General features: G+C 45.4%; 54 protein-coding genes, 2 tRNA genes and 2 pseudogenes (1 of these 58 running past the window's edge). 37 read left to right on the forward strand and 21 right to left on the reverse strand.

Translation table 11 applies throughout. The features are described from left to right. Positions 1-166: 166 nt before the first annotated feature. Positions 167-1,135 carry a hypothetical protein gene (locus tag ACUC6J_RS02580; protein WP_167441025.1) on the reverse strand — a complete coding sequence of 323 codons (969 nt, stop codon included), beginning with the start codon at positions 1,133-1,135 and terminating at the stop codon, positions 167-169. Positions 1,136-1,278: 143 nt separating this feature from the next. Between ACUC6J_RS02580 and ACUC6J_RS02585 the strand changes: the two genes are divergently transcribed. The 3 genes from ACUC6J_RS02585 (at position 1,279) to ACUC6J_RS02595 (ending at position 4,151) form a co-directional block, all read left to right on the forward strand. Next, positions 1,279-1,752: a GNAT family N-acetyltransferase gene (locus ACUC6J_RS02585; RefSeq protein ID WP_330721778.1), complete on the forward strand. Its 474-nt coding sequence runs from the start codon at positions 1,279-1,281 to the stop codon at positions 1,750-1,752. 85 nt (positions 1,753-1,837) lie between these two features. Beyond that, entirely contained in the window at positions 1,838-2,470 is a 633-nt protein-coding gene (locus ACUC6J_RS02590) for an NAD(P)-dependent oxidoreductase (RefSeq protein WP_016819444.1), read from the forward strand. Positions 2,471-2,504: 34 nt separating this feature from the next. Continuing rightward, positions 2,505-4,151, forward strand: a complete 1,647-nt coding sequence (locus tag ACUC6J_RS02595) for an NAD(P)H-hydrate dehydratase (protein ID WP_447249702.1) — start codon at positions 2,505-2,507, stop codon at positions 4,149-4,151. On the opposite strand, the gene ACUC6J_RS02600 is transcribed toward ACUC6J_RS02595, so the two are convergent. Next, the gene (locus ACUC6J_RS02600; protein ID WP_019685967.1) at positions 4,135-4,629 is read right to left on the reverse strand and encodes a hypothetical protein; all 495 of its coding nucleotides are present in this window, start codon (positions 4,627-4,629) and stop codon (positions 4,135-4,137) included. The two genes, ACUC6J_RS02595 and ACUC6J_RS02600, sit on opposite strands and share 17 nt — an antisense overlap. A gap of 170 nt (positions 4,630-4,799) precedes the next feature. Here ACUC6J_RS02600 and ACUC6J_RS02605 point away from each other — a divergent pair, with 170 nt between their 5' ends. Beyond that, positions 4,800-5,636: an HAD hydrolase-like protein gene (locus ACUC6J_RS02605; RefSeq protein WP_045245086.1), complete on the forward strand. Its 837-nt coding sequence runs from the start codon at positions 4,800-4,802 to the stop codon at positions 5,634-5,636. A 228-nt stretch (positions 5,637-5,864) separates the two neighbouring features. Here ACUC6J_RS02605 and ACUC6J_RS02610 read toward each other — a convergent pair whose 3' ends face one another. From ACUC6J_RS02610 to ACUC6J_RS02620, 3 genes are all read right to left on the reverse strand, one after another. Continuing rightward, complete coding sequence (locus tag ACUC6J_RS02610) at positions 5,865-7,619, reverse strand: methyl-accepting chemotaxis protein (protein WP_447249703.1); 1,755 nt, start codon at positions 7,617-7,619, stop codon at positions 5,865-5,867. A 171-nt stretch (positions 7,620-7,790) separates the two neighbouring features. Next, positions 7,791-8,822, reverse strand: coding sequence for a ribonucleotide-diphosphate reductase subunit beta (locus tag ACUC6J_RS02615; protein WP_016819449.1), 1,032 nt, complete (start codon positions 8,820-8,822; stop codon positions 7,791-7,793). A 20-nt stretch (positions 8,823-8,842) separates the two neighbouring features. Further along, positions 8,843-11,176, reverse strand: a complete 2,334-nt coding sequence (locus ACUC6J_RS02620) for a ribonucleoside-diphosphate reductase subunit alpha (protein WP_026065484.1) — start codon at positions 11,174-11,176, stop codon at positions 8,843-8,845. 521 nt (positions 11,177-11,697) lie between these two features. Here ACUC6J_RS02620 and ACUC6J_RS02625 point away from each other — a divergent pair. From ACUC6J_RS02625 to ACUC6J_RS02635, 3 genes and pseudogenes are all read left to right on the forward strand, one after another. After that, positions 11,698-12,045, forward strand: a complete 348-nt coding sequence (locus ACUC6J_RS02625; RefSeq protein WP_016819451.1) for an MTH1187 family thiamine-binding protein — start codon at positions 11,698-11,700, stop codon at positions 12,043-12,045. Positions 12,046-12,118: 73 nt separating this feature from the next. After that, positions 12,119-12,190, forward strand: a tRNA-Thr gene (locus tag ACUC6J_RS02630). A 66-nt stretch (positions 12,191-12,256) separates the two neighbouring features. After that, positions 12,257-12,877 (forward strand): annotated as a pseudogene (locus ACUC6J_RS02635) (transcriptional regulator); the annotation flags it as partial. A 565-nt stretch (positions 12,878-13,442) separates the two neighbouring features. Here ACUC6J_RS02635 and ACUC6J_RS02640 read toward each other — a convergent pair. From ACUC6J_RS02640 to ACUC6J_RS02670, 7 genes and pseudogenes are all read right to left on the reverse strand, one after another. Continuing rightward, positions 13,443-13,790 (reverse strand): winged helix-turn-helix transcriptional regulator, encoded by a 348-nt coding sequence (locus ACUC6J_RS02640; RefSeq protein WP_019685981.1) that lies wholly within the window; start codon positions 13,788-13,790, stop codon positions 13,443-13,445. 160 nt (positions 13,791-13,950) lie between these two features. Continuing rightward, positions 13,951-14,697, reverse strand: coding sequence for an SDR family NAD(P)-dependent oxidoreductase (locus ACUC6J_RS02645; protein WP_031462735.1), 747 nt, complete (start codon positions 14,695-14,697; stop codon positions 13,951-13,953). 175 nt (positions 14,698-14,872) lie between these two features. Beyond that, on the reverse strand, positions 14,873-15,337 hold the full coding sequence (locus ACUC6J_RS02650) for an HAD-IA family hydrolase (protein ID WP_447249704.1): 465 nt from the start codon (positions 15,335-15,337) through the stop codon (positions 14,873-14,875). A gap of 532 nt (positions 15,338-15,869) precedes the next feature. Next, positions 15,870-16,294 (reverse strand): annotated as a pseudogene (locus tag ACUC6J_RS02655) (MaoC family dehydratase). A gap of 856 nt (positions 16,295-17,150) precedes the next feature. After that, positions 17,151-18,248 carry a GerAB/ArcD/ProY family transporter gene (locus tag ACUC6J_RS02660; RefSeq protein WP_447249705.1) on the reverse strand — a complete coding sequence of 366 codons (1,098 nt, stop codon included), beginning with the start codon at positions 18,246-18,248 and terminating at the stop codon, positions 17,151-17,153. Between the two features lie 28 nt (positions 18,249-18,276). After that, the gene (locus ACUC6J_RS02665) at positions 18,277-19,503 is read right to left on the reverse strand and encodes a Ger(x)C family spore germination protein (RefSeq protein ID WP_447249706.1); all 1,227 of its coding nucleotides are present in this window, start codon (positions 19,501-19,503) and stop codon (positions 18,277-18,279) included. A gap of 12 nt (positions 19,504-19,515) precedes the next feature. Continuing rightward, on the reverse strand, positions 19,516-21,132 hold the full coding sequence (locus ACUC6J_RS02670; protein WP_447249707.1) for a spore germination protein: 1,617 nt from the start codon (positions 21,130-21,132) through the stop codon (positions 19,516-19,518). Positions 21,133-21,525: 393 nt separating this feature from the next. On the opposite strand from ACUC6J_RS02670, the gene ACUC6J_RS02675 reads away from it, so the two are divergent. The 4 genes from ACUC6J_RS02675 (at position 21,526) to ACUC6J_RS02690 (ending at position 23,742) form a co-directional block, all read left to right on the forward strand. Next, positions 21,526-21,586, forward strand: a tRNA-Thr gene (locus ACUC6J_RS02675). A 951-nt stretch (positions 21,587-22,537) separates the two neighbouring features. Continuing rightward, positions 22,538-22,936, forward strand: a complete 399-nt coding sequence (locus ACUC6J_RS02680) for a YmaF family protein (RefSeq protein ID WP_447249708.1) — start codon at positions 22,538-22,540, stop codon at positions 22,934-22,936. Between the two features lie 477 nt (positions 22,937-23,413). Continuing rightward, on the forward strand, positions 23,414-23,638 hold the full coding sequence (locus ACUC6J_RS02685) for a phage terminase small subunit-related protein (protein ID WP_049828238.1): 225 nt from the start codon (positions 23,414-23,416) through the stop codon (positions 23,636-23,638). Then, positions 23,635-23,742: a hypothetical protein gene (locus tag ACUC6J_RS02690; RefSeq protein WP_017428056.1), complete on the forward strand. Its 108-nt coding sequence runs from the start codon at positions 23,635-23,637 to the stop codon at positions 23,740-23,742. Before ACUC6J_RS02685 ends, ACUC6J_RS02690 begins: the two co-directional genes overlap by 4 nt. Positions 23,743-24,087: 345 nt before the next feature. On the opposite strand, the gene ACUC6J_RS02695 is transcribed toward ACUC6J_RS02690, so the two are convergent. Next, positions 24,088-24,999, reverse strand: coding sequence for an AraC family transcriptional regulator (locus ACUC6J_RS02695; protein ID WP_031462742.1), 912 nt, complete (start codon positions 24,997-24,999; stop codon positions 24,088-24,090). Between the two features lie 162 nt (positions 25,000-25,161). Here ACUC6J_RS02695 and ACUC6J_RS02700 point away from each other — a divergent pair, with 162 nt between their 5' ends. The 7 genes from ACUC6J_RS02700 (at position 25,162) to ACUC6J_RS02730 (ending at position 32,095) form a co-directional block, all read left to right on the forward strand. Further along, entirely contained in the window at positions 25,162-25,923 is a 762-nt protein-coding gene (locus ACUC6J_RS02700; protein ID WP_031462743.1) for an SDR family oxidoreductase, read from the forward strand. Positions 25,924-26,135: 212 nt separating this feature from the next. After that, the gene (locus ACUC6J_RS02705) at positions 26,136-26,963 is read left to right on the forward strand and encodes a TIM barrel protein (RefSeq protein ID WP_447249709.1); all 828 of its coding nucleotides are present in this window, start codon (positions 26,136-26,138) and stop codon (positions 26,961-26,963) included. 16 nt (positions 26,964-26,979) lie between these two features. Then, positions 26,980-28,326, forward strand: coding sequence for an amino acid permease (locus ACUC6J_RS02710; protein ID WP_019685994.1), 1,347 nt, complete (start codon positions 26,980-26,982; stop codon positions 28,324-28,326). Between the two features lie 160 nt (positions 28,327-28,486). Then, positions 28,487-29,500: an SIS domain-containing protein gene (locus ACUC6J_RS02715; RefSeq protein ID WP_016819460.1), complete on the forward strand. Its 1,014-nt coding sequence runs from the start codon at positions 28,487-28,489 to the stop codon at positions 29,498-29,500. A gap of 94 nt (positions 29,501-29,594) precedes the next feature. Beyond that, positions 29,595-30,377 (forward strand): fructoselysine 6-kinase, encoded by a 783-nt coding sequence (gene frlD / locus ACUC6J_RS02720; protein WP_017428052.1) that lies wholly within the window; start codon positions 29,595-29,597, stop codon positions 30,375-30,377. Between the two features lie 63 nt (positions 30,378-30,440). Further along, positions 30,441-31,169, forward strand: coding sequence for a GntR family transcriptional regulator (locus tag ACUC6J_RS02725; RefSeq protein WP_016819462.1), 729 nt, complete (start codon positions 30,441-30,443; stop codon positions 31,167-31,169). Between the two features lie 275 nt (positions 31,170-31,444). Beyond that, positions 31,445-32,095: a glycosyltransferase gene (locus tag ACUC6J_RS02730; RefSeq protein WP_257126619.1), complete on the forward strand. Its 651-nt coding sequence runs from the start codon at positions 31,445-31,447 to the stop codon at positions 32,093-32,095. A gap of 356 nt (positions 32,096-32,451) precedes the next feature. Here the strand turns inward: ACUC6J_RS02730 and ACUC6J_RS02735 are convergent, their stop codons facing one another. Next, positions 32,452-33,327, reverse strand: a complete 876-nt coding sequence (locus tag ACUC6J_RS02735; protein ID WP_447249710.1) for a discoidin domain-containing protein — start codon at positions 33,325-33,327, stop codon at positions 32,452-32,454. 157 nt (positions 33,328-33,484) lie between these two features. Then, on the reverse strand, positions 33,485-34,615 hold the full coding sequence (locus tag ACUC6J_RS02740; RefSeq protein ID WP_447249711.1) for an SPRY domain-containing protein: 1,131 nt from the start codon (positions 34,613-34,615) through the stop codon (positions 33,485-33,487). A 207-nt stretch (positions 34,616-34,822) separates the two neighbouring features. On the opposite strand from ACUC6J_RS02740, the gene ACUC6J_RS02745 reads away from it, so the two are divergent. Both ACUC6J_RS02745 and ACUC6J_RS02750 read left to right on the forward strand, forming a co-directional pair. Beyond that, a complete protein-coding gene (locus tag ACUC6J_RS02745; RefSeq protein ID WP_371317267.1) occupies positions 34,823-35,056 on the forward strand; it encodes a hypothetical protein in 234 nt (77 codons plus the stop codon). Between the two features lie 128 nt (positions 35,057-35,184). Then, positions 35,185-36,000 (forward strand): DUF2935 domain-containing protein, encoded by an 816-nt coding sequence (locus ACUC6J_RS02750; protein WP_016819466.1) that lies wholly within the window; start codon positions 35,185-35,187, stop codon positions 35,998-36,000. Positions 36,001-36,202: 202 nt separating this feature from the next. On the opposite strand, the gene ACUC6J_RS02755 is transcribed toward ACUC6J_RS02750, so the two are convergent. Next, positions 36,203-36,745 carry a GNAT family N-acetyltransferase gene (locus ACUC6J_RS02755; protein ID WP_290403648.1) on the reverse strand — a complete coding sequence of 181 codons (543 nt, stop codon included), beginning with the start codon at positions 36,743-36,745 and terminating at the stop codon, positions 36,203-36,205. Between the two features lie 465 nt (positions 36,746-37,210). Here ACUC6J_RS02755 and ACUC6J_RS02760 point away from each other — a divergent pair, with 465 nt between their 5' ends. Further along, positions 37,211-37,810 carry a dienelactone hydrolase family protein gene (locus ACUC6J_RS02760; protein ID WP_447249712.1) on the forward strand — a complete coding sequence of 200 codons (600 nt, stop codon included), beginning with the start codon at positions 37,211-37,213 and terminating at the stop codon, positions 37,808-37,810. Positions 37,811-37,868: 58 nt separating this feature from the next. Further along, the gene (locus tag ACUC6J_RS02765) at positions 37,869-39,035 is read left to right on the forward strand and encodes a hypothetical protein (RefSeq protein ID WP_290403646.1); all 1,167 of its coding nucleotides are present in this window, start codon (positions 37,869-37,871) and stop codon (positions 39,033-39,035) included. A gap of 12 nt (positions 39,036-39,047) precedes the next feature. Here ACUC6J_RS02765 and ACUC6J_RS02770 read toward each other — a convergent pair whose 3' ends face one another. After that, positions 39,048-39,737 (reverse strand): ArsR/SmtB family transcription factor, encoded by a 690-nt coding sequence (locus tag ACUC6J_RS02770; RefSeq protein WP_447249713.1) that lies wholly within the window; start codon positions 39,735-39,737, stop codon positions 39,048-39,050. Between the two features lie 98 nt (positions 39,738-39,835). Here ACUC6J_RS02770 and ACUC6J_RS02775 point away from each other — a divergent pair, with 98 nt between their 5' ends. From ACUC6J_RS02775 to ACUC6J_RS02785, 3 genes are all read left to right on the forward strand, one after another. Next, the gene (locus ACUC6J_RS02775; protein WP_045245073.1) at positions 39,836-40,474 is read left to right on the forward strand and encodes a flavin reductase family protein; all 639 of its coding nucleotides are present in this window, start codon (positions 39,836-39,838) and stop codon (positions 40,472-40,474) included. 152 nt (positions 40,475-40,626) lie between these two features. Then, positions 40,627-41,919 carry a homocysteine synthase gene (locus tag ACUC6J_RS02780; RefSeq protein ID WP_017428046.1) on the forward strand — a complete coding sequence of 431 codons (1,293 nt, stop codon included), beginning with the start codon at positions 40,627-40,629 and terminating at the stop codon, positions 41,917-41,919. Between the two features lie 194 nt (positions 41,920-42,113). Then, positions 42,114-43,778 carry a CoA-disulfide reductase gene (locus ACUC6J_RS02785; RefSeq protein ID WP_447249714.1) on the forward strand — a complete coding sequence of 555 codons (1,665 nt, stop codon included), beginning with the start codon at positions 42,114-42,116 and terminating at the stop codon, positions 43,776-43,778. On the opposite strand, the gene ACUC6J_RS02790 is transcribed toward ACUC6J_RS02785, so the two are convergent. Further along, positions 43,763-44,131: a VOC family protein gene (locus tag ACUC6J_RS02790; RefSeq protein ID WP_016819474.1), complete on the reverse strand. Its 369-nt coding sequence runs from the start codon at positions 44,129-44,131 to the stop codon at positions 43,763-43,765. The two genes, ACUC6J_RS02785 and ACUC6J_RS02790, sit on opposite strands and share 16 nt — an antisense overlap. Before the next feature lie 141 nt (positions 44,132-44,272). Between ACUC6J_RS02790 and ACUC6J_RS02795 the strand changes: the two genes are divergently transcribed. From ACUC6J_RS02795 to ACUC6J_RS02830, 8 genes are all read left to right on the forward strand, one after another. Then, entirely contained in the window at positions 44,273-44,605 is a 333-nt protein-coding gene (locus ACUC6J_RS02795) for a hypothetical protein (protein ID WP_447249715.1), read from the forward strand. Positions 44,606-44,944: 339 nt separating this feature from the next. Beyond that, entirely contained in the window at positions 44,945-45,067 is a 123-nt protein-coding gene (locus ACUC6J_RS02800; RefSeq protein WP_016819476.1) for a hypothetical protein, read from the forward strand. A 97-nt stretch (positions 45,068-45,164) separates the two neighbouring features. Continuing rightward, a complete protein-coding gene (locus ACUC6J_RS02805) occupies positions 45,165-45,473 on the forward strand; it encodes a hypothetical protein (RefSeq protein WP_017428042.1) in 309 nt (102 codons plus the stop codon). A 716-nt stretch (positions 45,474-46,189) separates the two neighbouring features. Beyond that, positions 46,190-46,645, forward strand: a complete 456-nt coding sequence (locus ACUC6J_RS02810; RefSeq protein WP_257126627.1) for a MarR family winged helix-turn-helix transcriptional regulator — start codon at positions 46,190-46,192, stop codon at positions 46,643-46,645. A 155-nt stretch (positions 46,646-46,800) separates the two neighbouring features. Beyond that, positions 46,801-47,679, forward strand: coding sequence for a (Fe-S)-binding protein (locus ACUC6J_RS02815; protein ID WP_447249716.1), 879 nt, complete (start codon positions 46,801-46,803; stop codon positions 47,677-47,679). A gap of 121 nt (positions 47,680-47,800) precedes the next feature. Beyond that, positions 47,801-49,303, forward strand: coding sequence for an HD-GYP domain-containing protein (locus tag ACUC6J_RS02820; RefSeq protein ID WP_031462759.1), 1,503 nt, complete (start codon positions 47,801-47,803; stop codon positions 49,301-49,303). A 173-nt stretch (positions 49,304-49,476) separates the two neighbouring features. After that, on the forward strand, positions 49,477-50,922 hold the full coding sequence (locus tag ACUC6J_RS02825; protein ID WP_249507134.1) for an ATP-binding protein: 1,446 nt from the start codon (positions 49,477-49,479) through the stop codon (positions 50,920-50,922). A 37-nt stretch (positions 50,923-50,959) separates the two neighbouring features. Continuing rightward, positions 50,960-51,679, forward strand: coding sequence for an NAD(P)H-binding protein (locus tag ACUC6J_RS02830; RefSeq protein ID WP_016819483.1), 720 nt, complete (start codon positions 50,960-50,962; stop codon positions 51,677-51,679). 78 nt (positions 51,680-51,757) lie between these two features. On the opposite strand, the gene ACUC6J_RS02835 is transcribed toward ACUC6J_RS02830, so the two are convergent. Beyond that, positions 51,758-53,023 (reverse strand): DUF4179 domain-containing protein, encoded by a 1,266-nt coding sequence (locus ACUC6J_RS02835; RefSeq protein ID WP_447249717.1) that lies wholly within the window; start codon positions 53,021-53,023, stop codon positions 51,758-51,760. Further along, complete coding sequence (locus tag ACUC6J_RS02840; protein ID WP_016819485.1) at positions 53,020-53,547, reverse strand: sigma-70 family RNA polymerase sigma factor; 528 nt, start codon at positions 53,545-53,547, stop codon at positions 53,020-53,022. Before ACUC6J_RS02840 ends, ACUC6J_RS02835 begins: the two co-directional genes overlap by 4 nt. 269 nt (positions 53,548-53,816) lie before the next feature. On the opposite strand from ACUC6J_RS02840, the gene ACUC6J_RS02845 reads away from it, so the two are divergent. Then, positions 53,817-54,197: a RidA family protein gene (locus tag ACUC6J_RS02845; protein WP_013308546.1), complete on the forward strand. Its 381-nt coding sequence runs from the start codon at positions 53,817-53,819 to the stop codon at positions 54,195-54,197. Between the two features lie 84 nt (positions 54,198-54,281). Continuing rightward, positions 54,282-55,268, forward strand: coding sequence for an undecaprenyldiphospho-muramoylpentapeptide beta-N-acetylglucosaminyltransferase (locus tag ACUC6J_RS02850; RefSeq protein ID WP_447249718.1), 987 nt, complete (start codon positions 54,282-54,284; stop codon positions 55,266-55,268). 97 nt (positions 55,269-55,365) lie between these two features. Here ACUC6J_RS02850 and ACUC6J_RS02855 read toward each other — a convergent pair whose 3' ends face one another. Then, on the reverse strand, positions 55,366-56,121 hold the full coding sequence (locus ACUC6J_RS02855; RefSeq protein WP_277376308.1) for a tryptophan-rich sensory protein: 756 nt from the start codon (positions 56,119-56,121) through the stop codon (positions 55,366-55,368). Between the two features lie 296 nt (positions 56,122-56,417). Between ACUC6J_RS02855 and ACUC6J_RS02860 the strand changes: the two genes are divergently transcribed. Then, positions 56,418-57,368 carry a bile acid:sodium symporter family protein gene (locus ACUC6J_RS02860; protein WP_102998346.1) on the forward strand — a complete coding sequence of 317 codons (951 nt, stop codon included), beginning with the start codon at positions 56,418-56,420 and terminating at the stop codon, positions 57,366-57,368. A 250-nt stretch (positions 57,369-57,618) separates the two neighbouring features. Then, a protein-coding gene (locus ACUC6J_RS02865; protein ID WP_016819487.1) for an NADH-dependent flavin oxidoreductase crosses the window boundary here: on the forward strand, positions 57,619-57,671 show its start. 1,072 nt of this gene lie beyond the right edge of the window; 53 of the gene's 1,125 nt are visible here — the first part of the coding sequence; it begins with the start codon at positions 57,619-57,621; the stop codon falls past the right edge of the window.

The following is a 57,671-nucleotide window of genomic DNA, read 5'->3' on the forward strand; positions in this document are numbered from 1 at the left end:
ATATACCCTTTCCTTGATCGCTGGCACAAGCCTAACCCGGCAAAAAGCCAAAAATTGTTCAAAAAACAGGACACCCCATGAACTCTTTCTTTGTGTGTTGGGATGTCCTGTGATGGTATGTGATTTGCGGGATGTATACGGGATCTATTTCAGGCGCACCTGGTGTTTAGGACCGCATATGTTCATCAGCCACAGAAGAATCAGCGGTTGTATCTTTATCAGTTGTGTGTAATTCCTGGTGCTGCGAACCATCGGCCTTCATCAAGCCGGGATGACCCACATAAGGACGATCACTTCGCGAGCGACCTCGGGTAAGTCGGAAGCCAATCAAGAACAGCACAAGCTGTGCAGCCAGTATGTAGGGAGATGCTTCTGGCCCGAGCCACTGAAACAGGGCGACAACGGCGATGACCATACACAACAGGCTTGTTGGGAAATGGGATGCCGTCACGTCCAGATCATTTTGTCTACGCAGGGTCATCAGACGATAGACATACAGCAAGGCGATTAAGCCAGAAACGAACCTTATCCATGCATACCCTATAAGCCATGAGGCAGATTGTGTGGTGTCGGGTAGACTAACATCGACATGACTGTAGGTTATCAGTTCTATAACCAATCTTGAGATTAACCAGACCATTCCCGCCAGCGCCAGCGGACCGGCCGCTGGGCGCAAGAGTTTCCATAATGCTGTTCCCCAGCCTGGAGCATGGGATTCCAGTAGAACAAGTCGTCGTTCCTCGATCAGTTTGTTCATTTCACGCTCCAGTGATTTGAGAAGCAATTCCCGGCGGAATGGATCACATTCCCGAAGGGATGCTTGAACCTGCTCTTGAAGGTGAGGGGTCAAATAGGGGGCGGCCTTAGCCTCCTGAAGAGCATGAATTAGTCCATTCTGGTGCTGCTGCTTTTCGCTGTTGTTGATCGCGTTCTGGGTAGCCGTTTGGAGATAACCAGCTAACCGGCCATAGATACGCAGTGATTCCTGTAATTCTTCGAGCCGCTGCTGACGCGAATTGCGAAGCTGGGCTGCACTGTGAACATACAGCCATACCAGTAAGGACAACGCCAGCAGGAAGGCGATCAGACCGGGTGAGATATATGCGGCTAATGCCGCGAAGTCCGTCGGGGACACCCGCAATCCCTCCTTCCATTGTTCTTTCTACACTATTGCACAGACCACACAGGCATTTCAAGGGCTTGTATATCTCTAAACTAAGAACTATGAAGTATTTTTTGGTAAAATAGACAAGATTACAGCAGGAAGGGAGATTCGGCATGAATAAAAAAATTGAATTTGCAACAGAACATCATGAGACATCGAATCAACCGTACGAGCTGCTTCGCGTAGATTACGCCATTCCAGCCGTCGAGGAATATCGGGCTTTACGCAAGGAGGCTGGTTTATCGCAAATTACGGAAGAAGCGGCAGCTAAGGGCCTGCCGAACAGCCTATTTACTGTAACGCTACGTCTTGGACAGGAATTGATCGGGATGGGCCGGGTGAGCGGTGATGGCGGTGTGTTTTTTCTGGTTACGGATATTGCAGTCAAGCCTTCCCATCAGGGGAAGGGCTATGGGCGTAAGCTTATGGAAGAGATTATGGAGTATTTGAGACGGGAGGTTCCGGTGGGCAGCTTTGCAACGCTGATTGCGGATAAGCCAGCCGACCGGTTATATGCGCAGTTCGGCTTCCAACTGGTCAGTCCGGGGTCGGAAGGGATGTACTGGCGCCAGCCGGGGGGACTGTAAGCTGAAATCCTGTACGAGTTTGAGCTGGTTATAAAACGGATAATTAACAGTAAGAAAATTATAGATAGGAAGAAGGCAACTTAATATGAAAGTAATTATTTTTGGAGCAACAGGAACAATTGGCAAAGCGTTAGTAAAGGAAGCGATCAAGCGTAAGTATGAGGTGACGGCGGCAGTGCGCGATCCGCAACGAGTGACGGAGCAAAGTGAATATTTGACGGTGGTTCAGGCGGATATTCTAAACCCGAATTCCGTTACAGAGGTAGCCAAAGGGCACGATGCTATCATTAGCGCCTATGGTCCCAAGTTTGGAGCTGAGGAGGAACTGCTCGAAGCAACTCGTTCTTTACTGGAGGGAACACGGCGTTCCGGCGCGGAGCGCATACTTGTCGTTGGCGGAGCGGGCAGTCTGAAAACAGAATCCGGTGAGCGTCTCATGGATACCGCTGAGTTTCCGGAGGAAGTGAAGCCGCTGGCGGCTGCGCACGCTGATGCCCTGGAGCTGTACCGTGCTGCGGATGTAGACTGGACCTATTGCAGTCCTGCTGGAATTATTGAACCAGGTAAACGTACAGGACAGTTCCGTATTGGCTTGGATCATTTGGTGGTTGATGAATTAGGTCATAGTCGCATCTCTGTCGAGGATTATGCGGTAGCCCTGATTGATGAGTTAGTAGAAGGGGAATTTGTCAATTCCCGCTTTACCGTCGGATATTAATCAACAGGGATGGCTATATGGGAGGCGAAAAAGCATGTATATGGTGAACGCCGAACAAATGCGGCAACTGGATCGGTACACGATTGACAAGCTGGGAATCCCGGCCCTGATCTTGATGGAAAATGCCGGGCGAGCAGTAGCTGACGAGGTACTGAAGCTTTGTGCGGAGAGACGTGGAACAAGCGATGGCATAAATGTGGTCACACACACAGGACCGGGGGATGTACCAGGACATGGCGGTGTTATACGGACGGATTCATCGAGCGGTGGGCAATATGACGTACGTGAACGAGCACACTGGTATATCCTCGTAGGTAAAGGCAACAACGGCGGTGACGGACTGGTGGCAGCCCGCCATCTGACCGATGCAGGTCTGCGCGTCACCGTTGTGTATGCCGAACCGCCTGCAAAGCTACGCGGTGAAGCGGCTGCCCAGCGCGATATCATCGCGGCGCTGGATATCCCGGTTATCCTCTATGGTCGGGATAACCTCGACCTGCGCGGTGCCTCTGGCATCGTCGATGCCCTGCTGGGCACAGGCACGCAAGGTCCACCGCGCGAACCTTACGCCTCGCTGATTCGCGAGGCTAATGCCAGCGGCGCGCCGATCGTGTCGGTAGACGTGCCTAGCGGACTCGACGCCGACACAGGTGCGCTGCACGAGCCGTGCATTCATGCGCGTGTCACCGTATGCCTTGCCTACTTGAAGTGTGGGCTCGCCCAATATCCGGGCGCCGGAAACGCTGGTGATGTGGTGGTACGCTACATCGGTATCCCGCCCGGCCTTGCCCGTGAGCGTGGCGTGCAGCTGCGGCTCCTGACCAGCGATACGCTGCGCGACGCGCTGGACGTGGACGTCAGCCGCAGCCGTGTGCCGGACGGGCACAAGGGCACCTACGGCCACGTTCTGGTCGCAGGCGGGAGCCTGCGCATGAGCGGTGCGGGCCTGCTGGCCGCACGTGCCGCCTTGCGCATCGGCAGCGGGCTTGTGACGTGGGCGGTGCCCGAGGCGCTGCTTCCGCGCGTCATTGGCGCCGCACCAGAGCTGATGCTCGCTGCCGCAGCAACAGGCAGCGACGGGGAATGGAACGCCGACTCCGCAGATGAGCTGCTACAGCTCGCGCAGGCGCGCGATGTGCTGGCCGTCGGGCCTGGCCTCGGCCGCTTCGCAGGGGACACTGGCTGGCTGCGCCGCCTGTGGGAGGAATACAGCGGTCCGCTCGTGCTTGATGCGGACGCCTTGAACATCCTCGCCTCGGCGGGGCCTGAGCTGGATGCTTGGAAGTCGAGAGATGCGGCAATCGTGTTAACGCCGCATCCCGGTGAAATGGCACGTCTGCTGGGAATATCGACAGCGGAGGTGCAGCGTGACCGTATCACCCATGCCCAGGAGTACGCCCGGACACGCGGAGTCACGCTGGTGCTCAAGGGAGCACGCACGGTCATTGCGTGTCCCGATGGAGCGACCTACGTCAATACCACAGGCCACGCCGGGATGGCGACAGGCGGTGCGGGCGATGTGCTGACAGGCATCATCGCAGGGTTGTTGGCCCAAGGCTTGAACGCTTCACAGGCAGCAGCCTTTGGCGTGTATCTGCATGGTGCGGCTGGAGAAACGGCCGCGCGCCATCGCCAGCATCCCGCCTCAGTGGTAGCTGGCGACATCATTGAAGCCCTATAATCCATAGCAGCAGTGGCAGGAGGAAGGCCAGCATGATCTGTACTCCATATTCACGGTTCAGCCAGTGCCTTCCGCCATAATAGAGCAGTGTAATCCCTGCACCTGCCATGCCGTTGCTCCACGAGATGCCCGTTCCAGCAGGCGACATCAAAGATCCTAGCAGAAGAAAGACACTGAACCCTACGGCAAGATATAGCGTGAACTGCTCAGGCTTGCGAAGCCAGGGCAAAAGATCACGTAGTGCATCAGCGGCAAGAGCCGCTGGAAGGGCAAAGCCATAGGCCCATAACTGCGCGGTCAGTTCACCGCTATTGCCTGCTATACTCACAGGTAATCCCGTTATTTCCTCTGTCAGATAGCAGTAGACCCATAACAGACCAAAAACCAATCCTCCACAGGCAAGCTTATTCAGCGCATAACAACCAAGCTCCATTCGCCAAGGCATTTTAGAATTAAATTCATTCCAAGGCTGTCTCATATTGCGACTCCCTCCTCATTTCAATCGGTAAATCAAAACCATTCAAGGAATTTATTCTCAATTACAATCCGCTTACCGTTTACGACATTTGAGTTTACGTTAGCTGTGTATCATGTTCCTAAGCAAAATAAAGATTGCGGATAGCCGCGGTACGGAAAGGCGGGGATTGCATGATACAGGCGGTTATTTTTAATCTGGAAAGTACATTGTTAGACCCCGGAGGTCGGGGCTTAATCCAGGGAATGTGCGACATCTTCAGATGGAAGGGTATACAGGTAACTGAAGAGCAGGTATCTCATGGACGGGGACTGCCCATCCGGGATCATATTGCGAATGTGCTCGGACTTTCAGAGGTTCGTAGAAAATGGTTGGAGTGCTTTGGTGCGCATCCTGGCAGAGTGGATATTGAGCATATTTATCTTGAGCTTGTCCCTGTTCTTCGCTCTTTGATCCAAGGGGCTGAGACTGCTGTCGGTATAGATAGGGCGTTGCAGGAGCTTCAAGATCGCCGCATTCAGTCAGGCGCTACTGCATCCTGCCCGATGGAAATGCTAAGTCATGTATTCACGCCTGCACAGTCACCCTATACGCTGGATTGTATGGTAGCCCCATGTGAAGTTTCGCAGGGGAGGCCTTATCCTTGGATGATCTATGAAATTGCACATCGCCTGCAGGTATTCCCGCTTAGCGATATTGTGAAGGTAGGAGACACAGCAGCCGATATGCAAGAAGGACGGAATGCCGGCGTTTGGACGATTGGTGTGTTGAACCATAACGAGAGTGCTTTGGCCGCGAACCACACTACAAGCTGTGAAGTGGACGATAGGGTAGCCGAGGAACGACGCAGACAAAGTATATATGGTTTGAAAAGGGCAGGGGCCCACATCGTGATGAACTCGGTCGCTGACTTGCCGCGTATTTTGCGTGAAATTGAAATGCTCCAGCATACGGGAGGCTATCCTTCTTATATGAAGCCGAAGAAAACAGCTGCGACTCCCCCATCGTGAGCATAACGGCTATAACTCTTAAGTGCTTAAATTGACCTTCTAGGTTATATATGTATGCATCTACCTGGATAAAGGTGTACTCAGCTTGGCTTTCTAACCTCAAAAGGAGCATTCGCTATGTTAGCGAATGCTCCTTTTGAGTGTACTTCTTTTCGTCTGTAAAATGACCCGTAAGATGGACACTTTCAATCAAGTGTCCATCTTACGGATCACAGTTCATCGAAATCATTACTGGTCGGAACTTTTCACCCGGAACTGATCAGCATGACGCTGTAGATTGTTGGAGAGTGTGGTCAGATTACGGGCTACTTCGGATAGTTCTTTTACCGCTAGGGCCTGCTTCTGTGCGCTTGCGGATACATCTTCTGTCATTCCGGCAGTTTGCTGCGCCGCGCTGGCTGTGTGCTTCAGATGTTGATCTACGCTGTGACGTACCTCCTGCATTTCTGTGGTCAATTGGGCCAGATGTGCAGCCAGTTCCTCAACTTCCTCTGATACCTGGGTGACTTTATCAACAGACTGTAGACATAATGCAATTTGTTTTTCTTGTTCATTGACAGTGTTTATATTTTCATCAAATTGATCGCCCATTTGCTCAATTTGCTCGACAAAACTACTTAAGATTTCGTCAATTTCACGAATAGATATGGCAGATTGTTGGGCAAGTTGTCCCATTTCATGAGCTACGACAGAAAAACCTTTACCAGCTTCCCCTGCACGCGAAGCTTCAATCGAGGCATTAAAGGATAAAATCTGCGTCTGCTTTACGATGCCCTGTACCTGCTGTCCAATGTTAGCTGCTTCGCGGGACTTTTCAGTTAGCGCGTGTGACATACGCTGCATTTGCTTGATTCGCAGAGCGCTTTCTCGTCCCTTCTCCAATAGTAGTTCATGTTCACTGGCTACCTGATTACGGACTTCATTGAGATGGCGCGCCGTATCCGTAAACTGGTGCACATGGCTTCCGACTTCATCCAGCGTTTGTCCTAAGCGGTCAGATTGCTGAACCGACTCTATCGTTTGATCTGCTTGGTTTGTAGATACATCGGCAATTTGTTGGAGTGTGCGGGACAGTTCCTCGGTTTGGTGAAGGGTTCCTTCTGATGTCACGACGATATTCTCGGATGCTTGCTGAAGTGTACTCGAACTGCTTTGAATGTCCACAATCATATTGGACATGGCTTCTACCATCCGGTTCGTCAAGCCGCTGATTTCACCTAGCTGATCATACGTAACTTGCTGCGATGTAGCCGTAAGATTGCCATCAGCTACTTGCTCCAGTGTATCTTTAATAAACCGCACTTGACGTAGTATTCGACGTGTTACCAGCATCATTGCCGCAATAGAAATGATCAGAATGATGGAGACCACAGGGATAACTAGCCGATAGGCCTCAGGCAAGGTTTTCTCGTATACTTCAGTTACAGAGGCTAGGGATCTGTCGATTCCCAGATAGCCTATGATGGTTCCATCTGTATCTTTAATGGGTGTAAAGGAAGAAAACATCGTTCCCCAATCAGGGTCCGTTGTGATATCTGTAGTTACCGTCTCCCCTTGTTTCAATCTATCTGCCGTTTCTTTACGGGTAAAACTTACAGGACTTCCAAAAGGACTGTAGTCTTTGTCGTCCCAAGCAGCTCCGTCCACTGTAAGCTTCCACTCATCGCCAACACGATTGTACATATACATATACAGGACTCCGCTTTGCAGCCTGAGCGTATTTAACTCGTTCCGAAGTTCTTTATACTCATTGCTCTGCTCGGATGGATTCGTGTTTAAGCTTTTGACGGCTGATTTGTCCAGTAGCTTGGCCGTATTCACCGCCAACGCTTCATTGTTAAGCTGCATGGTTGATAGAGAAGCATTCTGAATAGATAGTTTGGTCGTCCACAGAATCATGACGCCAATCACAACTAAAGGAATGAGCAAGATGAAGTAGAGTTTGGATTGTAATCCCATTCTTTTTTTGACTTTGCTTTTCATAATATGCTCCTTACTATATTATTTCACCTTCCTATATATCGTGTTTAACTAGGAAAATATGAATAGTAATTCATATGTTTCATGAATTTTTTGCATATTTACGCAAGTTTCATCCCCATAGAAAAAAGCCTTAGCTCAGCAATAACCGAGTTAAGGCTTGTAGCTTATGATTTACAAATCGTCAAATCCATTGTCATCTCCGACCTTGCCATAATTGCGTGATTTTGCTTCAAAAAAGTCCGTTTTTGTTGCATTCAGCGCTTCATCGGAAAATGGCTTGATCCAAGGCATACAGTTTACATCTACACCTTCGTATGCTTTGTCCATACCCAGAAGTCTCAGGCGCATGTTTGCCATGTATTTGATATAATCGCTCAGCTCGTTCAAGTCAATGCCGCGAACCTCTTTGAGCGTGTAATGCGCCCAATTCGTTTCCAGTTCCACAGCGCGGTTGATCATACGATAGACATAGTCCGTATTTTCCTTGGTATTCAGCTCAGGGAAATCAGCCAAAAGCTGCTTGAACACTTCGGCAAAGAAGTAGCAATGCTGATTTTCGTCGCGCTGAATATACGAGATCATCTGGCTGGTGGCCATCATTTTTTGGTCACGGGCCAAATTGTAAAAGAAAGCAAATGTACTGTAAAAGAATATGCCTTCCAGAATCAAATCCGCTACCATGGCTTGGAAAAAGGTTTGCGGGTTCTGCTCATCGCGGAACTCTTGATAAATGTCCGAGATGAATGTGTTACGCTCCAGCAGGACAGGATCATTTTTCCAGTATTCAAAAATTTCCTTCTGCTCCTGCTCTGATACCAGGGAAGACAGCACGTAAGAGTAGGACTGGTTATGCACGACTTCCTGTTGTCCGATAATGGCCGAAATAGCTTCCAGCGAGGAATCGGTAAAATATCGTTTTACATCTCCGACAAACATGGTTTGCATGGAATCCAGCACAGCCAGCAGGCCAATATTAATTTTGAATGTGCGCTGTTCTTCGGCATCCAGCATAGGGAACTGGGACGCATCCTTGGACATCGGAATTTCATCCGGAATCCAGTGGTTTAGCAGCAGCACCTTATATAGTTTGTACATATGCGGCATCCGAATATCGTTCCAGTTCAGGATACCGGAGTTTTCGCCTTCAATAATACGGGTAGAGCGGTTAGGCGCTTCCGTGTTAAAAATCTTTTGTAACTGCATGAGAGCCTCTCTCCTTTAGTTTAGGATGCGCAGCTTTCGCATTCTTCAATCGTCAGTGCGCGGCTGCGTACATAATAGGTCGACTTCATACCCGATTTCCAGGCATGAATATGCAGCGCTAAAAATTCGGTAGCTTTAATATCTGGGCGTACATACAGATTAAAGCTTTGACCTTGGTCAATATGACGCTGACGTGCAGAAGCCATGTTGATCGAAGCGTGTTGATCCAGCAAGAAAGCTGTTTTGTAGTACCAGATGGTTTTTTCATTCAAATCTGGTGCAGGGTTAGCGATCTTGTAGGTTGTTTTCTCTTCATAGGAAAGCAACTCATACAGTGGATCAATACTAGCGGTAGAGCCTGCGATAATGGACGTAGAACCGTTAGGCGCAATGGCGAACAGCCATGCGTTACGGACACCGTTTTGTTGGACTTGTTCCGCAAGCTCGCTCCACTCGGACGTAGTGACGAATTTGCCTTCACGTGTACCGTCTGTATAGCCACGGGAAGTGAAATAATGCCCGGTCGACCAGTCAGAACCCTCGAATTTGGCATAACGGCCTTTTTCTTTCGCCAGCTCCATGCTGGATTTTACGGCCAGGTAGTTAATTTTTTCATACAAATGATCATTATAGGTTACCGCTTCATCGGACTCCCAGCGGATGCCCTCAAGTGCGAGCAGATGATGCAGCCCAAATGTACCCAAGCCGACAGCACGATATTGGCTGTTCGTGTATTGGGCTTGCAGCACCTCAATGTTGTTGATATCAATAACATTATCCAGCATACGTACCTGAATCGGTACGAGACGATCCAGTACACCTGCTGGAACGGCACGAGCCAGATGGATGGAGTTCAGGTTGCACACAACAAAGTCGCCAGGAATTTTGGAGATAACGATGCGTGTTTGTCCGTCCTTGGTGACCAGTTCTTCTTTTTCCACTACCGTTGCAGATTGATTTTGCATAATTTCCGTGCACAGGTTGGAGGAATACACCATCCCATGGGCGCGGTTCGGATTAGCACGGTTTACTGTATCACGGTAGAACATGTACGGCGTACCTGTTTCCAGCTGTGATTTCATCAAACGCTTCATGATGTCAATGGCAGGGACCGTAATACGAGAGAGAATCGGATGCTGTGACGCCTCCTCATACTTCTCGCGGAAGGAGCCTGAACCGAAGGCTTCATCATAAAAATCCTCCAGTCCCAGGGGACGACCCTTGTCATCCTTCCAGCCCATCACCTTCTTCACTTCATGCGGACAGAACAGATTCCATTCGCCCCGTGCTTCGACCCGCTCCATGAACAAATCGGGCAGACATACGCCGTGGAACACGTCATGTGCACGCATCCGCTCATCACCGTTGTTCAGCTTCAGGTCCAGGAACGCCAGAATATCCTTGTGGAATACGTCCAGATAAACGGCAATTGCCCCTTTGCGTGTACCCAACTGGTCTACGCTAACAGCTGTATTGTTCAATTGGCGAATCCAAGGGATAACGCCAGAGCTTGTATTTTTATGTCCGCGGATATCGGAGCCGCGCGCCCGTACTTTACCGAGATATACGCCGATGCCGCCGCCCATTTTGCTAAGACGGGCTACATCGGTATTGGAATCGAAAATACCTTCCAATGAATCGTCTACGGTGTCGATAAAGCAGCTGGAGAGCTGTCCGGCTACCTTTTTTCCGGCATTGGACATGGTTGGTGTAGCTGCCGTCATGTACATGTTGCTCATCGCCCAGTATGCTTCCTTGACCAGCTCCATACGCTTGTCGGCCGGCTCTTGATGCATCAGGTACATTGCGATAATCATGTAGCGTTCTTGTGGAAGCTCCATTACGCGTCCGTCAAAATCATTGGCCAAATAGCGCTCAGACAGCGTCAACAGTCCAATATAGTCGAACAGCAGGTCATTCTGCGGCATTATGGAATCGCCGAGCTCATCAATCTGCTCCTTGGTGTAGCAGTCAAGCAGTTCCTGACGGTAGATTCCTTTTTGCACTAGATCGGTGATCAGTGGATAAAAAGCGCCGTAAGGTTCGTCTGCATAGGATTTGTAACGGCGGTGAGTAGCTGCTTTTTTATATAGGGAAGTGAGCAAAGCGCGTGCAGCGGCAAATTTCCAGTCCGGTTCTTCCTTACTAACCAGTTCTAGAGCAGCCATTGCAAATGCGTTGCTAATCTCATCTCCAGTGACTTCGTCCCGGCGGAGCTTACTAGTTACACCGCGAATGAGTCGATCTTTATCCAGCTTGTCCAGCCCGCTGAGTACACGATCAGCATATACGGATATACGTATTTCATCAAAAGCCAACTGGCGATTGTTTGGTTTGGTTACGAGTTGTGGCATAGGATTAATTCCTCGCTTTCTTGATTTGGAATTCATACTTAGGGAATAGGCATGAAAATGATCTGAGAAAAGAAACTGGTGAAAAAAGCGATGATCAGACAGCATTTTGGGGCTGTATGTAATCCAATAACATAGAAATAGCGATGCGCCTGCCAATGAAGGGAAAAAGATGGTTTCCGTAGGAATCATCGGCTACATCACTATATTTAGAGGTGTTATGAATATTTAACCCAACATATTGTGTATATAAACTTAAAATTTCAAATAAGTGCAAGGAGTATTATAGCAACATTCGAAGCCATACGTAAAGGAAAAGGAATGGAAAATCAAAATATGCAGAGAATTCGCGGGCTGTATTTGAATTGAGACGGAGTGAACGGTACAATAAATGATAAAGAGGTTTCCTACTAAAATAAGCCGTATACATATGGAACTTTTTTGAAGAACAAGGTTGCTTTATCGACTGAGTTTTTAGAATTTTAAAAAAGATGATTTTTTCAATTTAAAGGAGGAACTTGGTGATGGCCATTGCAGAAGTGACAGTAATCCCGATTGGAACGGGGAGTACGAGCCTGAGCGACTACGTTGCTCAAATGCAAAAAGTGTTGAAGACGCAAAAGGGAATTACCTATGAACTTACCTCTATGAGTACGATTATTGAAGGTTCGTTGGACGATGTGTTCACTGCTATTGCTGCGCTACACGAAGCGCCATTCCTAGCAGGAGCCAAACGCGTTTCCACCTCAGTCAAAATTGATGATCGCCGTGACAAGCCTTCCTCCAGTCGCCAAAAGCTGCGATCCGTCGCAGATAAGCTATCCGGAACCACGGCAGGGAATGTTACAGAATTAAATCCAAATCTTAGTTGATAAAGTTGATGTAAGAGATTGATTTTTATGTAACTAAGAGTATAATAGTTTTTGTTGTCAGTCACACTGACCTGCTGGTGTAGCTCAGGGGTAGAGCAACGCACTCGTAATGCGTAGGCCGGGGGTTCAATTCCCTTCACCAGCATCTTATAAAACTCAAGCACAGCGCGGCTTCCAAGCTTTTTGGAGGCTGCGCTTTTTTGTGATTTTGGACAATCAACAAGCTCTACAATATACATACGCCTATGCGGACTTGGATTGGGTTAGAGAGACTGATGATGATACCATCTATTGGGTAGAAATGTATCAAGATTGGGCACGATGCAATATTTATGTAAATAAGCTCTTGTCTGGAGATGTCAGCGTGCTCTCAGATTATGTCGAATACATAGCCGAAACAGCAGATACCATGGAAGGTGAGAAACTTTCAAAGCTGTTAAACGTTATGATAGCTGCTAATCAATATAATTTGGATGTTGATGATGTACTTTCAAGGTTTAAAAAAGACATTGATGCCTTTACTCAACTCCTGACATCTACTGATATGTACAGCCAACAAGTAGTACCCGACTACATTGCATGGTTTGGTTACGAACTGGCCTACTATTATTTAAACAGAGAAAGGTACAGTGATGGTTTTAAACAATTGTTATTTGCAATGGTAAAGTCACATATAATAAATAATGAGACTTACTTTATAAATTGTATTGGCTTGTTTATGCGTTTCCAAGTCTATGCGACTCCTGAAATCAAAACAGAGTTCTCCAATCTAATTGAAAAGGTGTGGGTAGGTAATGTTGAGAAAAATAGGACTGTTAATTGTTGCGAGTAGCTTTTTAGCTTTCATGACTGTACCTGGTATCCAGATTCTTGTACAGGTTGGAGGTTCTTAAACGTCATTAAAAAGCTCTGCTAACCTTATGGTCGGCAGAGCTTTTTAGTTGAAAAATTGCTTACAGACGGACATTTAAGGCGGAACTGATATGAATCAACTTTAAATGTATGTTGAAAATAAAGTTTTGATAACTACAATAAAAGAAACAACGGTAGGCTAGGACGAGAAAATATGCCCTAGACTGTCGCTGCTTCATCTGTTTCATTGAACTAACGTTTCCCGTTAGCGTAATGGGTTCATTGTCATTAGCCTCAACCGCTTACCTGTTTGCTCAGACTCCTGGCAACAGCTGGGGCATGATGCTTTTGCCATAATCCAAGACGTACTTATTAATCTCTGAGACAAGTTTTGTGTCCTTAGTTTTGTAGTGCACCTTGTTAATTACGAAGTAACCTGTACTAGAATATTGCTCATCACTCGAAAACATCAACGTAAAACGATAAAACAAAAAAGCCGCTAAAATAGCGACTTCAAATGGGACTATGCTCTTGTCCCCCGACAGTTAATCCAGATACAAAATCTCAATCTCGCCCGGAGCGAAGGATTGCTCTGCGTAATTCCCCCCCCAATCACAAAGCGATCTCAAAATGGGTTCAAGTGATTGACCCAGTTCCGTCGTTGAATATTCCACCTTAGGCGGTACCTGATTGTACATCTTTCTGCGAATTAATCCGTCTGTTTCCAGTTCCCGAAGAGTTTGAATCAGCATCTTTTGCGATATATTATGAACGAGTCGCTTAAGCTCTCCCGTCCGTTTAGGTCCTTTTATTAAATAGTACAGAACAAGCCCCTTCCACTTTCCTCCGATAACCTCTAGTGTAACTTCCAGTTCACAGAAAAATGTTTTCATATCAATGCACCATCTCCCGATCTAAGAATATCCCCTTCATGTATCGCTTGATCCTTCAAGGATCACTGAAGGAAAAATTGAACGTTACATGGAGGGGATAATACAATCGCATTTAAGTTGATTTAAAAATCTTTGTCGTTTGAAAATTATTATGTCCTGGTTAAACTTGAGCTACTCCGCCATCTACGAATAATTCAACGCCGTTCATATAGCTGCTTTCATTAGAGGCTAGGAACATGACAGCATTGGAGATCTCTTCAACCTGCCCCACTCTGCCGAGCGGAATATCATTTTTTGCCTGTTCCAGTAAATGATCTAGTTCAGAGCCAAATAACTCATCGTACGCCGGCGTTACGATTGTTCCCGGACTAAGGATGTTTATACGAATTTCGGTCCCTCTCATATCAAGAATCCAGCTGCGGACGAGCTGTCTGATCGCTGCCTTGGATGCACCATAGATACTAAACGCTGGCATCCCCGTCGAGCCAGCAGTGGATCCCGTTAGAATAATCGAACCTCTTTTATTTGGAAACAAAGCTAATGCCTTTTGTACTGTAAAGATGGTTCCTTTCACGTTGACATCGAAAGTCTTGTAGTAGTGTGCTTCTGTAATTTCTCCTAATGGAAGAAATGACCCTAGTCCGGCATTTGCAAAGAGAATGTCCAAGTGTCCCTTTTCTCGCTTAACTGTTTCGAATAATATATCTAGATCTTCCGATTTAGATATGTCACCTCGGACACCTGTAACATTCTTTCCGATCTGCTTTACTGCTTCATCCAGTTCACGTTGTCTGCGTCCCGTGATAAAAACGTAAGCCCCTTCTTTTACGAACTGTTGTGCCGACGCGAGACCGATGCCGCTTGTACCTCCGGTTACAACTGCTACCTTCCCGTCAAATTTCCCCATTCTATTACACTCCTTTTATAATGATTTATATGGTATAGAATGCTCTGTCTGCTTCATGAACCTCCTATGAACGATAGTATGGGGGAAAAGTTACAAGAAAAACAGTACCCACTTTTTTGTGATATAGTCACCAAAAAGTGACAATTGAGGCGGCACAAGCGTTTGTTTTTACAGCCTAACAGATGGAAGTGAGCTCCATTAAGTTTGAGATTGTATATGTGCTTTTAATTTCTGCCGGACTTATTTGTCCGGTTCTGTTGACCCAACAGGTGTCAATCCCCGACTGAAGACCACCTTTGATATCCGTATTTAATGAATCTCCAATGACAAGCGCATCCTTTCTATTAAATTCTGAAATATGACTTATGACGTAATTGAAAAATTCTTCCTTCGGTTTTTGATAACCAATGCTTTGCGAATCAAAGATATCCTCGAAAAACTTATATAGCCCAGACTGCTTCAAGCGTTTGATTTGCGTGTGAGTAGTACCATTCGTGATTACGAACATTCGATGGGTCTTTGATAAGCGATGACAGACATCCATTGGGCCTTCCATAAGCAATTGGTTTCCATCTCCCAACAATTCTCTATACAAACCTTCCCATTCCAAGCCGACCACGATTTCCCCCATTCTCAACATTGTAAAAGAGGGCTCCATTAATTACTCACCACATGATACCATGTATTTGAACTATCCTGCCCGTTAGCTTAACATCGGATGCCAGCTATTAAGGAACTAGAGATAAAGAAGTGCAAGCGTGCAGAGGACATAAAAGTTAGGTTGCTTGCTTTAGAGCAAGATACCTATATTATAGGGACGGATAATTCCACACTACAGGATATCATCATCTGGAGGGGGGATCACAATCAAAAGAACATCATGCTTGCAGGGGACGAGAAGGGGACTTTAGAGAGCATTAGGGCGAACGTAATTCAATAATTACAGACTTTGGGGGTATGTGGATACTAACGGGAACTGTACCGGAACGCACTCGTTATATATTAATTTAGTAAGAAAGGTGTTCCCCTTTTAATGAGAAGCACCTTTTCAAAATACTTTAAAACTTTTTGAATTTGTGGCTCTTCCAAACCGTTTTTATCTAATCCGGAAGGTTCAGCAGTGATTCCTTTATCAAGTGTCTCCTCAACAAAGGATAGAACAGCCTTTCATTTTATTTATTAACTAAAGCAGACAATTCACCTTCAAAGACTTTCTCTTCTTTGTCATTAAAAGTGGTCAGCAAAACAGTAACTATTCCTGTTTCACTTCGTTTTTCCCTAAGCTCAGTCACCTCCACAATTGTATGTAATTCATCTTCCGGGTACACGGGTTTTATAAATCTGATATTGTTAAAAGCAGTTCCCGCAATGACATCGTCACCATAAATACCTGTTTCAACCCAAAGCTTAAAAGAAACTGCTAGCGTTTGGATTCCTAAGGCGATGATTCCATTAAATCTTCCCCGCATTGCTTTATCTTCGTCCAAGTGCATGTATTGCGGGTCGAACTCAGCTGCAAATCTCGTGATATTCTCTTTAGTTATCTTTATGGACTTGGTTTTAAATGTTTGTCCGACAAAAAATCGTTAAATTTCATAAATGTACTCCTTTGCTGAGATTATGTGCTGGGTGGACTCCATTTAAAATTTATGGCTTGATTATAACACTTGATAATAGTACTTAGTACTAATTATATAAATATGCCCATTTAGAAAAAACACTAGAATATATTGTAGCGACATCAGCGACTAACGAAAACGAGAAGATATCAAATCTGCTCAATGTTATAATTGCCGTAAACCAATGTAGCATAGATGTAGAAGATATACTCCTCGATTTGAAGCGGAGATTAATTCGTTTTCTGAACAGCCTTTATGATTATCGCGGCTAGCTTTTTGTTGTTTATTGTAACTGTGCCTAATCAAGCCTTTAACCACCACCATCGTATCCAGCCTCAAGTTACCATTGGAGGAGCTTAAACGTAAGCAAAGCAAATCCCCGCTAACCTGAACTGGTCGGCGGGGATTTTTGTTGAACAATCTAAGGACAGTATGTTGTACAGTACCCCTTGTACAAATTTATGATTCCCAGAAGTGAAAAATTTATGTGTAATTAAAAGCAATGCTGCATTACAAATAATACAAAATAAGCTGTCTGGTGCACTTCAATGATATGAAGGTCTTTTACTTTTATTTTAGAACAGAAACAGCTACAATTATCGGTTGCTGTCTCCTTGTGTTTATTGAGCATCGTTTCCCGCAAGCCCAATAGTTGATGTTATTAACCCGCTTATTAACCTGCTTATTAACCAAAGGGAAAAATAGGAAACTTCTTGAAGTCTGGTCTGTAGTGCACTGATATGCTTGACCTCTGGTATAGGCATGCATGTTTCTATTTCTACTGACCACTTCAACCGTTGCGGCAAATCAACATGTTCGTGACTACAGCAGCTGCTAATTATAAGCCCTTTTCTTCTTCTTCCGAATTAGCATGGTCAGGAAAAGGAGGACAGGCAGTGCAATCTGAAAGATAGGCCAGATCTGAATCAAAGCTACATGGAGACCGAACCACAAAAATTCAGTTAACCTTGGGGAGAGAAACGTAAGAGCATATATGATGATGCTTAGCAACAGTAACGCAGGCTTATATCTAAAGGGGGTTATCGTTTGAAGCCCTATGACGGCACCAAACATAAAACCCGCCGTTTTGACTCCGATTCCAATAAATAGAATCATCGTAAACAGGACATCAGCTCTCTCAACGATCTTCGGAAGTTGAATTAGTTGAGTAACCTCAAACAAGGGATAAGTGCTTGATGCCGCCCATTCTGGACCTAGAACCAGGACTGATAGTTCATTCATTACGATAAGGAACACAGCAGTGAACCAGTAAGCAATGACGATCGACCGATTTAATTTACGTTTATCCGTGACGATTTTGAATAGCACAAGAAAAAGAACCGTCTGCCCGAAGGGAAAAGACACGATCTCGGGAATGGCAGCCTTCAATACGGGGGTTAAACCGTTCTCCAATACAGGAAACAAAAATTCAAAGTGAATGAGTCCTGTAAAAGGAGTAAGCACTAGTAGAATGCCGTAACCAAACGCCAACAGAAGCAGAAATAAATGACATAGAAGGAACCAGACTCTCGGTCCAAACCAAACTACATCAGCACAGACAATTAACGCTATAAGCGTAATGACTTCAGTAGGGGTTCTGTTCAGCAATGTCAATGCTCCGAGCTCACCCATGTCCCTGACACTCCTGGAAGCTTCGTAAGCAAAGTAACCGATGAACATAAGTCCCCCCAGACTACCTATCCATTTTCCCCAATAATGGCATAGGAGCTCGTACAAATCCCGGTGTGGGTCAAGCTTATGCATGTATAAGTACATCATAAGCAGTACGAAGCCTGCAAGTGCACCGATCAGCATGGCTAGCCATGCATCCTGCTTGGCTTTAGCTCCCAATAGGAATAACGTTGTACTGCCTACCTGAAACAAGGAAAAGGCGATAGCTAACCCGGATACCTTGGTGACGGTTTTATTCATACTGTTTAAGCCCCTTTATACAAATGGGTTAGGATTGACTTCCGATATGCTTCTGTAGGAGGCCAGGACGCTGAATCCGTGCATCCACTCGAATGTCCAGTTCTATCTTCTTGAATTCCTGATCCCAGTCTTTTTTCACAGTCTCCCACTCCCATGGGAACCTCCGGTGAATCCGGTCAGCAAAACCAGTTGCGTCTACACCAAGTTCCTGAAGTTTAGCCCAGCCCTCATTTATCGTACTGGTCACTTCTTTTGCAATCTCTTCTTCCAGATCATGTATGGTCTTCGTCTTGGACATATCCTTAGTGCATGTAGTTTCATTTAAAGTCCCGTTAATTTTCACTCTAACCTGCATAGTGTAATGAGAACTCGTTTTTCTGGGTGTAAGCTTTACATTAGCAGAGTTTACTATTATGGAAGAGTACATTTCCCTGCCGGGTTGTTCGCTGCATGAGAACGAAATTTCGGTGTTGTTAACTTTTTGAGACAGATAAGATACACCCAGACTCTCTTCCTTGTTGAGAAACCCTTTGAGCTTTCCTTTTTGGAATACCGCCAATTTAGTCAGTGCCAGCTTGAGCGGGGCCGAGGTTTTTTTGAAGACATCCAGACTCTCTGCTTCCTTTTCATCCTGATAATCCCTTTCTCCGATCATCTCGGCGACAGGTACTCCAATAGATTTGGAATCCGAGTTCATGCTTAATACGAAATCATAAACCCTAACTTTCGGAAATACCGATAAAATATCGCTCTCTTTGTCGACCAATTCAGCCATGGCGGCGCCTTGAAGTTTATCAGGCGGCAACAATTTCTTTAATAGATCGGATGCTAGTCCATCCGTTACAATCATATTTACCATCTCCCTCGCTTCTGTATTACGAAGATAAAAATCGATTAAACGGTCCATTCCTTTCTCAGCCGCTCTTTTACCGATAAATACAACACGATTATGTGCTAAGTAAATTTGTCTTGATGTTTTCAAATTGCTGTACGATAAGGCCTGGTTATAGGTTTTGGACTTTACTGAGAATACATGGGATGCCGGTTGAGAAGACCCTCCCGTTCCTCCTCCGGTACCACTTGCAAGGGAGGAGGGAATAATAATCTGATAGGACATCATCCACTGTCCGTCGTCCATCATATCTACTCCTGTAGCCGCAGTTACCCACAGCTCATTCAGTTCGACTCGGTTCCAGCAACCTGCCAAAATGAATAATATGACCAAAGCAAAAATAAACCTGCCTAATTGGGACATATCGGTTCCTCCTTACGCCATGGGATCTCGTCCGTGTTCCCCCGCCTGTTCTGCAAATGATTCCTGTTCCGTTGCCTGTCTTACTGGATTGACATCCCCAATCCTTTCCGGCCGTTTCTTCATCTTCCACCAAGGTACACGCACAAACAGGTCTTTCATATTGCTCGTATAGAAAGGTGCGAGCGGCATCATATAAGGAACGCCGAACGAATTCACAGATACTAATCGAACGAGGATGGGAACCAAGCCCGCCAAAACGCCGTATAATCCAAATAAACCCGCTAACAGCATGAGTCCAAACCTGAGCAAACGAACAGCCCCCGCCATATTGATCGCAGGTAGTACAAAGTTGCAGATAGCTGTGAATGAAACCACAATCACCATAGCTGCGGAAACCAATCCCGCCTGTACAGCAGCTTGTCCAAGAACCAATGCCCCAACGATAGAGATTGCAGGCCCTACGGCGCGCGGCATTCGTACTCCTGCTTCGCGAATAACCTCGAAGGTCAGCTCCATTAGCAATGCTTCAAGCAGGGCTGGCAATGGTGTATTCTCTCTCTGTGCAGCCAAAGTGATGAGCATTGTTGTAGGCAGCATTTCCTGGTGAAACGTAGTTGTTGCAATAAAGAATGAGGGTAATAGCAATGCCAAGAAAAAGGATGCCATCCGAACGATTCGAAGAAAAGATGCCAGATCATAACGTTGGTAGTAGTCTTCACTGGATGCGATGAACCGAAATAAGGTTACGGGAGCAATCAGTACAAATGGAGTCCCATCAACCAATATCGCTACTAACCCTTCGAGCAAGCTGCCTGCAACAGTATCCGGGCGCTCAGTGTTATATATGGTTGGAAAGGGTGTCCATACCCCATCTTGAATAAATTCCTCGATATATCCACTTTCGAGAATACTATCAGTGTTGATGGAATCTAATCGTCTGGAGATTTCCTTAACTACCTCTGGTTCTGCAATGCCTCGAATATATGCCACCGATACCTTCGTCTGCGTGTATGATCCGATAATTCGAGAATCAAAGTGGAGTTCAGTTGATTTGATCCTTCTCCGGAGGAGTGCAATATTGGTGGATATATCCTCCGTAAACCCCTCTTTAGGGCCGCGAATTACTGTCTGCGATGTTGGCTCCTCAACCGCTCTTTTAGCCCCCCCGCTGATAGAAGCAGCAAAGGCCTTGGTGCTTCCTTCGACAAGGAGAGCCACCTGTCCATAAAGAACGGCATGGATAAGTGCTTTCTCATTTTCAAGACAAGTTATACCCCCAATAGGAATACGATCCATCAACCAACTTTCAACATTACGATCAGAGAGATCCCCATTTCGAATACCTGCAGTGAGCTCCTCCAGCAGTGTCGTTAAAATTTGCTGATCAATCAAGCCTTGAAGAAAACCTACAGCGAGAACCGGATTGCCCTGTTTATCGTTCAAACAACGAAGAATGAAATCCGTGCTATGTCCTATTTTCTGCTTCAGCATGGTCACGTTGTCCTTAAGCGTGCCACTCAGCTCTTTGGATATTTTAGTCGATTTTTCGTCATTAACTGGTTCAGAGTTCATGCCATTTTTAGATCGTGAAGGCTGTTTAAACAGCCATTTTTTTAACTTGTCAACCATGCCATATAGTTCCCTTCTAGATATCGGTCAACTGTAATATGCTGCTATTCCACAGTTTATATGTACTGTTCTTGTCAAAAGATGGTCGCCTACCAATCCATTGCAACTATGTTTATATTGTGGAGAGGTCCATTAGCTTAACGTCGCCGTTCAGTCTACAAGCTTTCAGCAGACAGCCGTAAGATGCCATCTATTAAGGAGCTGGAAGCGTACAGAGGACATAATAGTTAGGTTTATGGGGGCGGATAACTATACTACGGGATATCGTCATCTGGAGGGCTGGGATTACAATCAAAAGAACATCATGCTCGCAGGAGACGAGAAGGGGACTTTGGAGAGCATTAGGGCGAACGTAATTCAATAATTACAGACTTTGGGGGTATGTGGGTACTAACGGGAACTGTACCGGAACGCACTCGTAATGCGCAGGCCGGGGGTTCAATTCCCTTCACCAGCATCTTATAAAATTCAAGTACAGCGCAGCTTCCAGGCTTTTTGGAGGTCGCGCTTTTTTGTTGGAGCGAGCATTTTTCTAACGTTCCCTTATGGTGGATGAATACCGAAAGCGGGTTGCACCAATGGCTGCCAAGTGGAATGAATAGCGCAAAAGCAAAGTCAATACGGTACCGCCGAAAGATGGGGAGCCAGTAAACGGTCAGCAAGAAGAACAACAACATGACGACGGTGTCGCGATGAAGGAAAGACATGGATGCAGATAAGCATCGGCTTGAGCAGCGGCCAGATAAGGATTCCAAAGCTGGGCTAAAACACAAATATTAACTATGCATTAACGCCTAAGGGAAAATTGAATAGCATACACCGTAACGAAAAAATTCCTGAGGGAGTGGGTAAAATGAAGAATGCAAATCAGAATAGACAAAGTGGGAAACGTGGGTTAGGAGGACCGACGTATCTACTAAATCCAAATCAAGTGGCCTCGTTTATAAATCAAACTGTTGACTTTACACTTAATAGTGGGCAAAGAGTTTGTAGAGTCTTTATACATTCTGTATCACCCGAGACTAACCCTCAAAACTCAACTTATGGAGACTTCACTTATCTAGTTTTCCAAAATGGGAAGTTCTATATGATATCAAATAATGCAGCTAACATCTCACAAATAGGATTGGCCGGTTCGATTTGTATGTAAAATAAAGTGAGCACTCTAAACGGAGTGCTTTTTCTTTTGCATTTATACGACAGGATGTAAGCCATTTTGAGTGCTCTTTCCGTTACATGGGAATGCCGGAAGGAGTGCAGAAGAGAACAGAGAGAGGGCATGCACACGCTCTGACAGCCTATTAGCCACCCACTCGAATAGTGGAAATCAACTCCAATAGCCTTTTGAACATTTACACTACCTCTTTCATAGTATATGGCAGTTGATAAAGAGAGGAGGCTACTGATGGAAATACCAATAACAGGTTTTGTTGTTCATTCCGGTGATTCCGGCTCTAACCATTCGCATAAGCTTTTTATTAGTTCGTGGGATGGTAGACCAGTTAATGTTCACGTCCATCTTTTTAAAGGGAATACATCACTTGATGTGGGACACTACCATCATTACGCTGGGGTAACAGAACCAGCTCCAAGTGGTGTTCCGCATGTTCATAATTATTATGCAGAAACATCATTTAACGATCAACATACGCATTTAATTAGAGGAACTACAGGACCAGCCATTCCCTTGACTGGTGGTGGGCATTATCATCATTTTGAAGGGTATACAACAGTAAACGGTAGAATTCCTCATGCCCATAGGTACAGTGGAAATACTGGAGATGAGAAAGAATATCGACATTAATCAATTAGAAAAACTCAACCCGCTACAAATAGTGGACTGATAGAGTTGGTGCTGACGCTTAGATAGCAATTTGGATGGGAGTTTCAATTTAGAAAGCACTAGAATTTTACCTGCAAGGACCTATTGATGAAATGAGTGTATATTTAGCTCCTGTAGTAGAGGCAGGTACGAACCAGCAAACAATTGTTGAAGTAATGCCCAAATATGGTGAAGCTGTGGCCGATATACTGTAACGTCCCCCTGATTATCGGCGTATCCTCCGGCTGGATAGCGGCCCGCCTCGCTTGGCATTTTTGCGGACTTCCGCTATTGCCGTGCCCCAGATGAACTTTAATTAAACCAAGCTATCAAACAAAGGAAGAAAGCTCCAACCTTTTCTGGTTCGGGGCTTTCTTTGTTTTGCCCAAAGGTCACATCATATTATTAAATAAATTAAAATAATTGCATTTACATTCGTGGGGGTGGTGATTGTGTAACATGGCGAGAGAACGGAGTCCTGAGCGGGACAAGGCAAAACAGATGTGGCTAGAGAGTGACGGAGCGAAGTTACCATTGGAGGAGCTTAAACATAAGCAGAGTAACTCCTCGCTAACCTTAACTGGCGGCGGGATATTTTCTTTCTATTTACCTGCATGCCCAGTCACAGTGTGTATTCACACATATATTAAGGTGACGACAAATAAAGGAGGGCTAAAGTTATGAGTGGATGCGCAGGTCCAGCTGTTTGCGGTGCGTGGACTTCTACAACAGCAATCTTGGTGCTCTATATCCTTTTGGTTATCATCCTTAAATCATGTTGGGTGTAACTTTTTGAAAAGATTGTATAAATCCCGCATTCATCAAGTTTCTTCCGAGATTTGCCCGAAATTAAATTAGATAGAGAGCTCTGCTAACCTTATGGTTGGCAGAGCTTTTTAATTAAAGAAATTGCTTACGTTACGGAGAATTTTAGTTCACCTGGGTTCGTAGGCACCGTTTGTTGGTCCCTGTGTTTATGGCAAAGAACGGGGAACGGGGTAAGAATTGAGAGAGGACAAGTTAGGGAATTATCTACGGGACAGACCCTATAATCCGAGGTCTAGGATACCCGTTACGGACTACTGCCGGTTAGTTTAACGGTGTACTTTACTTCCAAATTACAGGGCGATGGGCTATTTATTATTTAAGGCAGAACCAATATTGAATTCTATGTCACGCAGGTGACTGATATCTCTCATCGGTGGGCGTCCGAATAAGCGGGCGTATTCTCGGTTGAACTGGGAAGGGCTTTCGTAACCGACGCGAAATCCTGCCGTAGCAGCATCGTAGCCTTCCTTGAGCATCAGCCGACGTGCGCTCTGCAATCGAATGATCTTTTGATACTGAAGTGGGCTCATACCCGTTACTCTTTTAAAATGCTTGTGAAAGGTTGTTGGGTTCATGTTCACTTTTTTTGCTAACTCTTCAATGACTAGCTGTTCAGAATAGTCACGATTGATTACATGTATTGCATTTGAAATACCTTGTGCATAGCTTCCGATCACAACGAACTGCCTGAGTAACGTTCCTTGCTCTCCCTCCAGCACACGATAAAATATCTCCCGGATGTAGAGTGGAGCTAGTATCTCGATATCCGTGGGTGAATCTAAAAGATTGACGAGGCGTAGAATCGCATCTAACAGAAAGGAAGTGGACGGATTAACCAAAATGCCCCTTCCTGTGTCTCCCTTTTTCTGTGAACTAGATTTCTTGCTTATATCTATAATGACATCAGGGCTAAGTGTTAATTGTAAACTTAGGTACGGCAACTGCGGAGAAGCATGAGTAATTTTCCCAATCACTGGTAGATGTACGGATGCGACCATATAACTGGACGAATCGCATATGAAGCTTTCCCCAACAAATGTGACGGTTTTAGAGCCTTGGGCAATTACGTAAAGAGAGGGCATGTTGAGGGTATGCGTCGGTTCCGTTTCCGCGGATGTGCGCCTGAAACAAAGCTCTGGAATCGCAGTTTGGTGTAAACCGTCCGTAGACGTATGCCGTGCAATTTGCTTAGCTAACTCCGTAATGAGTTGGTTCAAACTTATTCACCAATCCTTTTTCATTTAAGCTGATATGAATATTGTAACTCAAACTAGACAGGATTAGGCAAGGAACGCGTATGAATCGTCTACCTGCTTTATTTTGATATTTCTTATAATTCAAGGCGAAAGACAATTTCCAGATGAAAGAAGGATTCGGCTATGAGATTAATCCAGAATACAACCTTGTCCGGAATCAAAGATAAAGTTGTTGTTATTACGGGTGCAAGCAGTGGGATTGGTGAAGCGACTACGCTTTTACTGGCTGAGCATGGGGCAAAAGTCGTACTTGGGGCACGACGACCTGATCGCCTTGAAGCTCTTGCGGCCCGTATCGCGGAGGCTGGAGGTGAAGTCGTGTATGCTAGCACAGACATCAGACGGCGGGAGGACGTAACCAAGCTCATCCATTTGGCATGTGAGCGATTCGGCACGATTGACGTTCTCGTGAACAATGCCGGCGTGATGCCGATTTCCCCCCTTGATGACTTGCGTGTAGAGGATTGGGAGAACATGATCGACGTCAACATTAAAGGTGTTTTGTACGGCATCGCCGCAGCACTGCCTGTCTTTCGCAAGCTGGGTTCCGGACATTTCGTCAATATTGCTTCTACAGCGGGACATAAAACTGTACCGAACCAGTCTGTGTATTCTGCCACGAAATTCGCTGTCCGCGCCATCTCCGAGGGTTTGCGACAGGAAGCCGGTGATAAGGTGCGGGTAACGATCATTTCACCCGGTTTGGTTCGGACGAATTTCGCTGAAGGAGTGACGAATCTGGAGGTGAAGGCCCGGCTCGAAGAGTCTCGTGACCAGTTCGCATTACCACCGGAGGCGATTGCCCGTGCCATTGCGTACGCGATCGAGCAGCCGGTTGACGTTGATGTGAACGAGATCGTAATTCGCCCCACATCTCAAGTGTAAGGTATAAGGGGGATGATAAGTAAGCCAAACGAGCAAATGTACTCGTTGAGGCTTGCTTTTTTTTTTGCCCCTATAGGAGCTGAGCAACCCACATTAAGAACCGGCTGAATGGCTTTTATTTATTTTTAAAAAGGCATTGAAATCTTTGTAACCCTTAGTTATAATACGAGACATAACAAATTAAAGCGCTTACATGAGAGGGGGTGAAGCAAATGAAGATTGCGGGAATGAATATTACGTATAGGCATTTTCCTTTCGAGCACTTCCTGGATCACGTGACTGAACTCGGGATCGAGCACATCGAGTTGTGGGCGGGCGAGCCTCATTTATACGTCTACCGGAATGTTCTTGGCAACTTGAGGCACATAAGGCATCAACTGAAATCCCGAGATATGAAGGTCGTCTGTTATACGCCGGAACAGTGTGTCTATCCCTTCAATATTGCTGCTTCCGATTCCCAACTGCGGCAGAAGAGTATCGTATACTTCATAGATAATCTGTACGCGGCTCTGGAGCTGGAGACCAATATGATGCTTGTGACTTCAGGAATAGGGGACTTCGCTGTATCACAATTGGAATCATGGAAATATGCAAGCGACTCCATCTATCAGATATCCAGGGTGGCGGAGAAGGAAGGGGTGACTTTAGCGTTGGAACCTCTGACCCGATTCGAATCGAATCTAATTATCGATGCTAAGGGAATCAAGAGGATGCTGGAGGAGATCCGTTCCCCGTCATTAAAAGGGATGATCGACACCGTTGCGATGCAGCTCGCTAGCGAGACACCCGAAGATTATTACTCCCTACTCCCGGAGATGGTCCATTTCCACCTGATCGACGGTGACGGCACGTCTGATGCGCATCTCGCTCTGGATGATGGGGTGCTGAATTGGCGGGAATATCTAACCAGTCTTCAGAGCCATCATTACGAGGGAGCTTGTACACTAGAGATTATGGGGTTCAATTATTATCAGAATCCACAGGAAGCACTTAGGGAATCAGTCAGGAAAATAAGGGGAATGGAAGTCTTATCACCTTGATTTGGAGGAACTCGTTATGAGTAATGACTCTCTTACACGAAAACTGGGCTTTTGGTCGGCCCTAGCCATCGCTGTTGGTACTACGGTAGGTTCCGGAATCTTCGTCTCTTCCGGTGATGTTGCAAAAGCTGCGGGTATGCCTTCGATCTCAATTCTAGCCTGGATTATTGGTGGAGTTATTGCGATTCCGCAGGTCATGGTGCTGGCCGAGTTGGCGACTGCCTACCCGCAAAATGGAAGCGGTTACGTATACTTGAATAAAGCAGGATGGAGGCCCTTGGCCTTTCTATACGGATGGGCAACCTTCTGGGCCCTCGATCCTCCGTCCATTTCAATTATGGCTCTGGCCATTGTTGCATACCTGGCGAGCTTCTTCCCTTTCTTCGTTGGAATTACCGGTAAACTGCTAGGAGTAGCGATCATTCTGATCATCACGTCCATCCATTACCGTAGTGTTAAGGCAGGCGGTAGTTTTCAGGTCATTATTACGGCTATCAAAATCATCCCTTTCCTGATTGTCATTGTGCTGGGCCTCATGTATATGAACTTTGACAACTTTGCTTACACGCCCGTCGCAGGAGCGACAAGTTCAAGCTTAATTGGTGGCGTATCTGCCACGACGTGGGCTTACACGGGAATGGCCGCCATTTGTTTTATGGCTGGAGAATTCAAAAATCCAGGGAAAGTTCTCCCTCGGGCCTTAATTAGTTCGGTACTGATTGTATTGGGTTTATATACGCTGCTTGCGGTATGTGTCACCGGCCTAATGCCGTTCGATAAACTGATGGGTTCCAGCTCCGCTGTGTCCGACGCCGTCAAGTACATTCCCGGATTATCCGGCATGGCCTCATCCTTTGTAGCTGTTACCGCGATTATTGTTATCCTGGGTTCCTTGAGTTCTTGCATTATGTTTCAGCCTCGCCTGGAGTATGCCATGGCGAAGGATGGGCTGTTCTTTCAGCGTTTTGCGAAAGTTCATCCCAAATTCGAAACACCAAGCTTTTCGATTATTGCTCAGGTTACGTTGGCCTGTATTCTTGTGTTCTTCAGCAATTTAACCGAACTGCTGGGTTATTTCACGCTGATTCAGCTGGTCATTAACATTCTAGATTTTGCCGCGGTCTATAAATGCCGTAAGAGAGAGGATTATAACCCGATTTACCGCATGCCAATGTGGAGAGTAACCACTATTCTGGCTATCCTTGGGGCAGGATGGCTGGCTTGGGGAACCTTTACGTGGGCTCCAGTGCAGGGCATGATTGCCGCGGCGATAGTCATCGCAACGGGGTTGCCTGTGTATTACTACTGGGAGAAGAAGTATGGATCTAAAAGCAGTCATGACAGTAGTAATATAGTGACTTAGTCCGGATGAACTGAAGGGGGCCGATGCTGACTCGCTGATTTCCTTCAGATTTTACAAAAATAGTTGTTTTAATTGTAATGTCTGGTTATGATACTATATATAATAAATAAAAATGGATGATATTGGAGAGGAACCGATCCAGTATAGGGAGGGAACGTAAATGTTGAATTTTGACGAACAGTTATTCCTTAAGCTTGTGGAACAAGAGGGCCTGGCCTTTAGAGGACAAATTGAAGAGATTGTAGACGGGATTGCCAAGAAAGGGTACAGCAATATTTTTCTGATTGGTGCGGGTGGCACAATTGCGATGATGTATCCTTATGAGTATATTCTGAAATCAAGCTCGACCATCGATGTGCATGCGGCGATTGCTGCTGAGTTTATGGTGATGAACAACAGACATTTCAGTAAGGATTCCGTATGTATTTTTACATCTGTGTCGGGAACCACGCAGGAGACTGTTGCGGCAGCCGAGTTCTGTAAGGAACGGGGAGCGACTACGATTGCACTTGTGGCAGAAAGGGATACTCCATTAACCAAAATTGTAGATCACTGTATCACAACCGGCTCGGAGAAACATTCCTTTGATACATTCTTCATGCTCCTGTACATGGTTGTGTTCCGGTTCATGTATAACAACAATGAGTTCCCTCAATATGAACAGTTCACGAAGGAAGTTGCCTTATTGCCGCGTGCGATTCTGGACGCAGTCAAAACCTTTGACCCTAAAGCGGAAGCTTTTGCAAAAGAACATAAAGATACTGACTATCATATGATGGTTGGCTCCGGTAACCTGTGGGGGAACACGTACTCCTACGCGATGTGTATCCTGGAAGAAATGCAGTGGATTCATGCGAAGTCGATTCATGCGGCGGAATTCTTCCATGGCACGCTTGAGCTTGTGGTTGAAGATACCAGTGTTATTCTGCTGAAAGGCGAAGATGAGACAAGACCTCTGATGGACCGGGTGGAAAGATTCGCTGAGAAGATTACGAAGAAGCTGACCATTATTGATACCAAAGACTTTGCCATGGAAGGCATTAGCGAGGAGTTCAGAAAGCATTTTGCCGTAAGTATCAACTGGTCTGTACTAAGCCGTATCAGCGCCTACCTGGAGCGTGAGAGAAATCATCCGTTAACACTTAGAAGATACTATCGCCAAATGGAATATTAAGATACGCAGCCTTAGTTCATTCTATATTGATGCATTTGATTTGAGCACTACTTCGTAGTGCTCATTCTTTAATAGCAGGGAAGGCGGGAGCAAGATGAGAATCATTACAGTCGGGGATAATTGCATGGATGTCTATCAAGCAAGCGGCAAAGCCTATCCTGGAGGCAATCCGGTGAATGTTGCCGTCTATTTAACTGAAATGGGTGCAAAGACGGCCTATCTGGGCTGGGTGGGCACCGACATTTATGGGGAGATCATGATCCAGGCTATTCAGGACAAGGGTGTGGATACTTCCCGAATTTTAAAAAAGGACGGAAAAACAGCGGTAACCCACGTGGAGATGGTGGAGAATGACCGGAGGTTCGGCGAATACGACGAGGGAGTTATGGCACAGTTTTTCCTTACAGCAGAAGAGATCGATTTTGCTGTCAATTATCAGCTTGTCCACTCAGGGATATGGGGCCATGCCGATCCGTACTTTCCTCTCTTTAAGGAAAAGGGCCTGATCACTTCCTTTGATTTCTCGGATCAGTTGCAGGATGATCGGGTACAAACGTTAACGCCCTATGTAGACTATCCATTCTTTTCGTACACTCAGGATGATGATTATATCCGCCAACTTTTGGTAGAGGTCAAGCAAAGAGGAGCGCAGATTGCTGTAGCTACCTTGGGGGAGAACGGTTCGCTTGCTTACGATGGGGAACAATTCTTTCCGCACGGCGTGGGTAAGGTGAACGTCGTGGATACGATGGGAGCTGGGGATTCCTTCATTGCCGGGTTCCTTTACGGCCGATTGAAAGGGCTTTCAGCGGAGGACTGCCTGGAGCTTGGGACAATTACAGCTGGGAAGACGATAGGTTATTTCGGTGCATGGTGACTGGAGATGATCATCAATGTATAATACTTATTATAATCATTGATGGATAAGGATGAATTTACCATGAATTTGAATCCTTCAACCCCCCAGCCGCTGTATATGCAGATCAGGCAAATGTTGAAGAACGATATCCAGGACGGACGGTACAAACCGGATGAACAGATTCCAACCGAAGCAGAACTCTGTGATACTTATAGTGTAAGCCGAATCACTATACGGAAAGCAATTGAGGAGCTCGTGCGGGAAGGAACCCTGACGCGAATTCCTCGTAGAGGCACCTTTGTAGCCTCCAACAAATTTCATAATGAACTGTTATCCGTAAGCGGTTTCTCGGAGTTCAGCCACCAGCTGGGCATGATTCCAAACTCACGGATATTAAGAAGCGAAGTAATCCCGGCATCTGAAGAGGTGGCTGGACATCTTCTTATTGAAGAAGGCAGCCCTGTGTTGGAGCTTGAACGCTTGATGTATGTAGATGACCGCCCGCTTTTTTATGATATAGCCCATTATTCGCTGACCCGGTTTCCGGATTTGGAAAAAAAGATCGCAATGAAAGAATCGACTTACAAGATTCTGGCGGAGGATTATAACACCGAGATCGTGAGCAATGACAAGATCATTGATGTGATCGGTGCGACTAAAGATTATGCGAAATTTCTGGAATGTGATATCGGGGCGAACTTATTCCGGATATTGAAAATTGCTTTTGATGCAAACGATGAGCCTGTTCATCTCTCTACATTTATGTGTGAGACGAATCGGGTCAACCTGACGGTCCACCGGGCAAAATAGGTTATGCCCATCAGCATGGCTTATTTTCCAAAAAGGATTTAGCTTCGAAACGATTATACGGGTACTCCGGGACGTAGCTTTATTCATCAGAATTGCTTCTTTTACTTGGACCATGGAGTCATAGGCTCTGCTGGCTTAGCACCGGCAGGCCTTTTTTGTGTGTTGAAATACGAAATTATGTTTTTGTAAGATGATTGCAGGAGTGGTATAGAATTAGATATTTCAACCATAATAAGACAGCCTGTTTAATCCAAACGTAAGAGGAGCAGAAGAATGTGAAAAATAAATGGTTACTGGCATTGTCGTTAACCTTGGCGCTCGTTTTTAGCATGAATCTACTAGTTGTCGTGCAAGCGAAGGCGGGGGAGGATAAGGGGAACATTTGCCTAAGTCCCAAAATGGTGCAACTGAAAGTCGATATGCAGAAGGTATGGATCGATCATACGATATGGACGAGAAGCTATATTGTCAGCGCCATATCTAATCGTCCAGACCAAAAGGATGTATTGGACCGACTTTTACGGAACCAACAGGATATAGGCAACGTGATTAAGCCTTATTATGGGGAAGCTGCTGGGAATAAGCTGGCTGATCTTCTGAGAGAGCATATTTTGATCGCAGGGAAAATCGTAGCGGCTGCCAAAGCGGGCAATCAGGCGGACGTGAAAAAGCTAGAGGCGGATTGGCATACAAACGCCGACGATATTGCTAAATTTTTAAGTGAAGCGAATCCGAACTGGCAGTTCAAAACGCTACAAGATATGCTGTATATGCACCTTCAGTTGATTACGGAAATAGTCCTTAACTGTATCAAAGGAGACTGGAAAGCAGATATTGCCGCAACCGATAAAAATGAGATCCATATGATTCATTTAGCGGACTTCCTGACAGAAGGTATTGTCAAACAGTTTCCTGAAAAATTTTAAGCGAGCATTATAGACGCTGCAAAGCAGATTAGCTTTTTATAATCACCCCAAAGGTGGCTATGGAAAGCTTTTTTCATGTTATGAGATAGACATTACCTGACAGCTAGCGTTTCTTTGGAAAAGCATAATAATTAATGACTTTTAATTAGAGTATGAACAAGGTGTACACTAAAAATATGGATCTTAATCCAAATCAAGTTGGAAGGCAAGTGTAGGTTTATTGAAAATAGGCGGTTTACAAATATTTTGCCTAAAAGGTATATTGTCCGTAAAGCAATTTAAGCGTGACTTAGATATGAGTAGATGAAAAAAGGACTTCAATGGCATATTAGCCGATATGAAGTCCTTCATAAAGTTTATTTGGTTGAATACTCACTTACTTCGAATGTGAGAATTTTGTTGAAGATTACGTAGTCTTTGCGATTGCTGAACGGGCCTTTGTTATTATTATGCTTATCGATGGCAAAGAATGAAGCACCTCTGCCCGCATCTTTAGCGTCATACCAAGCGATGAAGGCATTCAATTCTTTTTTACTCAGATCGAATTCTTTATCAAGTCCATTGTCCATCGTTACAGTTAGAATGGCGCGATCACCAGTTGGTTGTGAGGAACCATCTGTATCCGACGGATCTGGCGTTGCAGAAGGATCGGGAGTTTGAGTGGCAGGGTCGTAACCCCACATTTCCATTTCATGAATGGACAGATTAACTTCCTTGCCAGTAGCTCCATTATTTTTAGCAATATTTATTTTGTAGGTTTTAAATTGATCTTTATTATTAAGTGAAAATTCATTAGCACCTTCGGTAAAAACATATTCGGTTTTATTATCAAGAACGGTCCAATTTTTTCCGTCATTCGATCCCTCGAAAGTCCAAGTACTAGGCATATCCTTACCAGCATCTGGTGGTCTGTTAGTAGAATAGCCTCCGTAATAAAGAACATACTTAGTAACAGTTTTCGGAGTTGGAAACTCATAAGCAAGCCACCCATTTTTAAGCGACGTTCCCCATGAGGTATAATTTCCAGCCGTGCTATAGTTCGGCTTTCCATCAAATGCTTTATATCCTTCAAGACCGCTGTATGCGGCACTATTGGTGACTTCACCTGATGGGCTAGTGTTTGACGTCATTTTAGGTATTAGACTGGTTGCTTCTGGTGTTGCTGCATGTGTTATTTGTGCGAACCAAGGAAGAAAGAATAGAGAAAGTAGAATAGGTAATAGTTTTTTCATGAATAGTCCTCTTTTATTTTGTTTGTTCAGTATTCGTACAAAAGCGAAAGAAAATTGTTCGAAATCTATAGAAATAACATTAGTAAACAAAGTTTGATCTTGAGTAATATAATGAGGACTCCATTGGTATTTAACCATATAGAGTCCCTCTTATTGTTTATTTAGTTGAATACTCGCTTACTTCAAAGGTGAGGATTTTGTTGAAGATTACGTAGTCTTTACGGCTGCTGAATGGTCCTTTGTTATTATTGTGCTTATCAATGGCGAAGAATGAAGGGCCTCTACCAGCATCTTTAGCGTCGTACCAAGCAATGAAGGCATTCAATTCTTTTTTACTCAGATCGAATTCTTTATCAAATCCATTGTCCATCGTTACAGTCAGAATGGCGCGATCACCAGTTGGCTGTGAGGAACCATCTGTGTCCGATGGGTCAGGTGTTGTAGATGACCCAGGTGTTGTAGATGACCCAGGTGTTGTAGATGGATCAGGTGTTGTAGATGGATCAGGTGTTGTAGATGGATCAGGTGTTGTAGATGAGCCAGGTGTTGTAGATGAGCCAGGTGTTGTAGATGACCCAGGTGTTGTAGATGACCCAGGTGTTGTAGATGACCCAGGTGTTGTAGACGACCCGGGTGTTGTAGATGGATCAGGTATTGTAGATCCCCCCGTAGCTTGATAAGGTAAGAATCCCTCAGGGATTGGATATTTAAAATTACTTGCCCCAAAGTTAGCAGTGAGTGTTCTTTCTTGCGATGAGCCACTCATAATCATTGGGAACACTTGTGATCCAACAAGTTCCGAAGGTTTTGCACTGTTTTCTCCTTGAGAAACCCCATTTTTGTACCATGTGATCTTGTCGTTATCCAAATCTAGAGCTACACCAATCACGTCTTTATCGGCGAACGATGTACCAAAATTAGTTCTTTTAAGAATGTTTGATGTATTTTTTGTCTTAATAAATAATTCAGGGCTGTATCCATAGTCTAAAATTAAATCCCATGAGGCTGACGGTAATGTGTCTGTTTCTCCAGTAATTCCTATGGCAGCTGCGGAAGTAATCCAAGTATTATCTTTTATAGTTATTTCCCAATACCATTTACCTGAGGTTTTACCTGTAGTTGCTTTATCAGCTTCATTAATTTTTGTGAAAGTTCTTACTAAAGAACCATTTGTCCAAGTCACATTTGTTGTCTCAGCTTTTGTAACTGTAGGGAACAATGAGAACACCAAAACTCCAATAAGAAGGGCTAATGTTATTGTTCCTAGTTTTTTATAAAGATTTTTCATGACTTCCTCCTAAAATTATGTAATAACAAGTGAATTATAGAACTTGAGTGGGATAATTGTCCAAACATTAAATGATATATATTCAAATATGAGTTATATTATGGAATTTAATTTTCATGAGGATCATGAGATAACATACGCAGAAATGCTTGTTGCAGAAGGAATCTATATATAATCTACCGAATGAAAATATTTGAGGTGATCGTTGTGAAACGTACATATAAAGTATTGAAGACAGATATGGAACTGTTCGGAGCCGCTTTGGTCCAGGCGCATGTATATGTGGTATCCGTTGATGAGGAATTACGCGTGACGTTTGAGGATTGTGGGGGAATAGTAGAGGAGATTAAGCCAGAATCGGCCAAGATAGCAGGTAAAATTTTTATGAGAGACCAGCTTGAGTTTCGGGTAGACTTGGTAGCGGAAGAAAACCCTGAATGATTTAATAACTCCGGCTCAATTTCGAAATTGGATTCGTATGAGACGTTGAACTTCGATATTCATAATGACCTGTTATATCCCATATGACTAAGTAAGTACTTTTTTGCTCATTTAGAGGAGGGATATCATTGGATGCATTTGTTTCACGCTCATTAGATGAAATACGTTTTTGGTCCAGGATTATGAAGGAGCATTCCTTTTTTCTGGGGTTAGGCTTTAGAGCGGAAGATACTCAACTTAAAACAGAAGCCAATCGGTTTTACGCTATCTTTGAGGATATTGAGAAAAGATCGTATGAATTTAACATCAATACAGATCCTTATACAATCAAAGAGTTTAATACGGAAGTACAGAATGCGGCGACAAATATTTGGGCATTTAAGAGAATGGTATTGGGGCTTATATTACAATGCAAACTTCCTGGACAAACCAATTTCCCCCTGCTGGTAGATCATGTAAGCCGGGAAGCGAATTATTTCAGAAATCGTTTAGGGGAACTCAATTCAGGAACGCTTGAACCATTACCCGATGCTATTATTGATGAAAATATTTTTTTCTTAAAGATCATGGCCGATCACGCAAAATTCATAGGCCATTTGCTGGATCCATCCGAACGCAAACTGGTTGAACAAGCTAGGGAGTTTAGTAATGACTTTGATACACTGATGTTTCAGGCGATTGATTTAAGTTATATGCGTCCACAGTCGCAGACCGTTCCACTTCTGAGTCAATTTGTGGATGAAAACCGTATCTCTGTTAAGTCCTTGCGAGATTTTAAGAAAACAGCGCGTGATTTGATTGACGAGTGCCGAATAAAAAGCATTATCCATCCTCTATTAGCTGATCATGTATTTCGTGAAGCTGAGCGCTTCCTTTTTATTCTCGAAATGTTTGATCAGTCCTTATCCGGCGTTAAGGTGAATAAGAAAGAAATCATGCACTGAGATTCCCAGCAAAACGAATATAGTTTCTGTAAAATGTGCATTGGAAATAAAGTTTTAGATTGAGCAAAAATTCAAACAGCGGCAGAACAAGACTTAAAAAGTAAAGTCTTAGACTGTCGCTGTTGTCATTCAACTAACGCATTCTAATAGGTGGTCATAACTTTTCTTTTCCATTAACTTTCGAGACCAATATTCACTAAACTTAGATATCCTCTGATGGATTGATAATCGCCAGAACCTGATGGTCCTCCCACTTTCCATTAATTTTTACGTTGCTTCGAGAAATGCCTTCTTTGTGAAAGCCAGCCTTCTCAAGCACACGGATGGACCCTGGATTCTGAGGAGAGGCTTCTCCGACGATCCGATGAAATTTTAGTTCATCGAAAGCGTAGCGAACCACCTGCTTCACCGCCTCCGTCATATAACCATTGCCGTTATAAGCTTGGTCTAGGCTGTATCCGATCATACAGCTCTGAAGTGGTCCCCTTACTACAAAAGATAGACCTATGCTGCCTATAATCTGATTGTCTTCCTTGTGGCACACCACGAAGGAATATTTCCGATCCTCTACCATGTCAGCCTTACTCTTAATAATCGTTTGGAGCTGGTGCTCCTCCGTATAGTGCTCTTCTTGGTGGCTTGGCGAAAACGTATCAAAGAACTCCCGATTGCGTCTGTACATTGCTGTCAATTCTGTGACGTCCACCTCTTCTGGGAACCGGACGTATACTTGTTGCTCCGACATTTGCACCATCCTTCCATACAATGATATTGAAGGAATTATATCACAGGATGAAGATGTAGAATTGATTGGATGAGTGGTGTATGCCAGGTAGCATTTCTCTAGATTTCAACTAAAAATATATAGCGAAATGATCATATTGGATATAGTATTTTCTAAAAAAGGGAGGTTAGGAAGTATAAATAATGCTTACGAAGTGCTCGAAGAGCGAATATTCGAATGGGGAACTTCTAATGATGAAATATAGCGATTTATATCGTAGGGTCCCGGGCAAGAGAGAATAAGCCCTTTGATGAGTTTTCTGACTCGATAAGACGGGAAATGGAAACCACATCATCCCTCAAACCACAATAATCCCAGGTACTCCTCCGATATCTGAAGAGGCTTATCTACAGGTTGTTAATATAAGAGTATAAATATACGTATCCGGTTGGATTTTTTTCCCATATTCAAACCTAGGGGGGCAACATGATAAGCATAGATAAGAAGTCGGACACCCTCATTGTCGTGCTGCATGAGATTTATGGAATTAACCAGCATATACAAAATTATTGCAGCTTATTATCAGATGAGGGTTATGACGTGATTTGTCCAAATTTAATAGGCAAAGAAACGCCTTTTGACTATTCGCAAGAGGAAGCTGCCTATGCCCATTTTATGAAAAATATAGGATTTGAACACGCTTCCTATCATATTGAAAGTTTATTATTAAGTATTCGAGCTCGCTATAAAAAGGTATTTATCGTTGGATTTAGCATCGGGGCAACGATTGCCTGGCTGTGTAGCAAAGAAAAATATGTTGATGGAATCGTAGGATACTATGGCTCTCGTATTCGAAATTATTTGGAAATAACTCCACATTGTCCAACACTGCTTTTTTTCCCACAGGAAGAAATATCATTTAATGTGGATGAGCTCATTTCAGCTTTAGACAACCATAATATCCGGGTACATAAATTCAGCGGAAAGCACGGATTCAGTGATCCGTACTCTCCCCGATATCACGTACATTCAGCTCAGCAATCATTTATCGAAATGGTAGAGTTCTTTAGGAAGGCTGATCAATAAAAGCAGTCGTTTGCTTCCAGCCCACACCTTTTTCACTGTTCTGGGGAAACGCACAGTCATGATGTGCGGATTAGTCATATGTATATACATCATTGACTATGAAAAGGAGATGTATGTGGCTGTGGCTACCTTTTATCAAGCTTTCAAGCTGAAGAGTCGGATATGGCGAACGATGCTCAAACGGAACGGAGTAACAGGGATTGGAGTAGGTTATGCTGATCCCAATAGACCGGCAAAGGGCGCGGCGATTGTGGTATACACCTTGAGAAATCTTTCGGCTGTGACGCAAACCAAATTGCAGGCAGTAACTCATAATATAAGTCAGGCTTCTGCGGTACCTATCCGAATTTTAGGTGTGGGTTCCTTCAAAAGGGAAGCGGCGACTCCTACCCAAACGAACCCACGCCAAAGATGGCGCCCCGTGCCCGGTGCGGTCAGTGTAGGAACGACGGTTCCCACCACTGCTGGAGGAACCGGAGGACTCATTGTTATTAAGAATAATACTTTGTTTATTTTGAGTAATGCCCATGTCCTAGTCCCAACGAATACAAACCAATTTCACAATACCATTCAGCCTTCTCCGGCAGATGGCGGCAGAACGGCGGATCAGATCGGGAGAGCTTTTCAATTTGTCCCGCTTACTACGACAGGTGTTAACTTTCAGGACTCTGCCATAGCTATTGCCAATTCAAATAGTCTGCTTAATCCGAGGTATCTGATTAACCAAAGTGGTGGTCTTATTACCGTGCCTGGGCACTTATTGAGCTATCGTCTGGGAATGACGTTTAAAAGAATGGCTAAAACAAACGGCTTCGCCAGAGGAGTCGTGGAGGCGATTGGCGTGGAACAAAGAGTGAGGGGCGATTCGGGAATCGAGATTTTCCGTGATCAAACCGTCATTCGTTTTACCCAGGGACGAACTGGACCTGGAGATTCGGGTTCCGTATGGCTGAATGACAGTAACGATCGGCTGAACAATTATGCAGCCGCAGTTCATTTTGCCGGATCTACCGATGGAATGCGTTCTGTATCTTTCCCAATTGAACGGGCGATGAGAACCTATGGAACCTTGGTTGCCATTCCGGCTGCTGCTGGAGGATATAAAGCAGGTGTGGCAAAAGGAAAGGCTCCAAAAAACAATTATGCCTATGTCCGGCCATTGACGAGGAAACAAAGATCCTTGTCCCCAGTCATAACATTCAATGCGGGACAAAAAAAGCATTAGAACTATGATTATCTAGCTGATCTCTATCGAAAACACCTCTTTAAAACCTCTTTTACCCTCGGCTGTAATGCGTATCGCTCGGGTTGTGGGCAGATGCTCGACCCAATGTAATTCGAATAATCTGTCCAGAAGAGCACTTCCTAAAGCACCGGCAAGATGATGGCGTCGTTCACTCCAATCCAGGCATTTATGTGAGAAGGAGCGACGCTTTTGTTTTGTATTCTTGAGGTTGATCTGAAAGTCAGCAAAGAAAATCTCTCCTTGTTGGGTGATATGAAGTTCGTCCTGATCTTCGGAAAGAATCCCCTTTTGCATGAAAAAACTCATGATCTGTACGCCTAAATGACCCGCAACATGGTCGTAGCAAGTTCTTGCCAACCGTATGGCCTCGTTTTCGGAGGCTTGCTTGAATGACTTGATTGGAACAGGTGGAGCTATGGACAAAAGTGACTCCATCACCTGGGCAACCTCGGGGTCTTGAATGCCATAGTAACGGTGCCGCCCTTGTTTTTCTACAGTAATGACTTGTGCTTCGGTCATTTTAGCCAGATGGAAGCTGGCGGTTTGCGGTTTGATACCTGCCATATGGGCTAATTCACTTGCCGTGTGGAATCTACCATCTAATAAAGCGGTGAGAATAGCTGCACGGGAAGGCTCGCTGACGAGAGAAGCAATCATGGCTACATTCGATTGGGTGCTCATGGCACGGTTATCCCCCTTTGTAATCCATACTTCGATGAAGGTTGAAATGTTTACATTTTACAATAAGGAGGCAGATCTGAACAGAAGGAGAAGAGAACATGGACTCAATGAATCAAATAAATCAATCGAATGTCAGCCCAAGCATACAAACGATAACCCCTAGCATTTTATATTACGGAACCCCTGTGATTTTACTCAACACGCTGAATGAGGATGGAACGACCAATATTAGCCCTATTTCCTCCTCGTGGGCATTAGGAGATTGTGTGGTACTAGGCATTGGAACAGGTGGCAAAGCATTAGAAAATATGGAGCGGCATCCCGAATGTGTAATCAATGTTCCTGGGCCTTCCATGTGGGGAAATGTAGAGCGTTTGGCTCCTTTTACAGGTAAGAATCCCGTTCCAGTGGAAAAAGAGAAAAATGGATTTTCATATCAAAAAGATAAGTATGAGATCAGCGGACTGGCTGCGATTGAATCGAATAGAGTCAAGCCCACCCGAATCAGGGAGTGCCCTATTCAAATTGAAGCCAAGGTGAAGGAGATGCGGATTCCTGACCATTCTCCTTATTTTGCGATCGTCGAAACCCAAGCCATACAGGTGCATGTTCATCAGGATATCATCCTCGGAGAGAATCATATTGATCCAGCAAAGTGGAGTCCGCTCATCTATAATTTCCGCCATTATTTTGGTCTGGGCGAGCATTTGGGCAAAACCTTCCGATCCGAAACCTGATTATTTAATAAAATAATAATATCCTACCTGAATAATGAGAATTATCTTCCCAAATCGTTCTTTTTGTGCGAGAATAGTTGAAAAATCATCCAAGACTACGCATACAGGAAGAGACGATTCATACAGCACGTATAACAAGGGAGGCAATAATCATGTCAGAAGAACGCAAGCTGTCATTCGAAACCCTCGCTGTCCATGCCGGACAAGAGATTGATCCTAATACCTTTGCCCGCGCCGTTCCGTTGTACCAGACCACTTCATATGGATTTCGGGATGCCGAGCATGCGGCTGATTTGTTCTCGCTGAAAGAATTCGGCAACATTTATACGCGTCTGATGAATCCGACTACGGATGTATTCGAGCAACGAATTGCCGCACTGGAAGGCGGAGCTGGCGCGTTGGCCACAGCTTCGGGAATGGCGGCGATTTCCTTCTCCATTCTGAACATTGCAGGAGCTGGAGATGAAATTGTATCGGCCTCCAGTCTGTATGGCGGTACATATAATCTGTTTTCTACTACACTGCCGAAATTGGGTATTAAGGTGCATTTTGTCGATTCGGATGATCCGGAGAATTTCCGCCAAGCCATCACGGATAAAACGAAGGCCATATTTGCCGAAACGATTGGCAATCCACAGGGAAATGTGCTGGATGTAGAAGCTGTAGCGGCGATTGCACACGAATATGGTATTCCGCTGATTGTGGACAACACGTTCCCAAGCCCCTATTTATTACGCCCTATCGAATATGGAGCAGACATTGTTGTGCATTCGGCAACCAAGTTTATTGGCGGACACGGTACGTCTCTTGGCGGGGTAATCGTGGACAGTGGCAAGTTTGACTGGAAAGCGAGTGGTCGTTTCCCCGGACTGACTGAGCCGGACCCAAGCTACCATGGAGTTGTATACACCGAGGCGGTGGGACCTATCGCGTACATTATCAAGGCACGGGTGCAATTGCTGCGTGACTTGGGAGCAGCCATTTCTCCGTTCAATTCATGGCTACTGCTTCAAGGCTTGGAAACATTGCATCTGCGGCTGGAAAGACATAGTCAGAATGCCCTGAAAGTAGCGCAATACCTCGAAAGTCACAAGGATGTGGAGTGGGTCAGCTACTCTGGATTGCCGAGCCATCCATCCTATGAGTTGGCCCAAAAATATTTGCCAAAAGGACAAGGGGCAATCTTGACCTTTGGTATCAAAGGCGGGAGTCAGGCGGGAAGCAAGCTGATTGCGAATGTAAAGCTGTTTTCTCATCTGGCGAATGTTGGCGATTCCAAGTCTTTGATTATTCATCCGGCAAGCACAACCCATCAGCAGCTGAGCGCAGAAGAACAGGTGGCTGCTGGAGTCAAACCGGAGCTGTTACGTTTATCTGTCGGGACCGAAGCGATAGACGATATTTTGTATGATCTGGAGCAGGCAATCGCGGCCAGTCAACAGTAATAAACAGTAGTTGGCGGCTTGTTAGCCCAGTGAGATAGGGCATTTTTGCAGCAGTCGCAAGTGATTTGTGATTCCAATCGGGTTTTGTTTAGGGTTTGAGCAGGCGGGGGGTAACCTCTGCCTTTTTTGTTTGTTGACATCATACCCCCATAGGTATATATTATACCCCATAGGGTATATGAGGAGGGGAAGAAATGGGTAAGAGGATAGTTATTATTGGCGGGGTAGCAGGTGGAGCTTCTGCTGCGGCGAGATTGCGTAGATGGAATGAGGAAGACGAGATTATTCTGTTTGAACGCGGTGAGCATGTTTCTTTTGCAAACTGTGGTCTTCCCTATTATATTGGGGGGACAATCCAGGCACGGGAGAAGCTGTTTCTCCAGACGCCTCAAGGCATTAGAGACCGATTTAATATAGATGTTCGGGTGCTGAAAGAAGTAATACAAATAGACCGCGAGCATAAGCTTGTCCGTTACTGCGATATGATCACAGGAGAGATGGATGAGCAGGCGTACGATATTGTGGTATTGTCGCCGGGAGCCAAACCGATGATACCAGACATTCCCGGACTACATGAAGCTACAAATGTATTTACGTTAAGAAACATTCATGACACCGACCTTATTAAGGCATATGTAGATGAAAGGCAACCCAAGCATGCCACGATAATTGGTGCTGGATTTGTTGGGCTGGAGATGGCTGAAAATTTGCGGGAGCGTGGACTTGCAGTAACCGTTATGGATAAAGGACAACAAGTGTTGAATCCGCTTGACCCTGAAATGGCCAAACTGGTGGAACAGCATATGCAGCTGAACGGGGTGGAGATGCGTTTAGAGGAAGGAGTCGCAGCTTTTGAAGAACAGGGTACACGGCTACGTTTGACCTCTGAGGAGATGCTTCAGACGGATATGGTTATTTTGGCGATTGGCGTTGTGCCTGAAAATGAGTTGGCCAAGCAATGCGGATTGGAACTAGGTTTTCGCGGCGCTATTCAGGTGAATGCACAGCTGCAAACCAGTGATCCGTCCATTTATGCGGTAGGTGATGCCATCCAGGTCAAAGACCGCAATCATGGGTTTGCAACGATGGTATCGCTGGCCTGGGGAGCCAATCGGCAGGGGCGTTTGGCAGCGGATCATATTAATGGTCAGCCGATTTCCTATGATGGTGCGCTCGGAACATCCGTAATTAAGACCTTTGCATTGACCGCAGCTTCTACAGGTAACAATGAAAAAACATTGCAGCGGCTGGCTGTTCCTTATCAGGCTATTCATATTCATCCTGGTTCACATGCCGGTTATTATCCCGGCGCATCACCCATTTCTATGAAGCTGCTCTTTCATCCGAAGACCGGGATGATCTACGGAGCGCAGGCTGTTGGGGCTGACGGAGCCGACAAAAGGATTGATGTTATTGCGACGGCGATTCGCGGCCATTTAACCGTCCGTGAGCTGGCAGATATCGAGCTTGCTTATGCACCTCCTTATTCTTCAGCTAAAGATCCAGTGAATATGGCGGGTTACGTAGCTTCGAACATCCTGGATGGGCTGGTCCAGACGATACAGTGCCATGAAGTTGACGATTTTTACCGCAATGGTGGTCTTGTTATTGATGTCCGGGATGCGATGGAGCTACAGGGAGGAGCGATTCCAGGTTCTATTCATATTCCACTGGCCGAGATCAGAGAGCGGATGTCGGAAATTCCTCTTGATCTGGAGATCGCGGTATCCTGCCAAGTCGGGCTACGCGGCTATCTAGCGGCCAGAATTCTAACCCAATCCGGATATCGGGTGAGAAACGTTGATGGCGGCTACAAGACGTATTCAGTTATGGCTAAACGTAATCATCTTTTGAAATAGTTCATCACCCATCCAATTTGATTCAGATGATCCGTTACTTCGCCGTGCAGCGCACCAAAGAAGGTATCTTGTAGTTCTACAGTGATGGTGCCTTTTTCGGATAGTGCATGGTAAGCCTGTTTAAGCTCATCCTCACTCTCACAGTCGAGAATGATTTGGACATGCTGTGCTTTCAGTGGTTTACCATAGGAATCGGAAAAATGGATATGGCTGCTGCCCAGGTGCAGTTCGGCATGTAAGAGCCTGCCGTCCTGCTTGTTCAGTACTTTGATTTTCCCGCCTAAAACAGATTGGTAGTAGTCAACCGACTGCTGCACATCGTTCACAATGACAAAAGGACTTGCACTTCTCATAAGATCAATTCCTTTCATTTCTTCTATGTAGGTTTGTCTGCTACTATACATTATTTACATTGTCGGCAGGGTTTAGCCCTTTTCTAATCAAATTATGGCTTGGTTCACTGTGTGACGTCTGTTACAATAGAAGAGGTATATATGATGGATAGAAAAGAGGTCGAACAGGTGGGCACTTCAGCGATTTGGGAAGCAGTTATCTATTGGGTGATCTTGGTGATTTCTGCTCTGTGTGTAATTGCAGTATCTGGTAGTCGTAAGACCGCAAGCACAATTATTTTGGCACCCGTTGTTTTGTTCTGTACCATATTTATGATGCAGGGCTCGGTGTTTACTGCTATGAAGCACCCGACCATGGGGGCTAATGTCGGCTTGGGTATGGCGTTTCTGACCACATGGGTAGTCAGCGGAATATTGTTTGCTATAGGGCTTGTGATTGCTTTTATTAAATATAGCAAAAAGAACAAGGCGTAGTTCAGCCTTAACCTCAGATGAACAAAGGCTTTCGGTGATGTACCGAAAGCCCTTTTTGTATTCTCAGTTAACCATAGAGGATGTCTTCGTTCATCTGCGTCTTCTCATGAGCAAAACAACGATCAGCGCAATGATGATCACGATCAATAGAAACTTCATATTCGATAACCTCCTTGATCTGTCTCCTATTTGATATTAACCATTTTTGATAAGTGTGCACCGATGCATCCTAAGCAAGTATCTATTGTCAAATGTTTGGCGAAAATGTGATTGTGGGATCAAAAAGATGTTTACAGGCTTAGCTGGAAAGTGTATACATAAAGTAAGGAGGCGATTGCCATGAGTGATCGTACATTTCATTTATTTTATATTATTTTCTTGACGGTTTTGGCGCTTGGAAGCGTTGGAGGAATCTCTTGGTGGTTGCGCTCTATCGGTCGTCAGGAAAAGGAAAAAAACTAAATTCAGCATGGGCATACAAGCCCGTATGCATCTTCCAGTAGGAGGGTGCATTTTTATGTGTTATAATGGGAACATATGTTCTTTGGGAGGGGTAACGATGTTGCCGGATTTGGAACGGAAGCTACTACGTATTTTGTATAATTATTTTGCCCAGCATCGCCATATGCCTACAATGGCTGAATTGTCAGCAAAAACGGGTAGGCGAGACTCTGAAATTACAGCTGCATTGCGACATATGGAACAAGAGCGCTATATCACATGGGAAACTAACACAGGTACCCAGCATATTGTTTTACTGGAAGGATGGGAGCGTCCTTCCAGCTACAAGTCTGCCCAAGTGGAAGCTGGACGCCCTACTACCCAAAAGATACAGTCCGGTAGTATGGAATATTGGACGAACTATTAGTAGCCATATAAAGCTGGAAAATTAATGAGTTTTTAAGGTGCATATCATTTTGTTTTAAGAAAGCAAGACTATAATGACCCTATTAACCCCTTTTTGATCAAGCTATAGGCCCTGTCGATGTATCGGCAGGGTCACTTTTTTGTTCATAGATGCGTTTTCCGTATATGAAAAATCCCCCGGGGATCATCCGGAGGATCTGCGCAGCTTGCGTATACTGCACGGCCTGCTCAAACTTCATCGTTTGACGGCATAATATATATTTAACCCCTGCTACCTTGTATTATATGGTCAGCATGTTCATAAGGGGCAGTCTGATTCCTCTGTTCATTTTCCAAACGACAAAAGCCCTACCTCTCTTTCGTCCTTGCGGCTCCGATGACCGCGCCAGTGTGAATGTGAAAATCTTCGGCAAAAGCTCAAAATTCTACATTAGGGTTATACATAAAATTTGGAGAAGCTCCATGCGGTGATAGGAGTATAGCTTCTTGCGTGGAATCCTATGGGGTTAATACATACTAATACAGTATAACAATAATGATTCTAAAACACAAGGGATTTTTGGTTTTTTTGATTGTAGACTGGAAATAATGCACTTTCTGCAATGGATTAGACTTATTTACATTTGCAGAGAATGGAGACTGTGATAAATTGCCCTGACAAAGCACTTGAATTTTGAAATAGTGTAGTTACACGAAAGATGGAAGGAAACAAGAACTATGACTGCCTCAAGGAAAGACAAACAAACATCACAGAATAACTCGCCCTCAGTCTGCACATGCATTAATCTGCGTCGTGCCTCGATGGCTGTAACAGGGCTGTATGACCAGTATCTGGCTCCAAGTGGACTCCATATCAGCCAGTTTTCGCTGCTCAAGCACTTAACGGTACTGGGACCGGTAAGCGTAAGCGAATTAGCATCGGAGATGCGACTCGACCGAACCACGCTTGTGCGCAATTTGAAGGCACTGGAGCAAAGCGGGTATGTGGAGGATACATCCGCTGAGGGAAGCCGAAATCGCTGCCTTACCCTGACAGAGAGAGGAAAAGCGTTATATAACGATGCAGCAGAGCTCTGGGAGGAGGCGCAGTTATTTTTACAGGAGTCACTGGGAAGCGCCGATTTGCAGATATTGACCGCACTGTTATCCAAAATTGAAAAATTGAGACTGTGATTAGCCTTCGCCTAATAAGGGAGGCCATGTTGACCTATTCGTGTATATACACGAATAGGGGGTTCAGATATGTAACGCAGCCACTCATCGGTCACCGGGTATCCGCCAGGAATTCGAGAGAATCACAATAACTTAAGAAGAGGGATGTGGATAGGATGGTAACGCCCGTACCAGACATGAAAGAACTTATCGCAGCCGAGATGAAGACCTATGTGAGCGAAGACAAGCGCAATTTCTGCGAAGAATTACAGAGCCCTTACTACGAGGAACCGATTATTCAATTTGCAGAGGCCAATGATCCTTTGTTTGAGGATTATAAAAGAGTGGTGGGCCCCGACCATGCTACGCCGCAGGAAGCCTTCGAACGGACCTTCGGCACAGGAAGTTTTGGTGGAGGCACCGTTGTCAGTGTTGTGCTGCCGATCAGTGAGACGATTCGCAAGGCCAATCGTGCGCAAAAAGCAAGAGCCTCCAGAGAGTGGGCGCTGCTGCGGACCTTTGGCGATGAATATTTTTTGCGGTCGGCAAGGCACCATTTGGCGGGATATCTGACTGGACTTGGCTATCGAGCTGTGGCGCCGCTGGATACGGATTGGTACAACATCCACGGTGCCACAGGTGGTCCGGTCTCTAATTGGTCGGAACGGCATATCGCGTATGCAGCCGGTCTCGGCACCTTCAGTATCAACGATGGCTTCATCACCGAAAAAGGAATTGCCATCCGCCTGCTGTCTGTAGTAACGGATCTGCAGGTGCCGCCTGATGTCAGAGTATCCTCGAACCTGAGCCATACCGGTAACTGTCTGCTGTGCAGCAAAGGCATTTGTGGTGTGTGCATTACTCGCTGCCCTGTGCAGGCCATCAGCAAGGAAGGCGGTCATGACAAAATCGCCTGCATGAAATTTGTGTACGGCGAGGAATCTCGAAAGTGGGCAGTGTTAAACGGCGGTGAGGCTGAATCGGGTGCCGGTTGCGGACTTTGCCAGACCAAGGTGCCCTGCGAAAGCCGCAATCCGATGCGGACCGCTCGCTAGTGTTATTTTCCTAGAATTCATGCAAATTGCTCATGGAAGAAGGTTAACTTTTGACGGCTGGACTCCGATATTGAATACAAAGATATTTTATGAGCGTACGGATGAAAAGAGGGGTAGCATTTTGCCGATCTATAAGCGCTTTATTCAGCATGTTATCCTGAACTATATTATAGGTTCATTTATTGCTGTACTACTGGTATGTATGATTTTTGTATTTTCCACGTTAAATGTAGCCCACTATGAGCTTCTGGGTCTTGTCAAAATTGTTGCATTTTCCAGCGTCATTATGATTGTCTGTGAAACCATAGTGTTTCGAATGCACTTAAGACCCGTTCATCGTTTTTTCCAAGGCAATCAGGAGACGCTCAAGGATGTAGAAGCGGTGTATATCCGGGTTCATCATCTGCCTAATTTGTCCGTTTTACGTATTGTTGGACCGCATTTGCTAGGCTTCTCTATCCCGGCAGCCGTCATTGCATTATGGATGATACATACTGGACAACTTACCTTTCCCTTTTATTATGTAGGAATCGCCTGTATAGGAGCTTGTTTGGTCGCTTCCATGCATGCACTGGTTGAATTTTTTCTGACCATGAGAGCAATCAAACCGCTGCTGGAGGAGATTCGGGATCGAACCTATCAGCAATATGGATTGAACCTGTCCCTGCGAGGTCGAGTTCTGTTGTCACTTCGGCATAAATTTCAGTTAAGTGCAACGTTAATTGGTGCTTTTCCTCTGTTTCTGTTTTGTTTAGCTACGCAGATTCGGCTGGAACGTTTGGAGGCGGCGGATTCCGGCTCCTATTGGGCATGGGCGGGTACGATTTTAATATCTGGTGTAGCCTTTGCCTATTTGGGAGGCAGGCTGCTAACCCGTGAGATCGAACAGCCGATCCATCACTTGTTGGAAAAAATGAATGAAGTGAAGGAAGGCCGCCTGAACAGTAACGCCAGTGACTTGTATTCGGACGAGTTTGCGGAGCTGGTCGAAGGATTTAACATGATGATCGAGGGCCTGAAGGAACGAGAGGAAAAGAACGGTCAGCTATTAGACAGTTACTTTGCCACTTTGGCTGCAGCGTTGGATGCGCGGGATGCCTATACCGCAGGACATTCGTTGCGCGTGGCCGAATACTCTGTACTCATTGGGCGAAAGGGCGGCTTGGGCGAGACGGATCTTGACTTGCTGCGTAAAACAGCCTTGCTGCATGATATCGGTAAAATCGGTGTGGCTGACGCTGTGTTGTTTAAGGATGGCAAGCTGACGGACGAGGAGTTTGACCAGATTAAAATGCACCCGGTTATGGGGGAGAGTATTCTTCGGCAAGTGGAGCCGGCTTATGCTATGGCCCCTTATCTGCCCGGCGTGCGCTCGCACCATGAGCGTTATGATGGCAAGGGATACCCTGACCAGCTCTCCGGGGAAGACATCCCACTATTTGGGCGCATCATAGCCGTAGCAGATGCCTATGATGCGATGACGTCGGATCGTCCCTATCGGAAAGGTATGAAGGAAGAGAAGGCGGTTATGATATTGGAAGAGGGTAAAGGAACCCAGTGGGATCCTTACTTTGCCGAATTATTTGTCAAGGAGTGGCGCCGGAACAAAGGCATTCCAAGCTGACTCTATAGATACTCCCACTAGGGCGAGCCGTTGCGGTTCGCTTTTTTTATACACACACGCAAGCCTCTTGGATATGTCGAAAGATGGGGCTTCATGTTATGATGTACGAGTAAGGCAAAATCGGCTAGCATAGGCCTGGCATCCAATTTCTCGCGCAATGGGAGTGTGAATCCATGCAATTTTCAACGATGTTTATAATGAATTTGGGGATGCTGATTGCCGTTGCCTATGTGGCGAACGTGATTTATAAATATGGCTTGAGTCGTACGTCTACGCGGTTCAAATATGTCAGCTCAGTGTTGCTGGTGGTATTTGGCGGATGGGTCAGTTCTTGCTTTGGCTTTAATTTCAATGAAACGGTTATTTTCGATCTGCGTTTTGTTCCGCTCATTATCGCAGCATTGGTGTATCCCCGTTCCTACACGCTGATTATTATTGGGGTAGCAATCGGTCTTACGAGATTTACTTTCGGCCTGAATATGGCGGCGTGGGTCGGTTTTCTGAATATGAGCATTTTGGGCATATTATGCGCCGGTTTGAACTACTGGATGCGCCGCTCCACTTGGCGCTTGATTATTAAGGCATCTGTAACCATTTTAGCGGTTAATATTGTAAATACGTTAAATATTGCCTTCCTGGGCGTCATTCCCTGGCGTTATTATGTAGCAGAGGTCGTTCCTCTTACACTGCCTATCGGCGTTATTCTCAGCTTTTTATTTGCACTGATATTACGTGATTTTCAGATGGAGCAGCAGCGAAACTATCAGATTCAGCAGGCGAATGAGTTGTTGTCAGAGCAGCGTGATCAGCTGCAAAAGGCAAAGATTATTTTAGAGGAACGCGCCAAGCAGCTGATGATGGCTTCCCAGTATAAATCGGATTTTATGGCAACGATGTCGCATGAGTTACGTACACCTCTTAACAGCATCATTAACCTGGCACAGATTATCAATGAGCAGGGAAAAGAGCTGGATGAGGACGAGCTATACCAGTACAGTGATCTAATTTATGCCTCGGGCCATGATTTGCTCCAACTGATTAATGACATTCTGGACTTATCCAAGGTCGAGGCCGGGCACATGGAAATCGTAAGTGAGCCAGTCAGTGTGCGTGAGATTGCGCAGGGGATGATGATGCATTTTGAAGTCACAGCGAAGGATAAAAACCTGGAATTCAGCTTGAACGTGCATGAACATGTACCGGATGAAATCCGATCCGATTCCAAACGAGTACAGCAAATTTTACGTAATCTATTGTCCAATGCCTTTAAGTTTACTCATGAAGGGCGTGTATTGCTGGAAATCAGCACACAGCATCTGGATCGAAAGGGTCAGGAGGGAGATTGGGTTGTATTTGCTGTAAAAGATACAGGCATCGGTATATCCAAGCTTCAGCAGCATGTTATTTTTGAGGCATTCCAGCAGGCGAACGGTTCGATTAATCGTAAATATGGTGGAACCGGACTGGGGTTGTCCATCAGCCGTGATTTTTCCCGCTTGTTAGGCGGATTTATCCGTCTGGAGAGTGAAGAAGGCAAGGGAAGTACTTTTTCCCTGTACCTGCCTATGTGTCCGTCCGACAGCAAGGAGGCGGACGAACAGCCGTTTAAACTAACCTGATCGCAATCATGGGACAAGGAGCGTTAGGAGGTATATCATGGAACGTAAAGCGGTCGTTGTGGGTGGCACAGGGCTTGTCGGGGGTTATGTTGTACGGGAGCTACTGGTGCAAAAAGAATACACCCGCGTCATGGTTTTGGGCAGGCGTCCATTGGACATCAAGCATCCCAAGCTAGAGCAGGCGCTCATCGACTGGGAACAACCACAGAAGTCGGCCTTCGCCCTCGAAGGGGTGGATGATGTGTTTTGCTGCCTTGGGACAACGATGAAAAAGGCTGGCTCTAAGGAGCAGTTTCGACAGGTGGATCTGGACTATCCGGTTCTGACAGCCCAGTTGGGCAAAGAGGCTGGAGCAGTACAGATGCTTGCGATCTCTGCGATGGGCGCTGATCCGGATTCACGTGTGTTTTATAACCGTACCAAGGGTGAGGCTGAAGAGGCGCTTGCCGCGATTGGATTGCCTGCACTGCATTTGTTCCGTCCGTCGCTCATTTTGGGAGCGAGATCTGAACGACGATTTGGCGAAGCCGCTGCCACGATTGTCATGAAAGCGCTAGATGGCCTAATGACGGGCAGGTTCGCTTCCTATCGTGCCATTCCCGCTTCGTTCATCGCACGAGCTATGGTACGAATTGCTCTCGCGCAGGCGAGCGGTGTACATATTTATCCGAATGACATCATTCGGGTCATCGGTGCAGAACTAACCTCCGATGATGAGGAGCCTGGTACAGGAACAACTCCTGATGACAATGTCTAAAACCACGCTTAAGATTTAGAAATGATAATAACGCCGCTGTTGCCCGATCATTCGGACAGCAGCGGCGTTATTCGTGTTTTATGGGTGGTTTGTATTTTGCGGCACATCGATCGTAATTTCTAATTCATCGATGTAATGGCGTGTCCAGTTACCTTTAGCATCGAGTAGGGCGCTACCTCCTGATTGGGTTGGCAAGATATATGGCTTGAAAATGATCTTCTGGGGAGTGTCCACAAAAGGAGTAAACAGTGTGATCATTTTGCTGTCACGTTCTTTGGTATGGGGAACTCCAGAACCGCTCAGCAATTGAAGTTCTCTTCCCTGCTCGTCGAATACAGCATAATCGAGTATCTCCAATTCCTTTTTGGTGTACTGATTCGTGTGTCCATTCTTCATGTTATTGTACTCTCGTTCCACGGTGTACTCATCCGGCATATGTGCAATATCAGTCAGCATTTTGAACGATGTTGTAATCTTGGTCGTGATAGGGGTCATTTCTAACTTTTCTACCGTAAATGCAAGATAAGGATTAGATTTGCTCATTTGCGGCTGAAGTATCTTGTTATTTATTTTAGTTTTGTGAACCGTGGTTTGTATGCGGAACGGCTCGAATACACCTTTTAACTTTGCATATACCTCTAGCTCAAACTGATCTGGTAAGGCGGCTTTACCACTGGCAGGGTCACGCATATACGCAATCAGCATAGAATTATTGTCTTTGCCCGGACGACCATACATGAGATTAAAGGCGCTACTGTTGCTGTCGACCGACGTCCCATTGATGAACAGGTCTATTTTCTCCACCATATCCTCTTCCTGCCCTTGCGTATTGGTAGTGGGATACAGGGGTTCATGTTGTGAATCCCCACCGCTCTTTTCCAACGCCACGACCAAGCGTGTCCCATCAAATATGATTTGAGGTACCTTCAATGTAATACCGTCATGGGTAACGCTAAGATTCGATGAAGTGGCCAACCCTTTCTGGTCAGCGGTTTGCAGCCCAAGATCCCCGGCTAGCTTGAACACGCTATCGACAAGGGGGACCTGTTTCAATGATTCCGCCATTGTAGGCGAAACATAGGCGCTGCCAATGATCATAACGCCAATGAGCGCTGCAGAAGCAGCGGTAATTGCAGTTCTCCGAAGAAACCTTTTAACGGGTCGATGAGAGGATGAACGGTCGGGTAGCAGGTCAGAATCTGATTCCATTTGTGCATAAAATGCGTCTAGGCGTTGCCTTACCAAATCAGGGATGTCTGCCATATCTGCTTCCAAGTTTTCTTTCTCCAATTGTAATTTATCATCCAGCTTTTGTTCCTGATTCTCATACTCTGAAGGATTCATTGAAAGGTCACCTTCCTTTCTCCGCGATTTTGTAGCAGATCCATTAATGTTCTGCGAGCACGGTGCAATCGTGTTTTGACGGCACCCTCTGATAGGTCCAGTAGCTCTGAGATTTCCCTGATCGGCATATCACGCAAATAGTGCAGGGAAATCACGGTTCGCATGGATTCCTCCAAGTGGTCGATGGCCTCGCGCAGCTCGATTTTTTCGTATCCGCCCGAGGTGGACGGTTCCTTTATAAATTCCGCGACGGGTACAACCCGTTTTTGCTTGCGGATCATGAGATGGCATTCATTAATGAGAATACGAAGCAGCCATGTTTTAAAATAGCGAGGTTCACGCAGCTCACCCAGAGACTTGTATGCTTTGAGCATCGCTTCTTGTATTGCGTCCGCGCAATCCTCATTGCTGCGAAGAATGGAACGCGCCATGCCATACATATCGGATTCCATCTGTTTCATCAAGGCGACGAACGCCTTGCGATCCCCGTGCCTTGCTTGGTATACGTTTGTTTCGAGATTCAAAGGATGGTGCTCCTTTCCCGTCTATACTAGCTATGATCAATGTAATTGTACCTGTATTTGAATTTGTACAATCTATTGTGTAGCAGGTTACAAGAATTAGATGATACATGGGCGCTAAAGGTTACAGCGGAAATAAAATTATGTAGCACCATCGCAGTAAGGTATCTTTAGAGAAACCTAACGTGTCAAACCGTCGCACGGAATAGTGGCTTTGGACTTCACATGCTATAATACGGTGAACCAGTATCAGGAAGGAGAATCCAACCCCTATGAAAAAAACAATTGCTACTGAAAAAGCCCCCGGCGCGATCGGGCCCTATAGCCAAGCGGTAGAGGCAGGCGGGTTTATTTACACCTCAGGACAGCTTGGGCTGAATCCGGCAACAGGTGAGTTCGGCAAGGATGTACAGGAGCAGGCTCGCCTGTCCTTGAGCAATGTACAGGCCATTCTGGAAGCGGCAGGCAGCAACATGAACCAGGTTGTGAAAGCGACTGTATTCCTGAAGGACATGAACGATTTTGTCAGTGTCAATGAGGTGTACAGTTCCTTCTTCGAGCAACCATACCCAGCACGGAGTGCGGTGGAGGTAGCTCGTCTGCCTAAGGACGCACTGGTGGAGATTGAAGTCATTGCATTGAAGGGCGAATAAGTTACCAGGGTTCGTTCATAAAATAAATAGTTTGCATGGAACCGGGGGTCACTACTATAGTGGCATCCGGTTGTTTTGAATGTAATGAGTGCTGTTCGGAGTGTCCAATACATAGGCTCTGAACAAGGGATTGAAAGAAAACTGATCTCTGGATTAGAAGATGTGTGTTATTTTAGTGTCGCAACCGGGAAATTACGCAGATATTTTGACTGGAATAATGTTAAGGACCCTTTTAAAGTGCTTAAGGGAATTTCTCAAGCATACCGGATTATAAAGAAAGAAAAACCGAATATTATTTTTTCAAAAGGCGGGTTTGTTTCCGTTCCTGTGGTATTGGCTGGGTGGTTGAACAGAGTCCCCGTCATCATCCACGAATCCGATCTTACCCCTGGATTAGCGAATAAAATTTCCAGCATGTTTGCTACCGAAATTTGTACTACTTTTCCTGAAACAGCTGAATATTTTCGCTCAAAGAATACCCGATATATTGGTGCTGTTGTGAGAGATGAGCTAAAAGAGGGGAAGGCGGCCAAAGGGTTAGCCTACTGCGGTTTTACTCGAAATAAGCCCATCATGCTCATCATGGGTGGGAGTTTAGGCTCCAAGAAGATCAATGAGCTGGTTTGGCTGAATTTAGAGGCTTTGCTCGCTCAATTTCAAATCGTGCATATTTGTGGTAAGAACCAAGTGAATGATTCTATTCGTACGAATGGTTATCAGCAATTTGAATACATAAACGATGAACTGGCGGATGTAATGGCGATGGCAGATATGGTTGTTTCCAGGGCAGGTTCAAATTCCATTTTTGAATTCTTGACGTTGCGTAAGCCTATGCTGTTGATACCTCTTTCAAAGGCAGTCAGCAGGGGGGATCAGATTCTAAATGCAAAATCATTTAAAGCACAAGGCTTGTGTGAATTTTTAGAAGAAGAAGAGCTGGAATCTGAACGCTTTGTCGATATGATTCTTCGTTTGTATGAAAAAAGGTCGGATTACATTCACAATATGGAGAAAATTAATACGGATCAATCGACAAGCAAGCTTTTAGATTTGATTAAAGTCTATGCCTGATTATATTTTAGAAAAAACAAAGCAAGCGAGCTTGGGCTAAAATGATTCAGACCCATGCTCGCTTGTGCTTGTTGCTAGGAGATGATATTCGTTTCCTTTAATCCCGGTCTCGATTACGGGCAAAGAATAGCCATAGCGCGTACACCAGGATGATTGCCGACAAGACCCATGCAGCCAGCCGTACATTTTCATTGTTTGGATGCTCGATGGCGATGGCGACATAGGCCCATACAAATACAAGTGGGTAGATGCTGTCACGATAAGGAAAGCTGACCAAGATGGCCAATACGGTGCCAATAAACAGGATGATGATCGCCCATAGCGTATCGCTGAGACCCCAGCCACTCCATTCATTCTTTTCCAATGCTACTGCAATGTTGATGATGGTAGCCACAGATACCCAACCGAGATTCAGACTGAAAGGAAGCTTGACGAACCACATTTCTCCGCGAGTTGGCTGCGGTGTACGAGTACGTGTATATACGACGAATAGGGAGAGCAAGTATAAAATAATGACGATCACGCACAGTTCTACGTATACATACTGCCATAGGAAAATCCAGATGATGTTGAAGAGACAGCTCAAAATAAAGAAAATACCGATAGATTGAACGCTTGTCTTGGCTTGCCCTGTTGATGTAGCTTGGTACACGGCAAAACAGGCGAGTAGCACGTAGATGACCGACCAGATGGAAAAAGCGTAACCTGCTGGCGTAATTAAGGTAGGATACATGTTGGATACAGCAGCGGTGCTTCTTCCGCCAATAGGAAGTGTAGAAGCCAAAATATTAACGAGAACGACAGCGATGAATGCAATAATATTCCACCATTTATACGGATGGCTTCGTGACATAGGAATAACTCCTCCTCAACGAATGATATTCAAAATGACCGACTGGTCACTATCTTCTACTATGAATATACCCACTTTGCTTTCAAATATGTCCGAACGGGGAAAAGTTTCTTGATCCCAATAAAATCATAAAAAGTAGTATGTATATGCATTCATATGTAGTACAATGGTAAAAATTTTAAGCACTATATAAGCTGAAGGAAGAGTTCACGTGGCGTGCCAACTATGCAGCCAGAAGATGCTTCCGATGTGCATTTTCTTAAATCAGCTTATATAGAAGTAAGGGGATCAGTAGAATGAGAGGATTAGAGAAAGTAGGAAAATTTGTAGGTGGGACCTTTTCCATCTGGGTGCTTTTATTTGCATGTTTGGGATTTTTCTTTCCTACGGCGTTTACAGGGTTGAAAGGATACATACAGTTATTTCTGGGCATTGTCATGTTCGGGATGGGGCTGACTTTATCTGCGGCCGACTTTCGTGAAGTGTTCCGGCGTCCAGTGGATGTGGCTATAGGAGTGGTAGGGCACTATCTGATCATGCCGTTTCTCGCCTTTGTATTGGCATTAGTATTGCAGCTTCCACCGGATATTGCGGTGGGTGTCATTTTGGTCGGCTGTTGTCCAAGTGGAACTGCATCCAACGTAATGACGCTCTTATCCAAAGGTGACGTGGCGCTTGGCGTATCGATCGCTTCAGTGTCGACGCTGATTGCTCCACTGGCAACCCCAGCGATGATTAGTCTGCTTGCTGGACGCTGGATGAATATTGATGCGAAGTCGCTGATCATGGATATCCTCATCGTGGTTATTGTCCCTATTGTGCTGGGTGTAATCGTCAAATCGCTATTCCGCAGACAAGCGGAAGCCAGTGTCAAGGCGCTGCCGCTCATTTCAACCATGGCGATTGTACTTATCGTGGCTATTGTGGTTGCAGGCAGCAAAGGCAAAATTTTGGAGACAGGTCCGATTATTTTTGCTGTGGTTATTTTGCATAACGGTATCGGCTTTCTGCTCGGATATTGGTTTGCCAAGCTATTCGGCATGGATCTTTCCAAGCGTAAAGCCGTTACGCTGGAAACAGGAATGCAGAATTCCGGGCTGGGCGCTGCGCTGGCAGCGGCCCATTTTAATCCGATTGCTGCTGTACCGAGTGCGATTTTTAGCGTGTGGCATAATATTTCCGGCTCGTTGCTCGCGACCTGGTTTTCCCGCCGGGAGGAGAAAGATAGCATAGCCGGAAGCAAATAAGCGACTGTCAATAGCTGATGTAAAGTGGCTAAATTTCGGACTTTTCGGACAGTTTAAGGGAGGTCAAAAAGGTTGGATTTGACTTTATAGGGGCGGATCATTATACTGTGGTTATTATAACCACTGTATTTAAGTAAGCAACAGCAAAGAGGCTTCGTCATGGAAGGAAAATGACATTGAATTCGTATTCGTTTCATGCTCAATAGCCCTATATGATCTGATCTGACTTAAACTGAAGGAGAGAGAACGAATGAACCCGAAATATAATCCTTTATTTGAAGCTTATACCCTGCCATCCGGTGT

The sequence above is a fragment of the Paenibacillus sp. JJ1683 genome, assembly GCF_053006485.1.

Excerpts from the sequence above, each read along its gene's own strand:
- ACUC6J_RS02585 (WP_330721778.1), top strand. The coding sequence starts at position 1,279 with ATGAATAAAAAAATTGAATTTGCAACAGAACATCATGAGACATCGAAT.
- ACUC6J_RS02590 (WP_016819444.1), top strand. The coding sequence starts at position 1,838 with ATGAAAGTAATTATTTTTGGAGCAACAGGAACAATTGGCAAAGCGTTA.
- ACUC6J_RS02595 (WP_447249702.1), top strand. The coding sequence starts at position 2,505 with ATGTATATGGTGAACGCCGAACAAATGCGGCAACTGGATCGGTACACG.
- ACUC6J_RS02600 (WP_019685967.1), bottom strand. The coding sequence starts at position 4,629 with ATGAGACAGCCTTGGAATGAATTTAATTCTAAAATGCCTTGGCGAATG.
- ACUC6J_RS02605 (WP_045245086.1), top strand. The coding sequence starts at position 4,800 with ATGATACAGGCGGTTATTTTTAATCTGGAAAGTACATTGTTAGACCCC.
- ACUC6J_RS02610 (WP_447249703.1), bottom strand. The coding sequence starts at position 7,619 with ATGAAAAGCAAAGTCAAAAAAAGAATGGGATTACAATCCAAACTCTAC.
- ACUC6J_RS02615 (WP_016819449.1), bottom strand. The coding sequence starts at position 8,822 with ATGCAGTTACAAAAGATTTTTAACACGGAAGCGCCTAACCGCTCTACC.
- ACUC6J_RS02620 (WP_026065484.1), bottom strand. The coding sequence starts at position 11,176 with ATGCCACAACTCGTAACCAAACCAAACAATCGCCAGTTGGCTTTTGAT.
- ACUC6J_RS02625 (WP_016819451.1), top strand. The coding sequence starts at position 11,698 with ATGGCCATTGCAGAAGTGACAGTAATCCCGATTGGAACGGGGAGTACG.
- ACUC6J_RS02640 (WP_019685981.1), bottom strand. The coding sequence starts at position 13,790 with ATGAAAACATTTTTCTGTGAACTGGAAGTTACACTAGAGGTTATCGGA.
- ACUC6J_RS02645 (WP_031462735.1), bottom strand. The coding sequence starts at position 14,697 with ATGGGGAAATTTGACGGGAAGGTAGCAGTTGTAACCGGAGGTACAAGC.
- ACUC6J_RS02650 (WP_447249704.1), bottom strand. The coding sequence starts at position 15,337 with ATGTTGAGAATGGGGGAAATCGTGGTCGGCTTGGAATGGGAAGGTTTG.
- ACUC6J_RS02660 (WP_447249705.1), bottom strand. The coding sequence starts at position 18,248 with ATGAATAAAACCGTCACCAAGGTATCCGGGTTAGCTATCGCCTTTTCC.
- ACUC6J_RS02665 (WP_447249706.1), bottom strand. The coding sequence starts at position 19,503 with ATGTCCCAATTAGGCAGGTTTATTTTTGCTTTGGTCATATTATTCATT.
- ACUC6J_RS02670 (WP_447249707.1), bottom strand. The coding sequence starts at position 21,132 with ATGGTTGACAAGTTAAAAAAATGGCTGTTTAAACAGCCTTCACGATCT.
- ACUC6J_RS02680 (WP_447249708.1), top strand. The coding sequence starts at position 22,538 with ATGGAAATACCAATAACAGGTTTTGTTGTTCATTCCGGTGATTCCGGC.
- ACUC6J_RS02685 (WP_049828238.1), top strand. The coding sequence starts at position 23,414 with ATGGCGAGAGAACGGAGTCCTGAGCGGGACAAGGCAAAACAGATGTGG.
- ACUC6J_RS02690 (WP_017428056.1), top strand. The coding sequence starts at position 23,635 with ATGAGTGGATGCGCAGGTCCAGCTGTTTGCGGTGCGTGGACTTCTACA.
- ACUC6J_RS02700 (WP_031462743.1), top strand. The coding sequence starts at position 25,162 with ATGAGATTAATCCAGAATACAACCTTGTCCGGAATCAAAGATAAAGTT.
- ACUC6J_RS02705 (WP_447249709.1), top strand. The coding sequence starts at position 26,136 with ATGAAGATTGCGGGAATGAATATTACGTATAGGCATTTTCCTTTCGAG.
- ACUC6J_RS02710 (WP_019685994.1), top strand. The coding sequence starts at position 26,980 with ATGAGTAATGACTCTCTTACACGAAAACTGGGCTTTTGGTCGGCCCTA.
- ACUC6J_RS02715 (WP_016819460.1), top strand. The coding sequence starts at position 28,487 with ATGTTGAATTTTGACGAACAGTTATTCCTTAAGCTTGTGGAACAAGAG.
- frlD (WP_017428052.1), top strand. The coding sequence starts at position 29,595 with ATGAGAATCATTACAGTCGGGGATAATTGCATGGATGTCTATCAAGCA.
- ACUC6J_RS02725 (WP_016819462.1), top strand. The coding sequence starts at position 30,441 with ATGAATTTGAATCCTTCAACCCCCCAGCCGCTGTATATGCAGATCAGG.
- ACUC6J_RS02735 (WP_447249710.1), bottom strand. The coding sequence starts at position 33,327 with ATGAAAAAACTATTACCTATTCTACTTTCTCTATTCTTTCTTCCTTGG.
- ACUC6J_RS02740 (WP_447249711.1), bottom strand. The coding sequence starts at position 34,615 with ATGAAAAATCTTTATAAAAAACTAGGAACAATAACATTAGCCCTTCTT.
- ACUC6J_RS02755 (WP_290403648.1), bottom strand. The coding sequence starts at position 36,745 with ATGTCGGAGCAACAAGTATACGTCCGGTTCCCAGAAGAGGTGGACGTC.
- ACUC6J_RS02760 (WP_447249712.1), top strand. The coding sequence starts at position 37,211 with ATGATAAGCATAGATAAGAAGTCGGACACCCTCATTGTCGTGCTGCAT.
- ACUC6J_RS02765 (WP_290403646.1), top strand. The coding sequence starts at position 37,869 with ATGATGTGCGGATTAGTCATATGTATATACATCATTGACTATGAAAAG.
- ACUC6J_RS02770 (WP_447249713.1), bottom strand. The coding sequence starts at position 39,737 with ATGAGCACCCAATCGAATGTAGCCATGATTGCTTCTCTCGTCAGCGAG.
- ACUC6J_RS02775 (WP_045245073.1), top strand. The coding sequence starts at position 39,836 with ATGGACTCAATGAATCAAATAAATCAATCGAATGTCAGCCCAAGCATA.
- ACUC6J_RS02780 (WP_017428046.1), top strand. The coding sequence starts at position 40,627 with ATGTCAGAAGAACGCAAGCTGTCATTCGAAACCCTCGCTGTCCATGCC.
- ACUC6J_RS02785 (WP_447249714.1), top strand. The coding sequence starts at position 42,114 with ATGGGTAAGAGGATAGTTATTATTGGCGGGGTAGCAGGTGGAGCTTCT.
- ACUC6J_RS02790 (WP_016819474.1), bottom strand. The coding sequence starts at position 44,131 with ATGAGAAGTGCAAGTCCTTTTGTCATTGTGAACGATGTGCAGCAGTCG.
- ACUC6J_RS02795 (WP_447249715.1), top strand. The coding sequence starts at position 44,273 with ATGATGGATAGAAAAGAGGTCGAACAGGTGGGCACTTCAGCGATTTGG.
- ACUC6J_RS02800 (WP_016819476.1), top strand. The coding sequence starts at position 44,945 with ATGAGTGATCGTACATTTCATTTATTTTATATTATTTTCTTGACGGTT.
- ACUC6J_RS02805 (WP_017428042.1), top strand. The coding sequence starts at position 45,165 with ATGTTGCCGGATTTGGAACGGAAGCTACTACGTATTTTGTATAATTAT.
- ACUC6J_RS02810 (WP_257126627.1), top strand. The coding sequence starts at position 46,190 with ATGACTGCCTCAAGGAAAGACAAACAAACATCACAGAATAACTCGCCC.
- ACUC6J_RS02815 (WP_447249716.1), top strand. The coding sequence starts at position 46,801 with ATGGTAACGCCCGTACCAGACATGAAAGAACTTATCGCAGCCGAGATG.
- ACUC6J_RS02825 (WP_249507134.1), top strand. The coding sequence starts at position 49,477 with ATGCAATTTTCAACGATGTTTATAATGAATTTGGGGATGCTGATTGCC.
- ACUC6J_RS02830 (WP_016819483.1), top strand. The coding sequence starts at position 50,960 with ATGGAACGTAAAGCGGTCGTTGTGGGTGGCACAGGGCTTGTCGGGGGT.
- ACUC6J_RS02835 (WP_447249717.1), bottom strand. The coding sequence starts at position 53,023 with ATGAATCCTTCAGAGTATGAGAATCAGGAACAAAAGCTGGATGATAAA.
- ACUC6J_RS02845 (WP_013308546.1), top strand. The coding sequence starts at position 53,817 with ATGAAAAAAACAATTGCTACTGAAAAAGCCCCCGGCGCGATCGGGCCC.
- ACUC6J_RS02850 (WP_447249718.1), top strand. The coding sequence starts at position 54,282 with ATGAGTGCTGTTCGGAGTGTCCAATACATAGGCTCTGAACAAGGGATT.
- ACUC6J_RS02855 (WP_277376308.1), bottom strand. The coding sequence starts at position 56,121 with ATGTCACGAAGCCATCCGTATAAATGGTGGAATATTATTGCATTCATC.
- ACUC6J_RS02860 (WP_102998346.1), top strand. The coding sequence starts at position 56,418 with ATGAGAGGATTAGAGAAAGTAGGAAAATTTGTAGGTGGGACCTTTTCC.